The sequence below is a fragment of the Pantoea sp. GM_Pan_4 genome (assembly GCF_026541005.1).
In the GTDB taxonomy this organism is placed as follows: Bacteria; Pseudomonadota; Gammaproteobacteria; order Enterobacterales; family Enterobacteriaceae; genus Pantoea; species Pantoea dispersa.
The window spans coordinates 1-51,504 of the sequence record NZ_JALNUZ010000013.1 but is presented as its reverse complement, the minus strand read 5'-3'; the positions used below and the strand labels follow the sequence as shown (position 1 = coordinate 51,504).

Annotated in this window: 75 protein-coding genes (1 of these 75 only partly in view); 60 read left to right on the top strand and 15 right to left on the bottom strand. The window is 55.5% G+C overall.

From position 1 onward, the window contains the following. Both OXR61_RS20145 and OXR61_RS20140 read left to right on the top strand, forming a co-directional pair. Window positions 1-277, top strand: the 3' end of a protein-coding gene (locus OXR61_RS20145) for an aminodeoxychorismate synthase component II (RefSeq protein WP_021507437.1). 299 nt of this gene lie to the left of the window's left edge; only the last 277 of its 576 coding nucleotides appear in the window; its start codon lies beyond the left edge, outside the window; it ends in the stop codon at window positions 275-277. An 87-nt stretch (window positions 278-364) separates the two neighbouring features. Then, complete coding sequence (locus OXR61_RS20140; RefSeq protein ID WP_059012478.1) at window positions 365-1,582, top strand: aspartate aminotransferase family protein; 1,218 nt, start codon at window positions 365-367, stop codon at window positions 1,580-1,582. On the opposite strand, the gene OXR61_RS20135 is transcribed toward OXR61_RS20140, so the two are convergent. Both OXR61_RS20135 and crp read right to left on the bottom strand, forming a co-directional pair. Then, window positions 1,579-3,654, bottom strand: a complete 2,076-nt coding sequence (locus tag OXR61_RS20135; protein ID WP_021507439.1) for a YccS/YhfK family putative transporter — start codon at window positions 3,652-3,654, stop codon at window positions 1,579-1,581. The two genes, OXR61_RS20140 and OXR61_RS20135, sit on opposite strands and share 4 nt — an antisense overlap. Window positions 3,655-3,712: 58 nt before the next feature. Next, window positions 3,713-4,345, bottom strand: coding sequence for a cAMP-activated global transcriptional regulator CRP (crp, locus tag OXR61_RS20130; RefSeq protein WP_000242755.1), 633 nt, complete (start codon window positions 4,343-4,345; stop codon window positions 3,713-3,715). Between the two features lie 304 nt (window positions 4,346-4,649). On the opposite strand from crp, the gene OXR61_RS20125 reads away from it, so the two are divergent. Then, window positions 4,650-5,054: an OsmC family protein gene (locus OXR61_RS20125; protein WP_021507440.1), complete on the top strand. Its 405-nt coding sequence runs from the start codon at window positions 4,650-4,652 to the stop codon at window positions 5,052-5,054. A gap of 70 nt (window positions 5,055-5,124) precedes the next feature. On the opposite strand, the gene OXR61_RS20120 is transcribed toward OXR61_RS20125, so the two are convergent. The 3 genes from OXR61_RS20120 to OXR61_RS20110 all read right to left on the bottom strand — a co-directional run bounded on the left by OXR61_RS20120 (window position 5,125) and on the right by OXR61_RS20110 (window position 7,293). Beyond that, window positions 5,125-5,994 (bottom strand): phosphoribulokinase, encoded by an 870-nt coding sequence (locus OXR61_RS20120; protein WP_021507441.1) that lies wholly within the window; start codon window positions 5,992-5,994, stop codon window positions 5,125-5,127. A 61-nt stretch (window positions 5,995-6,055) separates the two neighbouring features. Then, window positions 6,056-6,274 carry a YheU family protein gene (locus OXR61_RS20115; protein ID WP_021507442.1) on the bottom strand — a complete coding sequence of 73 codons (219 nt, stop codon included), beginning with the start codon at window positions 6,272-6,274 and terminating at the stop codon, window positions 6,056-6,058. Window positions 6,275-6,276: 2 nt separating this feature from the next. Beyond that, window positions 6,277-7,293 carry a hydrolase gene (locus tag OXR61_RS20110; RefSeq protein ID WP_021507443.1) on the bottom strand — a complete coding sequence of 339 codons (1,017 nt, stop codon included), beginning with the start codon at window positions 7,291-7,293 and terminating at the stop codon, window positions 6,277-6,279. Between the two features lie 60 nt (window positions 7,294-7,353). Between OXR61_RS20110 and OXR61_RS20105 the strand changes: the two genes are divergently transcribed. Then, window positions 7,354-7,956: a LysE family translocator gene (locus tag OXR61_RS20105; RefSeq protein ID WP_031279689.1), complete on the top strand. Its 603-nt coding sequence runs from the start codon at window positions 7,354-7,356 to the stop codon at window positions 7,954-7,956. A 1-nt stretch (window position 7,957) separates the two neighbouring features. Here the strand turns inward: OXR61_RS20105 and OXR61_RS20100 are convergent, their stop codons facing one another. After that, a complete protein-coding gene (locus OXR61_RS20100) occupies window positions 7,958-8,938 on the bottom strand; it encodes a LacI family DNA-binding transcriptional regulator (RefSeq protein WP_021507445.1) in 981 nt (326 codons plus the stop codon). Between the two features lie 238 nt (window positions 8,939-9,176). On the opposite strand from OXR61_RS20100, the gene tauA reads away from it, so the two are divergent. The 4 genes from tauA to tauD are packed head-to-tail and all read left to right on the top strand — an operon-like array spanning window position 9,177 to window position 12,595. After that, window positions 9,177-10,154 carry a taurine ABC transporter substrate-binding protein gene (tauA, locus tag OXR61_RS20095; RefSeq protein WP_031279690.1) on the top strand — a complete coding sequence of 326 codons (978 nt, stop codon included), beginning with the start codon at window positions 9,177-9,179 and terminating at the stop codon, window positions 10,152-10,154. A gap of 10 nt (window positions 10,155-10,164) precedes the next feature. Then, a complete protein-coding gene (gene tauB, locus OXR61_RS20090) occupies window positions 10,165-10,932 on the top strand; it encodes a taurine ABC transporter ATP-binding subunit (RefSeq protein ID WP_021507447.1) in 768 nt (255 codons plus the stop codon). After that, the gene (tauC, locus tag OXR61_RS20085; RefSeq protein WP_021507448.1) at window positions 10,929-11,759 is read left to right on the top strand and encodes a taurine ABC transporter permease TauC; all 831 of its coding nucleotides are present in this window, start codon (window positions 10,929-10,931) and stop codon (window positions 11,757-11,759) included. The genes tauB and tauC overlap by 4 nt, the downstream gene beginning before the upstream one ends. Continuing rightward, a complete protein-coding gene (gene tauD, locus OXR61_RS20080) occupies window positions 11,756-12,595 on the top strand; it encodes a taurine dioxygenase (RefSeq protein WP_021507449.1) in 840 nt (279 codons plus the stop codon). The genes tauC and tauD overlap by 4 nt, the downstream gene beginning before the upstream one ends. A 163-nt stretch (window positions 12,596-12,758) precedes the next feature. Here tauD and OXR61_RS20075 read toward each other — a convergent pair whose 3' ends face one another. Then, complete coding sequence (locus OXR61_RS20075) at window positions 12,759-14,663, bottom strand: ABC transporter ATP-binding protein (protein WP_021507450.1); 1,905 nt, start codon at window positions 14,661-14,663, stop codon at window positions 12,759-12,761. Window positions 14,664-14,777: 114 nt separating this feature from the next. Between OXR61_RS20075 and kefG the strand changes: the two genes are divergently transcribed. From kefG to slyD, 4 genes are all read left to right on the top strand, one after another. After that, window positions 14,778-15,329 (top strand): glutathione-regulated potassium-efflux system ancillary protein KefG, encoded by a 552-nt coding sequence (gene kefG, locus OXR61_RS20070; protein ID WP_021507451.1) that lies wholly within the window; start codon window positions 14,778-14,780, stop codon window positions 15,327-15,329. Further along, complete coding sequence (gene kefB / locus OXR61_RS20065; RefSeq protein WP_021507452.1) at window positions 15,329-17,131, top strand: glutathione-regulated potassium-efflux system protein KefB; 1,803 nt, start codon at window positions 15,329-15,331, stop codon at window positions 17,129-17,131. Before kefG ends, kefB begins: the two co-directional genes overlap by 1 nt. Before the next feature lie 44 nt (window positions 17,132-17,175). After that, window positions 17,176-17,370, top strand: coding sequence for a YheV family putative zinc ribbon protein (locus OXR61_RS20060; RefSeq protein ID WP_021507453.1), 195 nt, complete (start codon window positions 17,176-17,178; stop codon window positions 17,368-17,370). A 195-nt stretch (window positions 17,371-17,565) separates the two neighbouring features. Beyond that, entirely contained in the window at window positions 17,566-18,129 is a 564-nt protein-coding gene (gene slyD / locus OXR61_RS20055) for a peptidylprolyl isomerase (RefSeq protein ID WP_021507454.1), read from the top strand. 55 nt (window positions 18,130-18,184) lie between these two features. Here the strand turns inward: slyD and OXR61_RS20050 are convergent, their stop codons facing one another. Beyond that, the gene (locus OXR61_RS20050) at window positions 18,185-18,403 is read right to left on the bottom strand and encodes a SlyX family protein (protein WP_010616434.1); all 219 of its coding nucleotides are present in this window, start codon (window positions 18,401-18,403) and stop codon (window positions 18,185-18,187) included. Window positions 18,404-18,683: 280 nt separating this feature from the next. On the opposite strand from OXR61_RS20050, the gene fkpA reads away from it, so the two are divergent. The 42 genes from fkpA (at window position 18,684) to OXR61_RS19840 (ending at window position 42,099) form a co-directional block, all read left to right on the top strand. Then, window positions 18,684-19,514: an FKBP-type peptidyl-prolyl cis-trans isomerase gene (gene fkpA / locus OXR61_RS20045; protein WP_021507456.1), complete on the top strand. Its 831-nt coding sequence runs from the start codon at window positions 18,684-18,686 to the stop codon at window positions 19,512-19,514. 186 nt (window positions 19,515-19,700) lie between these two features. Beyond that, window positions 19,701-20,423 (top strand): transcriptional regulator, encoded by a 723-nt coding sequence (locus OXR61_RS20040; protein WP_021507457.1) that lies wholly within the window; start codon window positions 19,701-19,703, stop codon window positions 20,421-20,423. After that, window positions 20,423-20,809 carry a sulfurtransferase complex subunit TusD gene (gene tusD / locus OXR61_RS20035; protein WP_021507458.1) on the top strand — a complete coding sequence of 129 codons (387 nt, stop codon included), beginning with the start codon at window positions 20,423-20,425 and terminating at the stop codon, window positions 20,807-20,809. The genes OXR61_RS20040 and tusD overlap by 1 nt, the downstream gene beginning before the upstream one ends. After that, window positions 20,809-21,168: a sulfurtransferase complex subunit TusC gene (gene tusC / locus OXR61_RS20030; RefSeq protein WP_021507459.1), complete on the top strand. Its 360-nt coding sequence runs from the start codon at window positions 20,809-20,811 to the stop codon at window positions 21,166-21,168. The genes tusD and tusC overlap by 1 nt, the downstream gene beginning before the upstream one ends. 9 nt (window positions 21,169-21,177) lie before the next feature. Continuing rightward, on the top strand, window positions 21,178-21,465 hold the full coding sequence (gene tusB, locus OXR61_RS20025) for a sulfurtransferase complex subunit TusB (protein ID WP_021507460.1): 288 nt from the start codon (window positions 21,178-21,180) through the stop codon (window positions 21,463-21,465). A 124-nt stretch (window positions 21,466-21,589) separates the two neighbouring features. Continuing rightward, a complete protein-coding gene (gene rpsL, locus OXR61_RS20020; protein WP_010616440.1) occupies window positions 21,590-21,964 on the top strand; it encodes a 30S ribosomal protein S12 in 375 nt (124 codons plus the stop codon). 96 nt (window positions 21,965-22,060) lie between these two features. Continuing rightward, complete coding sequence (gene rpsG / locus OXR61_RS20015) at window positions 22,061-22,531, top strand: 30S ribosomal protein S7 (RefSeq protein ID WP_007886246.1); 471 nt, start codon at window positions 22,061-22,063, stop codon at window positions 22,529-22,531. 93 nt (window positions 22,532-22,624) lie between these two features. Next, the gene (gene fusA, locus OXR61_RS20010; RefSeq protein WP_021507461.1) at window positions 22,625-24,739 is read left to right on the top strand and encodes an elongation factor G; all 2,115 of its coding nucleotides are present in this window, start codon (window positions 22,625-22,627) and stop codon (window positions 24,737-24,739) included. Window positions 24,740-24,808: 69 nt separating this feature from the next. Next, window positions 24,809-25,993, top strand: coding sequence for an elongation factor Tu (tuf, locus tag OXR61_RS20005; protein WP_058770981.1), 1,185 nt, complete (start codon window positions 24,809-24,811; stop codon window positions 25,991-25,993). Window positions 25,994-26,170: 177 nt separating this feature from the next. Then, window positions 26,171-26,365 (top strand): bacterioferritin-associated ferredoxin, encoded by a 195-nt coding sequence (gene bfd, locus OXR61_RS20000; RefSeq protein WP_021508212.1) that lies wholly within the window; start codon window positions 26,171-26,173, stop codon window positions 26,363-26,365. A gap of 103 nt (window positions 26,366-26,468) precedes the next feature. Next, window positions 26,469-26,951 carry a bacterioferritin gene (bfr, locus tag OXR61_RS19995; protein ID WP_021508213.1) on the top strand — a complete coding sequence of 161 codons (483 nt, stop codon included), beginning with the start codon at window positions 26,469-26,471 and terminating at the stop codon, window positions 26,949-26,951. A 306-nt stretch (window positions 26,952-27,257) separates the two neighbouring features. Next, on the top strand, window positions 27,258-27,569 hold the full coding sequence (gene rpsJ / locus OXR61_RS19990; protein WP_006120582.1) for a 30S ribosomal protein S10: 312 nt from the start codon (window positions 27,258-27,260) through the stop codon (window positions 27,567-27,569). A gap of 32 nt (window positions 27,570-27,601) precedes the next feature. Next, window positions 27,602-28,228: a 50S ribosomal protein L3 gene (rplC, locus tag OXR61_RS19985; protein WP_021508214.1), complete on the top strand. Its 627-nt coding sequence runs from the start codon at window positions 27,602-27,604 to the stop codon at window positions 28,226-28,228. A gap of 10 nt (window positions 28,229-28,238) precedes the next feature. Then, window positions 28,239-28,844: a 50S ribosomal protein L4 gene (rplD, locus tag OXR61_RS19980; protein ID WP_021508215.1), complete on the top strand. Its 606-nt coding sequence runs from the start codon at window positions 28,239-28,241 to the stop codon at window positions 28,842-28,844. Continuing rightward, entirely contained in the window at window positions 28,841-29,143 is a 303-nt protein-coding gene (rplW, locus tag OXR61_RS19975) for a 50S ribosomal protein L23 (protein WP_010618574.1), read from the top strand. Before rplD ends, rplW begins: the two co-directional genes overlap by 4 nt. A 17-nt stretch (window positions 29,144-29,160) precedes the next feature. Next, window positions 29,161-29,982: a 50S ribosomal protein L2 gene (gene rplB, locus OXR61_RS19970; RefSeq protein WP_010618573.1), complete on the top strand. Its 822-nt coding sequence runs from the start codon at window positions 29,161-29,163 to the stop codon at window positions 29,980-29,982. A gap of 16 nt (window positions 29,983-29,998) precedes the next feature. Continuing rightward, on the top strand, window positions 29,999-30,277 hold the full coding sequence (gene rpsS, locus OXR61_RS19965; RefSeq protein WP_001138115.1) for a 30S ribosomal protein S19: 279 nt from the start codon (window positions 29,999-30,001) through the stop codon (window positions 30,275-30,277). 13 nt (window positions 30,278-30,290) lie between these two features. Further along, window positions 30,291-30,623 (top strand): 50S ribosomal protein L22, encoded by a 333-nt coding sequence (gene rplV, locus OXR61_RS19960; protein ID WP_007891659.1) that lies wholly within the window; start codon window positions 30,291-30,293, stop codon window positions 30,621-30,623. A gap of 17 nt (window positions 30,624-30,640) precedes the next feature. Next, window positions 30,641-31,339: a 30S ribosomal protein S3 gene (gene rpsC, locus OXR61_RS19955; RefSeq protein WP_021508216.1), complete on the top strand. Its 699-nt coding sequence runs from the start codon at window positions 30,641-30,643 to the stop codon at window positions 31,337-31,339. A 12-nt stretch (window positions 31,340-31,351) separates the two neighbouring features. Continuing rightward, window positions 31,352-31,762: a 50S ribosomal protein L16 gene (rplP, locus tag OXR61_RS19950; RefSeq protein WP_002438716.1), complete on the top strand. Its 411-nt coding sequence runs from the start codon at window positions 31,352-31,354 to the stop codon at window positions 31,760-31,762. Beyond that, on the top strand, window positions 31,762-31,950 hold the full coding sequence (gene rpmC, locus OXR61_RS19945; protein WP_021508217.1) for a 50S ribosomal protein L29: 189 nt from the start codon (window positions 31,762-31,764) through the stop codon (window positions 31,948-31,950). Before rplP ends, rpmC begins: the two co-directional genes overlap by 1 nt. Further along, a complete protein-coding gene (rpsQ, locus tag OXR61_RS19940; RefSeq protein WP_010618568.1) occupies window positions 31,950-32,204 on the top strand; it encodes a 30S ribosomal protein S17 in 255 nt (84 codons plus the stop codon). Before rpmC ends, rpsQ begins: the two co-directional genes overlap by 1 nt. Window positions 32,205-32,372: 168 nt before the next feature. Beyond that, on the top strand, window positions 32,373-32,744 hold the full coding sequence (gene rplN / locus OXR61_RS19935) for a 50S ribosomal protein L14 (RefSeq protein ID WP_006120590.1): 372 nt from the start codon (window positions 32,373-32,375) through the stop codon (window positions 32,742-32,744). Window positions 32,745-32,754: 10 nt separating this feature from the next. Further along, window positions 32,755-33,069 carry a 50S ribosomal protein L24 gene (gene rplX, locus OXR61_RS19930; RefSeq protein ID WP_021508218.1) on the top strand — a complete coding sequence of 105 codons (315 nt, stop codon included), beginning with the start codon at window positions 32,755-32,757 and terminating at the stop codon, window positions 33,067-33,069. 14 nt (window positions 33,070-33,083) lie between these two features. After that, complete coding sequence (gene rplE, locus OXR61_RS19925) at window positions 33,084-33,623, top strand: 50S ribosomal protein L5 (protein WP_013510763.1); 540 nt, start codon at window positions 33,084-33,086, stop codon at window positions 33,621-33,623. Between the two features lie 14 nt (window positions 33,624-33,637). Continuing rightward, window positions 33,638-33,943, top strand: a complete 306-nt coding sequence (rpsN, locus tag OXR61_RS19920; RefSeq protein ID WP_010618564.1) for a 30S ribosomal protein S14 — start codon at window positions 33,638-33,640, stop codon at window positions 33,941-33,943. Window positions 33,944-33,975: 32 nt separating this feature from the next. Then, a complete protein-coding gene (gene rpsH, locus OXR61_RS19915) occupies window positions 33,976-34,368 on the top strand; it encodes a 30S ribosomal protein S8 (RefSeq protein ID WP_021508220.1) in 393 nt (130 codons plus the stop codon). Window positions 34,369-34,380: 12 nt separating this feature from the next. Next, the gene (rplF, locus tag OXR61_RS19910; protein WP_007891676.1) at window positions 34,381-34,914 is read left to right on the top strand and encodes a 50S ribosomal protein L6; all 534 of its coding nucleotides are present in this window, start codon (window positions 34,381-34,383) and stop codon (window positions 34,912-34,914) included. Window positions 34,915-34,923: 9 nt separating this feature from the next. Continuing rightward, window positions 34,924-35,277, top strand: a complete 354-nt coding sequence (gene rplR, locus OXR61_RS19905; protein ID WP_013510760.1) for a 50S ribosomal protein L18 — start codon at window positions 34,924-34,926, stop codon at window positions 35,275-35,277. Between the two features lie 14 nt (window positions 35,278-35,291). Continuing rightward, window positions 35,292-35,792: a 30S ribosomal protein S5 gene (gene rpsE / locus OXR61_RS19900; RefSeq protein WP_010618560.1), complete on the top strand. Its 501-nt coding sequence runs from the start codon at window positions 35,292-35,294 to the stop codon at window positions 35,790-35,792. Between the two features lie 5 nt (window positions 35,793-35,797). Next, window positions 35,798-35,977: a 50S ribosomal protein L30 gene (rpmD, locus tag OXR61_RS19895; protein ID WP_013510758.1), complete on the top strand. Its 180-nt coding sequence runs from the start codon at window positions 35,798-35,800 to the stop codon at window positions 35,975-35,977. 3 nt (window positions 35,978-35,980) lie between these two features. Further along, on the top strand, window positions 35,981-36,415 hold the full coding sequence (rplO, locus tag OXR61_RS19890) for a 50S ribosomal protein L15 (protein ID WP_021508221.1): 435 nt from the start codon (window positions 35,981-35,983) through the stop codon (window positions 36,413-36,415). A 7-nt stretch (window positions 36,416-36,422) separates the two neighbouring features. Then, the gene (gene secY / locus OXR61_RS19885) at window positions 36,423-37,754 is read left to right on the top strand and encodes a preprotein translocase subunit SecY (RefSeq protein WP_021508222.1); all 1,332 of its coding nucleotides are present in this window, start codon (window positions 36,423-36,425) and stop codon (window positions 37,752-37,754) included. A gap of 32 nt (window positions 37,755-37,786) precedes the next feature. Beyond that, entirely contained in the window at window positions 37,787-37,903 is a 117-nt protein-coding gene (rpmJ, locus tag OXR61_RS19880) for a 50S ribosomal protein L36 (RefSeq protein ID WP_071813610.1), read from the top strand. A gap of 146 nt (window positions 37,904-38,049) precedes the next feature. Continuing rightward, window positions 38,050-38,406: a 30S ribosomal protein S13 gene (gene rpsM, locus OXR61_RS19875; RefSeq protein ID WP_021508223.1), complete on the top strand. Its 357-nt coding sequence runs from the start codon at window positions 38,050-38,052 to the stop codon at window positions 38,404-38,406. Window positions 38,407-38,422: 16 nt separating this feature from the next. Further along, window positions 38,423-38,812: a 30S ribosomal protein S11 gene (rpsK, locus tag OXR61_RS19870; RefSeq protein WP_004160563.1), complete on the top strand. Its 390-nt coding sequence runs from the start codon at window positions 38,423-38,425 to the stop codon at window positions 38,810-38,812. A 33-nt stretch (window positions 38,813-38,845) separates the two neighbouring features. Then, on the top strand, window positions 38,846-39,466 hold the full coding sequence (gene rpsD / locus OXR61_RS19865; protein WP_010618555.1) for a 30S ribosomal protein S4: 621 nt from the start codon (window positions 38,846-38,848) through the stop codon (window positions 39,464-39,466). A gap of 25 nt (window positions 39,467-39,491) precedes the next feature. After that, the gene (gene rpoA, locus OXR61_RS19860; protein WP_007891688.1) at window positions 39,492-40,481 is read left to right on the top strand and encodes a DNA-directed RNA polymerase subunit alpha; all 990 of its coding nucleotides are present in this window, start codon (window positions 39,492-39,494) and stop codon (window positions 40,479-40,481) included. A 40-nt stretch (window positions 40,482-40,521) separates the two neighbouring features. After that, complete coding sequence (gene rplQ / locus OXR61_RS19855; protein ID WP_003850180.1) at window positions 40,522-40,908, top strand: 50S ribosomal protein L17; 387 nt, start codon at window positions 40,522-40,524, stop codon at window positions 40,906-40,908. Between the two features lie 111 nt (window positions 40,909-41,019). Continuing rightward, window positions 41,020-41,391: a DUF1992 domain-containing protein gene (locus tag OXR61_RS19850; RefSeq protein WP_241799005.1), complete on the top strand. Its 372-nt coding sequence runs from the start codon at window positions 41,020-41,022 to the stop codon at window positions 41,389-41,391. A 1-nt stretch (window position 41,392) separates the two neighbouring features. Further along, window positions 41,393-41,830 (top strand): Zn(2+)-responsive transcriptional regulator, encoded by a 438-nt coding sequence (gene zntR, locus OXR61_RS19845; RefSeq protein ID WP_058770984.1) that lies wholly within the window; start codon window positions 41,393-41,395, stop codon window positions 41,828-41,830. A gap of 50 nt (window positions 41,831-41,880) precedes the next feature. Further along, window positions 41,881-42,099: a ribosome alternative rescue factor ArfA gene (locus tag OXR61_RS19840; protein WP_021508226.1), complete on the top strand. Its 219-nt coding sequence runs from the start codon at window positions 41,881-41,883 to the stop codon at window positions 42,097-42,099. A 19-nt stretch (window positions 42,100-42,118) separates the two neighbouring features. Here the strand turns inward: OXR61_RS19840 and mscL are convergent, their stop codons facing one another. The 5 genes from mscL to def form a co-directional block, all read right to left on the bottom strand. Next, entirely contained in the window at window positions 42,119-42,529 is a 411-nt protein-coding gene (mscL, locus tag OXR61_RS19835) for a large-conductance mechanosensitive channel protein MscL (RefSeq protein ID WP_021508227.1), read from the bottom strand. Window positions 42,530-42,637: 108 nt separating this feature from the next. Continuing rightward, on the bottom strand, window positions 42,638-44,014 hold the full coding sequence (gene trkA / locus OXR61_RS19830; RefSeq protein WP_021508228.1) for a Trk system potassium transporter TrkA: 1,377 nt from the start codon (window positions 44,012-44,014) through the stop codon (window positions 42,638-42,640). 31 nt (window positions 44,015-44,045) lie between these two features. Further along, window positions 44,046-45,332, bottom strand: coding sequence for a 16S rRNA (cytosine(967)-C(5))-methyltransferase RsmB (gene rsmB, locus OXR61_RS19825; protein WP_058776570.1), 1,287 nt, complete (start codon window positions 45,330-45,332; stop codon window positions 44,046-44,048). Window positions 45,333-45,377: 45 nt separating this feature from the next. Continuing rightward, on the bottom strand, window positions 45,378-46,322 hold the full coding sequence (fmt, locus tag OXR61_RS19820; protein ID WP_058759898.1) for a methionyl-tRNA formyltransferase: 945 nt from the start codon (window positions 46,320-46,322) through the stop codon (window positions 45,378-45,380). Between the two features lie 21 nt (window positions 46,323-46,343). Continuing rightward, window positions 46,344-46,856: a peptide deformylase gene (def, locus tag OXR61_RS19815; protein ID WP_058776571.1), complete on the bottom strand. Its 513-nt coding sequence runs from the start codon at window positions 46,854-46,856 to the stop codon at window positions 46,344-46,346. Window positions 46,857-46,971: 115 nt separating this feature from the next. On the opposite strand from def, the gene dprA reads away from it, so the two are divergent. From dprA to OXR61_RS19785, 6 genes are read left to right on the top strand one after another with little or no spacing between them, the layout of a single operon-like run. Further along, on the top strand, window positions 46,972-48,096 hold the full coding sequence (dprA, locus tag OXR61_RS19810; protein WP_215480623.1) for a DNA-protecting protein DprA: 1,125 nt from the start codon (window positions 46,972-46,974) through the stop codon (window positions 48,094-48,096). After that, the gene (smg, locus tag OXR61_RS19805) at window positions 48,068-48,541 is read left to right on the top strand and encodes a DUF494 family protein Smg (protein ID WP_031279836.1); all 474 of its coding nucleotides are present in this window, start codon (window positions 48,068-48,070) and stop codon (window positions 48,539-48,541) included. Before dprA ends, smg begins: the two co-directional genes overlap by 29 nt. A gap of 24 nt (window positions 48,542-48,565) precedes the next feature. Continuing rightward, the gene (locus OXR61_RS19800; RefSeq protein WP_241799004.1) at window positions 48,566-49,114 is read left to right on the top strand and encodes a type I DNA topoisomerase; all 549 of its coding nucleotides are present in this window, start codon (window positions 48,566-48,568) and stop codon (window positions 49,112-49,114) included. A gap of 2 nt (window positions 49,115-49,116) precedes the next feature. Further along, window positions 49,117-49,692 (top strand): L-threonylcarbamoyladenylate synthase type 1 TsaC, encoded by a 576-nt coding sequence (gene tsaC, locus OXR61_RS19795; RefSeq protein ID WP_058776573.1) that lies wholly within the window; start codon window positions 49,117-49,119, stop codon window positions 49,690-49,692. Window positions 49,693-49,694: 2 nt separating this feature from the next. After that, the gene (gene aroE / locus OXR61_RS19790; RefSeq protein WP_058776574.1) at window positions 49,695-50,513 is read left to right on the top strand and encodes a shikimate dehydrogenase; all 819 of its coding nucleotides are present in this window, start codon (window positions 49,695-49,697) and stop codon (window positions 50,511-50,513) included. Next, complete coding sequence (locus OXR61_RS19785) at window positions 50,510-50,758, top strand: DUF1488 domain-containing protein (RefSeq protein WP_058759902.1); 249 nt, start codon at window positions 50,510-50,512, stop codon at window positions 50,756-50,758. Before aroE ends, OXR61_RS19785 begins: the two co-directional genes overlap by 4 nt. Here the strand turns inward: OXR61_RS19785 and OXR61_RS19780 are convergent. After that, window positions 50,734-51,288 (bottom strand): gamma carbonic anhydrase family protein, encoded by a 555-nt coding sequence (locus tag OXR61_RS19780; RefSeq protein WP_058776575.1) that lies wholly within the window; start codon window positions 51,286-51,288, stop codon window positions 50,734-50,736. The genes OXR61_RS19785 and OXR61_RS19780 overlap by 25 nt on opposite strands. Next, a partial coding sequence (locus OXR61_RS19775; RefSeq protein ID WP_230857102.1) for a hypothetical protein occupies window positions 51,279-51,504 on the bottom strand: 226 nt, incomplete at its 5' end. The genes OXR61_RS19775 and OXR61_RS19780, both read right to left, overlap by 10 nt.

Genomic DNA, 51,504 nt, shown 5'->3' with positions numbered 1-51,504 from the left:
GCACGGCAAAACCTCTGCGGTGCAGCACACCGGCCAGGGCGTATTCCGCAACCTGAATAATCCGCTGACCGTCACGCGCTATCACTCGCTGATTGTGGCGCGCGACACGCTGCCGCCGGAGTTTGAAGTCACCGCCTGGAGCCTGCGCGATGGCGTTGCCGATGAGATCATGGGCTTCCGCCATCGTACGCTGCCACTGGAGGGCGTGCAGTTCCATCCGGAGAGCATTCTCAGTGAGCAGGGACATCAGCTGCTGGCGAATTTCCTCAATACGTAACTTCCGTTTGCCATTGCATGATTTTTTATGCATATTTTGTGATTATAATTTCACATCAGCTCAACAAATAACCCGATGAGGTCATCAATGGCAGCGGAAAATCTAGCGGTAAGCCGGGAAACGTTCGATAACGTTATTTTGCCTGTTTATGCACCTGCGCAGTTTGTGCCGGTCAAAGGCAAAGGCAGCCGCGTGTGGGATCAGCAGGGCAAAGAGTATATCGACTTCTCCGGTGGTATCGCGGTCACCGCGCTTGGCCATTGTCATCCGGCGCTGGTGGAAACGCTGAAAAGCCAGGGCGAAACCCTGTGGCACACCAGTAACGTGTTCACCAATGAGCCGGCACTGCGCCTCGCCAGTAAACTGATCGCGGCGACCTTCGCCGAGCGGGTATTCTTCGGTAACTCCGGTGCCGAAGCGAACGAAGCGGCGTTCAAACTGGCGCGCTACTACGCCTGCAAAAAGCACAGCCCGTTCAAAAGCAAAATTATCGCTTTCCACAACGCCTTCCACGGCCGCACGCTGTTCACCGTCTCGGTGGGCGGTCAGCCGAAATACTCCGATGGCTTTGGCCCGAAGCCGGCGGATATCGTCCATGTGCCGTTTAACGATCTGGCCGCGGTGAAGGCGGTAATTGACGACCACACCTGCGCGATTGTGGTGGAGCCGATTCAGGGGGAAGGCGGCGTGATGCCGGCAACGCCGGAATTCATGCAGGGATTGCGTGCGCTGTGCGATCAGCACAACGCGCTGCTGGTGCTGGATGAAGTGCAGAGCGGCATGGGCCGCAGCGGTAAGCTGTTTGCTTACGAACACTATGGTATCAAGCCAGATATCATCACCACCGCTAAAGCGCTGGGCGGCGGTTTCCCGGTGAGCGCGATGCTGACCACCCATGAAATCGCCTCGGTGATGGCGCCGGGCGTGCACGGCACCACCTACGGCGGCAACCCGCTGGCCTGTGCGATTGCCGAAACCGCGCTGGATATCATCAATACGCCCGAGGTACTGAATGGTGTCGACGCGCGCCGTGAGCAGTTTGTCTCGGCGCTGCAGAAAATCAATGAGCAGTTCGACATCTTCAGTGAAATTCGGGGCAAAGGGCTGCTGCTGGGTGCCGTACTCAACGCGCAGCACGCCAGCAAAGCGCGCGATATCCTCAACGCTTCCGCCGCTGAAGGCCTGATGGTACTGACCGCCGGCAGCGATGTGATTCGCTTTGTGCCGTCGCTGGTGATTGAGCCGACCGATATCGCAGAAGGCATGGCGCGCTTTGCCCGGGCGATCGCGAAAGTCCTGAACTAACCTTTCGGCTTCAGCACGCTGAGCCAGCGGCCGTGATGCGGGCGCTGGCTCCACGCCAGTGAAGAAATGGTGTGCATCACATTGAGGTGCTGCAGAATGCGCTTCACATGCTGTTCGACAATCGTCACCGGCCCCTCATTCAGATTCTCCGGCGCTTCCAGAATATTGCTGTCGTTGCCCGGCCCGTCGTAAGCCAGCCGCTGCTGACAGCGCTGCAGCGCGATTTCACAGGACTGCAAATAGCGCTCCGCCAGCTTTGGCGTCAGCATGGTGTGCTCGCGCGCCAGAATGGTCATGGCGTTGATGTGCTCGACGATAAACTGGCTGTGAGTCACCCACAGGCGCATATCTTTCAGATACTGGAAGTTAAAGCCCGGCTCGGTGGACGCCTGGTTGAGCGAGTTAAACAGCGCGTTGTGCGCCTGGTTAACCTTGACGCGCTGATACGCCAGCTTTTCCGGCGCCTGCTCCGGACCGAGCAGCAGGCGCAGCGCCTCCTGATATGCCTCCAGCGCATCGTGCGCGTTATTGCGCAGCAGCCCGCTCTGCCATTGCGGCCATAGCCAGATCATACCGGCGAAGGCAATCAGACAGCCCATCAGCGTATCCATCATGCGTGGCAGCAGGAACTGCGCGCCATTCAGTGACAGCAGCTGCAGCGAATACACCGCCGTTACGGTAAAGCCAATCATCGACCAGCCATAATATTTACGCGTGATCAGATAGCTGGCGAGCGTGATGACCAGCATGGTCAGCAGGGCAATCGACTCCGGAACAGCAAAGCGCAGCGACGCCGCGGCGATCAGCAAGCCGGCGAAGGTGCCGAGCGCCCGGTGCTGAATGCGCACGCGCGTGGCGCTGTAGCCGTTCTGGCTGACAAACATGATGGTCATCAGAATCCAGTAAGGCTTGGGAATATTGAAGAACAGCGCCAGCGCGCTGCCGAACATCAGCATCACGGCGAAGCGCGCCGCCGTCCGCAGCGCGGCAGATTTCAGCGACAGGTAGCTGCGCAGCGCCGGCAGCAGCGGCAGGCGGCGCTGGCGATCGGCCATCAGGTCGCGGGTGTACAGTGGCTTCTGCGTGCGCAGCACGCGGGCGATGCGGCTGAAATGGTAGAGGCAGAAATTACCGACCGGATTATCCGGGTGCTGCCGGGCAATTTTCTCCAGCGCGCCGAGCGGCTTCTCCATGTGGAAGCGTTCCGGCAGCTGGTGATAGAGAATGGCATCGGCCAGCACGCGCAGCCGTGCCGAAATGATTTTCGCGTTCCAGCGGATCACCGCCTCGGCGTGGCTTTGCTCCACCAGCTTTTGCACCTCTTCCGGCTGGTGCAGGCTGACCGAGATATGTTCCTGCAGATCGAGCGCGACCTGGAAAGCGCGCGTCAGGCGTTTATGGCTGTTATCACGGCTGGCGGACAGCATATGCATCTGCTGGTAGCAGGTGGTGATCAGATCGACCGCTTTCTGCTGGCGCGCCAGTAGCGGCGGCAGCGCTTTTTCCGGATCGGTCAGCTGCGTCAGCAGGGTGTATTTGGCGTCGCAGTAATCGGCCAGCTCGCGGTACAGCAGGCTGAGGGTCTCGCGCATCGGCTGCTCTTTCCACAGCCAGAACCAGAACCAGTTAAACAGCCCGTACCACAGCGTCCCGCCGATATACAGCAGCGGCGGGACCCACATCGGCATACGGCCGACGAGGCTTAAGGTAAAGATGGCGGCGATCAGCGTGCCGGGCAGCAAACGACCATGCAGCGGGCTGATTTCACCGGTCACGCCCACCAGCAGCGGTAACACCAGCAGAATCAGCGGCAGCGGCACCGCGTAAGCCGTGAGGTACTGAATCAGAAAACTGCCGCTGGCGAACAGTGCGCCGCCGACAATCAGCCGTTTGAAGAACCGCTTGTGTGGCGTATCCAGACCGGCGATGTTGCAGCAGGCCGGCACCAGGGAGAACAGCAGCCCTTTTTGCAGATCGCCAAACAGCCAGCCGAGCGCCACAGGCAGGCACAGCACCAGCGTTTGCCGCAGCGCATAGTTAACTTCCGGATGATAGATGATTCGACGCCACATCAGCTCATCGTAAACAGAAACGGCGCGATGTTGCCATCACGCCGTGGGTGAGAAGAAATCAGCGGGTGCCGTAAACGACGATGGTTTTGCCGTGTGCGGAGATCAGGTTCTGATCTTCCAGCATTTTCAGGATACGACCCACGGTTTCGCGTGAGCAGCCCACGATCTGACCAATCTCCTGACGGGTGATTTTAATCTGCATACCGTCCGGGTGGGTCATGGCATCAGGCTGTTTCGCCAGGTTGAGCAGCGTTTGCGCGATACGGCCGGTCACATCGAGGAAGGCAAGGTTGCCGACTTTTTCAGATGTTACCTGCAGGCGACGCGCCATCTGCGCCGACAGGCGCATTAAAATATCCGGATTGACCTGAATCAGCTGACGGAATTTTTTGTAGGAAATTTCAGCCACTTCGCAGGCGGTTTTCGCACGTACCCAGGCGCTACGCTCCTGGCCCTCTTCAAACAGGCCGAGCTCACCGATGAAATCCCCCTGATTGAGGTAGGAGAGAATCATCTCTTTGCCTTCTTCATCTTTAATCAGTACCGCGACGGAACCTTTCACGATGTAGTACAGCGTTTCCGCTTTCTCACCCTGATGGATGAGGGTGCTTTTGGATGGATATTTGTGAATATGGCAATGGGACAGGAACCATTCGAGTGTAGGGTCTGTTTGCGGTTTGCCGAGAACCATTCGCTATTATCCTCTGTTGTAATCGTGCCCAAAATACAGGGGGCAGTTTTCCCTGTCAGGCGGTGAAATCGTCCAGCGTTTCCCGTGAGGGACAGTTATTCGGGGGTGGATTCGTAAGCGATGCTTTTGATTCGTCCCGCTTTCGTCTTTCGTGACGAAAATATTTTCAGCACTGTTTGTAGCATAGCTTTTGCAACCTGTCTCCTGTTGTCTCGCTTCAGCAGGTGGGGGATGCGTCTGCATTGCTGTTTGTCAGGTGAAAGCGTACTCTGGCGGCAAAACCGCCGCTTCAGGAGAAAGAATAATGCAGGCACGAGTGAAATGGGTGGAAGGGCTGACCTTTCTCGGAGAATCCTCATCCGGTCATCAGGTATTAATGGACGGCAATTCCGGTGATAAAGCGCCCAGCCCGATGGAGATGGTGTTGATGGCTGCGGGCGGCTGCAGCGCGATTGACGTGGTGTCGATTCTGCAAAAGGGGCGCAACGATGTCGCCGATTGTGAAGTCAAACTGACCTCGGAACGCCGCGAAGAAGCGCCACGCATTTTTACGCATATCAATCTGCATTTTATTGTCAGCGGCAAAGCGCTGAGCGATAAAGCGGTGGCGCGCGCGGTGGATCTGTCCGCGGAGAAGTACTGTTCGGTGGCGATCATGCTGGGCAAGGGCGTCGAGATAACGCACAGCTACGAAGTGGTGGAGCTGTAATCCAGCCGGGAGCGCGGGCCTGCGCTCCCGATCTCAGTTCCTCCCGGCGAAACTGGCGCGTTAGCCTGCGCTATTCAATACGTTTTCCTTCAATCAACCGCTGCACCAGCGGCGTCATGATCAACTCCATCGCCAGTCCCATCTTGCCGCCCGGCACCACCAGCGTATTCATGTGGGAAATAAACGAGCCCTGGATCATCGCCAGTAGATAAGGAAAAGCGATGCCCTCCAGGCCGCGAAAATGGATCACCACAAAGCTCTCATCCAGCGACGGGATTTCACGCGCGGCAAACGGGTTCGAGGTATCCACGGTCGGCACGCGCTGGAAGTTGAGGTGCGTGCGGGAAAACTGCGGCGTGATGTAGTTGATGTAGTCTTCCATCGAACGCACCACCGAATCCATCACCGCTTCGCGCGAATGGCCGCGCTCACTGGTGTCGCGCACCAGTTTCTGAATCCACTCCAGATTGACAATCGGTACCACGCCAACCAGCAGATCGACATGTTCCGCCACGTTATGCTGCTGCGTCACCACGCCGCCGTGCAGGCCTTCATAGAACAGCACATCGGTGTTTTCCGGCAGCGGCTGCCAGGGTGTAAACGTGCCCGGCACCTGATTCCACGGCACCGCTTCATCGTAGGTGTGCAGATATTTGCGCGACTGGCCGAGTCCGCTCTGGCCATAGTCGCGAAAAGTCTGCTCCAGCAGGCCGAAGTCGTTGGCTTCCGGGCCAAAGTAACTGATGTGACGCCCGAGGTCGCGCGCCTTACGAATCGCCATGTCCATTTCCGGACGGGTATAGCGATGGAAACTGTCGCCTTCTACTTCCGCCGCGTGCAGATCCAGCTGCTGGAAAATTTTACGGAAGGCGAGACTGGTGGTGGTGGTTCCGGCGCCGCTGGAACCGGTAACGGCTATGACTGGATGCCTGGCTGACATAACAGCGCTCCCTGTGAAGTCCGGCGATGAGCATTGTTACCACGAATTGCCGCCTGACGCATCAGCCGCGAAATTCACGCCGCGGCATAATATTGACCGATTCATGCAATTCTGACCATACCAGTACCACCTCGCCCTGCTCGAGCTGGCGGCGCACGTCGGCCACTTTCTGCGTCAGGCTGCGCTCCTGCTCGCCATAATCGGTGCCTTCACGCAGCACAAAACTTTCTATCAGGTTTTCCAGCGTTGTCGGGTCGAGTTCTTGCCAGGGAATAATCACAATTACATATCCAGATAAGTTGAGAGCCAGTCCGGCACGCGCTGCTCCAGCCACATTTTGGGTCGCAGCAGGCTGCCGCCCACGAAGCCGACGTGACCGCCTTGCTGCGTCAGCTGATATTCAATTGTGGCAGACAACTGCTGCGGCTGCGGGATCACCGCATCGGTCATAAAGGGATCGTCTTTGGCATGGATGATCAGCAGCGGCTTGCGCACGCCGGTCAGCAATGGCATGGCGCTGGCGCGCTGATAATAGTCGCGCGCATCAATAAAACCGTGGGCGCGGGCGGTAATCGCATCATCAAACTCACGCAGCCGGCGGAAGGCGCGCAGCTGCGTCAGATCGACCGGCAGCGTGCCCGGCCAGGCGCGCAGTTTGCGCGTGGCGTTTTTCTTCAGCTGGGTCAGCAGGTAGTGCTGATAAAAGCGTGAAAAGCCCACGTCCAGCTTCTGGCTGCATGGCTCAAGCGCCAGCGGCGCGGAGATGGCGACCGCGGCATCCAGCGGGGCCGACGTGCCCTGCAGCCCCAGCAGACAGGCCAGCATATTGCCGCCAAGCGAAACGCCGACCGCCGCAGTCGGCACCGTGCCCCATTCGCGCTGCAGCCAGTGCAGAAAATAGGTGGCATCTTCAGTTTCACCGGAGTGATAGATGCGCTGCAGACGGTTCGGCTCGCCGCTGCAGCCGCGGAAGTGCATGATCACCGCCAGCCAGCCGCGCGCCTGACACGCCTGCATCAGCCCATGGGCATACGGGCTGCGGAAACTGCCTTCCAGCCCGTGGAACAGCACCATGCGCGGCTTGTGACGTGCCTGTGCCGGATTTTCGCTCCACGCCAGATCGACGAAGTCGCCGTCCGGCAGATCGAGGCGCTGCCAGTGCGGGCGCAGCGTGACGCGCCGGCGCAGCAGGCGCGGCAGCAGCGTTTGCAGATGCGCATTGCCGAAGCCGCGCAGCGGGGTAAAGCGCTCGCCGCTCGGGCGATCAAAATAGCCTGGGATAGTACTTGTCTGATGCATAACTCGCTGATAGCTTCGATGGGTTGTTCGCTTTTCTGGGTGAGGGGCACCCGAATATACATGGAACTGAGTCTTTTTTTATCAATGCTGGGCTTTCTCTGGGTCGCGGCCATCACGCCAGGGCCCAATAATATGTTACTTACCGCCTCAGGTGCTAATTTTGGCTTCCTGCGCACCTTTCCACTGCTGATTGGTATCATGATTGGCATGCAGGTGATGTTGCTGATGGTGGCGTTTGGCATCGGCAGCCTGATTCTGCTCTATCCCTCACTGCATCTGGTACTGAAAGTGGCCGGTAGCCTCTACCTGCTGTGGCTGGCGTGGAAAATTGCCACCGCCGAATACGAAACGCTGGAGACCGACGATGCCAGCGTGAAGCAGATGCCTTTCTGGCAGGGCGGGTTACTGCAACTGATCAACCCGAAAGCGTGGCTGATGGCGCTGGGCGCGGTCGCCAGCTTTAGCCTTGCCGGCAGCGCCTATCTGCATTCCGTGGTGGCGATCAGCATCGGCATGGCGCTGGTGAACGTAGTTTCCGGCGTGATCTGGATGGGTTTCGGTTCGCTGATTGGCCGCCTGCTGCGCAGCCCGCGCGCGTGGAAAATCTTCAACCTCGCCATGGGTGCGCTGACCGCAGCCTGCGTGCTGTTGATCTGGCATTGAGTCAGCTGGAGGCGCGCTCAATGCGCGTCCACGGCAGTACTTCATGCACCACGGCCGCCTGGCGCTGACGGATGCGCGCCAGCAGCAGCTGCACGCTGCGGGCACCCATCTGGTTCATCGGCTGGGCAATGGTGGTCAACGGCGGGTTGATGCTGCTGGTGAACGGAATGCCGTCAAAGCCGACCACCGCCAGATCCTCCGGCACGCGCAGTCCAGCCTCCAGAGCAGCGTGAATCACACCAACCGCCAGCACGTCTGATACCGCAAACACCGCATCCGGCCGCTCTGGCTGCGTTAGCAGTTCGCGCAGCGCCGCGCTGCCCGCTTCGCAGGAGATGTCGCTGGCGTAAGCGACGCCGTGCCAGTCAAGCCCCAGCTGCGTGATGGCGTCGCGATAGCCGCTTTCGCGCTGGTGCGAATAGAGATAGCGCATATCGCAGTTGACCAGCGCAATGCGCTGACGCCCTTTGCCGGCCAGATAATGCACCGTGTCATAGGCCGCCTGACGGTTATCGATGGTGACGCTGGAGGCGTTCACCGAGGGATCGTACTCCGCACACTGCACCCACGGCGCATCACCAATCAACTCTTTCAGTCCCTGCAGACAGGCCGCGGCGTCCATGGTGATCACCCCATCCACCACTTTGCCGGCCAGCAGCGCCAGATAGGCGGTTTCCCGCCGCAGCTGTGACGCGGAATTACATAACAGGATGTGATAGCCGTGCGCTTCGGCCTCCGCCTCAATGCCCTGCACCACCCGTGAACAGAACGGATTGGTGATATCGGAAATCAGCACCAGCAACATGTTGCTTTGCGCGGTACGCAGCTGGCGCGCCAGCAGGTTGGGCTGGTATTCGCACACATTAATTGCGGCCAGCACCCGTTTACGCGTATCTGGCCGGACGCCAGGATGCTGGTTCAACACCCGTGAAACCGTGGCTTTCGACACGCCCGCGAGGCGCGCAACTTTCTCAATCGACATGGAGGCCAGTACCGCTGTAAAAGGGGGAAAAAATCAAGACGAGATCAATACCACAGTCGGCATGTGAGCGCCTGACATATTTGTTCCGAACCAGCGGTTTTGTATTTGCACTTTTTGCATAGCGTTAACCGATGTTGATCTAAGAACCGATTTTTATTAGGGATAATTTTTAATTCCTTTATGAAATCATTGCTGCTGGCGACACTGCCGTCACGACTCAACATTGGGGTGCATGATGATGGCAGTAACCAAAACAATAAGCGCGGTAGCAGCCGCGTTAGCGCTGATGACCTTTCAGGCGCAGGCGGTCAATGTGACCGTGGCTTATCAGACATCGGCGGAACCGGCCAAAGTGGCGCAGGCTGACAATACCTTTGCCAAAGAGAGCGGTGCCACGGTTGACTGGCGCAAATTCGACAGCGGCGCCAGCGTCCTGCGTGCGTTAGCCTCGGGCGATGTGCAAATTGGCAACATCGGTTCCAGCCCGCTGGCGGTGGCCGCCACGCAACAGCTGCCGATTGAAGCTTTCCTGCTGGCTTCACAGCTGGGCAATTCTGAAGCGCTGGTGGTGAAAAAAGGCATCAGCTCACCCAAAGATTTGATCGGCAAACGCATTGCCGTTCCCTTCATCTCCACCACCCATTACAGCCTGCTGGCCGCGCTGAAACACTGGGGCATCAAACCGACCCAGGTGCAACTGGTCAATCTGCAGCCGCCGGCGATCATTGCTGCCTGGCAGCGCGGTGATATCGACGGCGCTTACGTCTGGGCACCCGCCGTCAATGAACTGGAGAAAGACGGTAAGGTGCTGACCGACTCGTCGCAGGTCGGGCAGTGGGGCTCACCGACCCTCGACGTCTGGGTGGTGCGCAAGGATTTTGCCCGGCAACATCCTGAAGTGGTCACCGCTTTCGCCCGTAGCGCGATTGCCGCGCAGCAGGCTTATATCGCCAACCCGGAACAGTGGCTGCAGCAACCGGATAACCTCAGCAAGCTGTCGCGCCTGAGCGGCGTGCCGGAAAGTGACGTTCCCGGACTGGTGAAAGGCAATACCTACCTGACGGCGCAGCAGCAGGTGGAACAGCTGGGCAAACCGGTCAACAAGGCGATTGTCGATACCGCACAGTTTCTGAAAGAGCAGGGCAAAGTGCCGGATGCCGCCAGCGACTACAGCAGCTTTGTCACCACGCGCTTTGTTGCCCCCTTAGCCAAATAACGGAGGCCTTATGCTCAGCATCACCCATCTCAACGCACGTTACGCCGGGCAACCGGCGCTGCAGGATATCAATCTGCAGCTGGCCAGCCGCGAATTGCTGGTGGTGCTGGGGCCATCCGGCTGTGGCAAAACCACGCTGCTGAACTTGATCGCCGGCTTTCTGCCGCTGGAGTCCGGCAGTATCACGCTGGATGGCAAGCCGGTACGCGGACCGGGCGCAGAGCGCGGCGTGGTCTTTCAGAACGAAGGGCTACTGCCGTGGCGTAACGTCATCGATAACGTGGCATTTGGCCTGCAACTGGCGGGCATGGCAAAAGCTGAACGGCACGCGATCGCCCGCCGTCTGATCCGTAAGGTCGGGCTCGAGGGCGCAGAAAAGCGTTTTATCTGGCAGCTCTCTGGGGGTCAGCGTCAGCGCGTGGGGATTGCCCGTGCGCTGGCCGCTGATCCGCAGCTGCTGCTGTTAGATGAGCCGTTCGGTGCGCTGGATGCCTTCACGCGCGAGCAGATGCAGACGCTGCTGCTGACGTTATGGCGCGATACCGGCAAGCAGATTCTGCTGATCACCCATGACATCGAAGAAGCCGTCTTTCTCGCCAGCGAACTGGTGCTGCTGTCGCCGGGTCCGGGTCGCGTGGTGGAGCGGCTGAAGCTCGACTTTGGTCAGCGCTTCGCCGCGGGCGAGCCGTGCCGCAGCATCAAATCCGATCCGGCATTTATCGAACGACGTGAGTATGTCCTGAACCAGGTGTTCGCGCAGCGGGAGGCGTTTGTATGAGTGCCGTTATTGATGACAAGCGCCGGACGTCCCGCGTTCGTCGCCTGCGCTGGCCGTTTTCCCGCCAGCTGTCGCTGAGCCTGCTGAGCGTGGCCGTGCTGCTGCTGCTGTGGTGGGGCGTGACCGCGCTGGGGCTGATTGCGCCCTTGTTTCTGCCGCCGCCGCAGCAGGTGCTGCATAAGCTGCTGGTTATTGCCGGTCCGCAGGGCTTTATGGATGCCACGCTATGGCAGCACCTTGGTGCCAGCCTGACGCGCATGCTGGTGGCGCTGTTCTTTGCCGCGCTGATCGGCATTCCGGTGGGCATTGCCATGGGGCTTAGCCCGGCGGTGCGCGGGCTGCTCGATCCGCTGATTGAACTCTATCGGCCGGTACCGCCGCTGGCCTATTTGCCGCTGATGGTGATTTGGTTTGGCATTGGCGAAACCTCAAAGATTTTACTGATTTATCTGGCAATTTTCGCGCCGGTGACTTTATCCACCCTGGCCGGCGTGAAGAATACGCAGCAGGTGCGGATCCGTGCGGCTCAGGCGCTGGGGGCGACGCGCGGGCAGCTGCTGCGTTTTGTCATTCTGCCCGGAGCGTTGCCGGAGATTCTCACCGGCCTGCGCATCGGTCTTGGCGTGGGCTGGTCCACGCTGGTGGCGGCCGAACTGATTGCCGCGACGCGCGGACTGGGCTTTATGGTGCAGTCGGCTGGGGAGTTTCTCGCCACCGATGTGGTGCTGGCGGGCATCGCGGTGATCGCCCTGATTGCCTTTAGTTTAGAACTGGGTTTACGTGCGCTACAGCGCCGACTGACGCCCTGGAATGGAGAACAGCAATGAACGAACGAGTGAATTTTACCGCGCTGGGTCCGTATATCGGGGCGCAGGTCAGCGATGTCGACCTCAGCCGTCCGCTGAGTGACGCGCAGTTTGAGCAGCTTTACCATGGTCTGTTGCGTCACCAGGTGCTGTTTCTGCGCGATCAGCGCATTACGCCGGAGCAGCAGCGCGCGCTGGCGATCCGCTTCGGCGATCTGCACATTCATCCGGTTTATCCGCATGCCGAAGGCGTGGAAGAGATTATCGTGCTGGATACGCATCAGGATAATCCGCCGGACAACGATAACTGGCATACCGACGTCACCTTTATTCAGACGCCGCCGGCGATCGCCATTCTGGCCTCAAAGCTGCTGCCGGAGAGCGGTGGCGATACGCTGTGGACCAGCGGGATTGCCGCTTACGAGGCGCTGTCAGAGCCGTTCAAACAGCTGCTGAGTGGCCTGCAGGCGGAGCACGACTTTAAGAAATCGTTCCAGGAGTATAAGTACCGTAAGACGGAAGAGGAGCATCAGCGCTGGCAGCAGGCCGTGGCGAAGCATCCGCCGGTGCAGCATCCGGTGATCCGCACCCATCCGGTGAGCGGACGCAAGGCGCTGTTTGTTAATGAAGGTTTTACCACCAGGCTGCTGGGCGTAAGCGAGAAGGAGAGTGAGGCGCTGCTGGGCTATCTGTTTGCGCACGCCACCAAGCCGGAGTTTCAGGTGCGCTGGCGCTGGCAGCCGAATGACGTGGCAATCTGGGATAATCGCGTGACGCAGCATTATGCCAACGCGGATTATTATCCGGCGCGGCGCGTGATGCATCGCGCGACGGTGTTAGGGGATGTGCCGGTGTGATTTCGGAGCGTTGATTGCCCTCACCCCAACCCTCTCCCGCCAGCGGGAGAGGGGGCCGACCGTGCGTAGCAGGTAAGGCGGAGTAAGGTTTGTTCCCTCTCCCGTGGGAGAGGGTCAGGGTGAGGGCATCATCGCGCACCCTCTATGACATCATCGCGCACCTTTACCCCGCGAGCATCTGCTCCAGCTGCTCCTGCGCCTCCAGCCACGCCATTTCGACCTCTTCCAGCGCCGATTTGCTCTCCGCCTGGCGCTGCAGGGCGGCGGTTAAATCGGCCTTACGGTTTTGCTCGTAAATGGCGCTGTCGGCCAGCTGTGCTTCGGCTTCGCTGAGCTGTGTCTGCCATTTGGCCATCTGCTTCTCCAGCTTTTCGATCTCTTTGCGCAGCGGCTGCGTCTGCGCGCGCAGCTCGGCGTCGCGGCGCTTCTGATCTTTGCGGGACTGCGCGCTGTTGGCGTTGTCCTGCTTTGGCGCGGCATCCTGCTGCGTTTCCTGCTTCTGCAGGTCGCTCAGCCACTGCTGGTAATCGTCCAGATCGCCCTCGAACACGTCGACTTTGCGGTCGTGCACCAGGTAAAGATCGTCGGTGGTCGAACGCAGAAGATGACGATCGTGCGACACCACCACCAGTGCGCCTTCAAAGTCGATCAGCGCTTCGGTCAGCGCCTGGCGCATATCCAAATCGAGGTGGTTGGTCGGTTCGTCGAGCAGCAGCAGATTTGGCCGCTGCCAGACGATCAGCGCCAGCACCAGCCGTGCTTTCTCGCCGCCGGAGAAACGCTCGGTGGCTTCGCTGACTTTATCGCCCTGGAAACCAAAGCCGCCCAGGTAGTCACGCAGCTGCTGCTCCAGCGTTTTCGGGGCGATGCGCGCCAGATGCTGCAGCGGCGACTCATCGGCGCGCAGATACTCAAGCTGATGCTGCGCGAAGTAACCCAGCTTGATCCCTTTCGCCAGACCCACCTTGCCCGCCAGCGGCTCCAGCTCGCCCGCCAGCAGTTTGATCAGCGTGGATTTACCGGCGCCGTTACGCCCCAGCAGGCCGATGCGTGAACCCGGCACCAGGTTGAGTTTGATGGCATCCAGAATCACCCGCTCACCGTAACCCGCTGAAACCTGCTCCATTTTCAGGATCGGGTTAGGCAGGCTTTCTGGCGCGCGGAAGCTGAAGCTGAACGGGTTATCGACGTGCGCCGGGGCAATCAGCTCCATGCGCTCCAGCATCTTGATGCGGCTCTGCGCCTGTTTGGCTTTGGTGGCCTGCGCGCGGAAGCGATCGATGTACTTTTGCAGGTGGGTGACTTTTTCCTGCTGGCTCTGGTACAGCGCCTGCTGCTGCGCCAGTTTGGCTACGCGCTGACGCTCGAACGAGCTGTAGTTGCCGGTGTATTCGAACATCGTCTGCTGTTCGATATGGATGATTTTGTCCACCACCGGGTCGAGGAAGTCGCGGTCGTGCGAGATCAGGATCAGCGTGCCGGTATAGCTCTTCAGCCAGCGCTCCAGCCAGATCACCGCGTCGAGATCGAGGTGGTTGGTCGGTTCATCGAGCAGCAGCAGGTCGGAACGGCATACCAGCGCCTGAGCAAGGTTGAGACGCATGCGCCAGCCGCCGGAGAAATCGCTCACCGGCCGCATTAATTGTTCCTGGCTGAAGCCCAATCCGTGCAGCAGGCTGGCGGCGCGTGCGTGTATGCTCCACGCCTGAATAGCATCCAGCTTGCCGTGCAGCAGCGCAATGGCGTTGCCATCGTCGCGCGCATTGGCTGCCGCTAATTCGGATTCGAGCTGACGATATTCGCGGTCGCCGTCGATAACATATTCCAGCGCGGCTTTACTCAGCGCCGGGGTTTCCTGATTCACCCACGCCAGCGCCCAGTTGCCGGGAAAGGTGACGTTGCCGGCATCGCTGCTGATTTCACCCTTCAGCAGTGACAGCAGCGTGGATTTACCGCAGCCGTTTTTACCCACCAGGCCGACTTTTTGCCCCGGGTTAATGGTGGCCGTTGCGTTATCCAGCAGCACATTAGTGCCGCGACGGATTTGTAATGCGGAAAAGACAATCATAAGCGCCGTATCGTCAGAATATGTTAATTTATCGGCAACATAATTCGATAATGTTTGTTGCGTCGAGCATGGTAGCGGAATTCCGCCGCGGTGACGACGCTTTGGAGGGGAACGATGTCGCAGCCGCCCAAAATATTGCTGCTTTACGCCCATCCGGAATCACAGGATTCGATTGCTAATCGGGTTTTGCTGCAGTCGGCTATGGAACTGGACCACGTCACGGTGCACGATTTATACGCCCACTATCCGGATTTCTTTATTGATATTCATTACGAGCAGCAACTGCTGCGCGACCATCAAATCGTGGTGTTTCAGCATCCACTTTATACCTATAGCTGTCCGGCACTACTGAAAGAGTGGCTGGATCGCGTACTGTCGCGCGGTTTTGCCAGCGGCCAGGACGGTAATGCGCTGGAAGGTAAATACTGGCGCAGCGTGGTGACGACCGGTGAGCCGGAGACGGCGTATCACCACAGCGGCCTCAATCGCTACCCGATGAGCGACATTATGCGACCGTTTGAGCTGACGGCGCAGATGTGTCGCATGCACTGGCTGACGCCGATGGTGATTTACTGGGCGCGTCGTCAGACACCCGAGGTGCTGCGCAATTTTGCGCGCGCCTATGGCGACTGGCTGGCGTCACCGCTGCCGAACGGAGGAGTGTGATGCAAGGCGAAACGTTACTCACCGCCGGCGTGATTTATCTGGTGGCGGCGGTGCTGGTGGTGCCGATTGCCGCCCGGCTCGGCATTGGTGCGGTGCTGGGCTATCTGCTGGCCGGTATCGCCATCGGCCCGTGGGGGCTGGGCTTCATCAGCGATGTGGACGAGATTCTGCACTTCTCGGAGCTTGGCGTGGTGTTCCTGATGTTCATCATCGGGCTGGAGCTGAACCCGGCCAAGCTGTGGGCGCTGCGGCGCTCTATTTTTGGCGTCGGTGCCGCGCAGGTGCTGGTTTCGGCAGCGATCCTCGGCGTGCTGCTGTGGCTGACCGACTTCAGCTGGCAGGCCGCGGTGATTGGCGGTATTGGCCTGGCGATGTCCTCGACCGCCATGGCGCTGCAGCTGATGCGCGACAAAGGCATGAACCGCAGCGAAGCGGGCCAGCTGGGCTTCTCGGTGCTGCTGTTCCAGGACCTGGCGGTGATTCCGGCGCTGGCGCTGGTGCCGCTGCTGGCCGGCAGCGACAGTGGCCATGTCGACTGGCTCAAGGTGGGCATGAAGGTGCTGGCATTCGCCGGTATGCTGGTGGGCGGACGCTATCTGCTGCGGCCGATTTTCCGTTTCATCGCCGCGTCCGGCGTGCGGGAAGTGTTTACCGCCGCCTCGCTGCTGCTGGTGCTCGGTTCGGCGCTGTTTATGGATGCGCTGGGCCTGTCGATGGCGCTGGGGACGTTCATCGCCGGTATTCTGCTGGCAGAGAGTGAGTATCGCCACGAACTGGAAGTCGCCATTGAGCCGTTTAAAGGGTTGCTGCTCGGGCTGTTCTTTATTTCGGTGGGCATGGCGCTCAACCTCGGCGTGCTTTATACCCACATTCTCGAAATTCTGATTGGCGTGGTGCTGCTGGTGGCGGTGAAAACGCTGGTGCTTTATGTGCTGGCGCGTATTTATGGTCTGCGCAGTTCGGAGCGTCTGCAGTTTGCCGGCGTGCTGAGTCAGGGCGGTGAATTCGCCTTCGTGCTGTTTTCGGCGGCGTCGTCGGCAAAACTGTTTAGCGGCGATCAGCTGCCGCTGCTGCTGGTCACGGTGACGCTGTCGATGATGACCACGCCGCTGCTGATGCAGGGCGTGGATAAGATTCTGGCGCGCCGCTTCAACGAACCGGAAGAGGACGGCGAAAAGCCGTTTGTCGAGGACGATCAGCCCCAGGTGATTGTGGTGGGCTTTGGCCGTTTTGGTCAGGTGGTCGGGCGTTTGCTGATGGCCAACAACAAGCGCATCACCGTGCTGGAGCGCGATATCTCGGCGGTCAGCCTGATGCGCAAATATGGCTACAAGGTTTACTATGGCGATGCCACCGAGCTCGAGCTGCTGCGTGCCGCCGGGGCGGAGAATGCGCAGTCGATCGTCATCACCTGTAACGATCCGGAAGATTCGATGACCATCGTGCACTTGTGCCAGCAGCACTTCCCGCAACTGGAGATCCTGGCGCGGGCGCGCGGTCGTGTCGAGGCGCATGAGCTGCTGCAGGCGGGCGTCACGCTGTTCTCGCGTGAAACCTTCTCCAGCGCGCTGGAGTTAGGCCGCAAAGCGCTGATATCGCTGGGCATGCATCCGCATCAGGCGCAGCGCGCGCAGCAGCACTTCCGCCGGCTGGATATGCGCATGCTGCGTGAGCTGGTGCCGAGCCACGACGACAGCGTGCAGGTTTCACGCGTGCGTGAGGCGCGACGCGAGCTGGAGGACATTTTCCAGCGTGAAATGCAGCATGAAAAACGGCAGTTTGACGGCTGGGATGATGAGTAAGGCTACACTTAACGTATCCGTTCTGATAACGGGCAGGAAAGACTATGCGTAAACGTTTTATTGCCGGTGCGGTTTGTCCGCACTGTCAGGAGAAAGACACGCTGGCGATGTGGCGTGAAAACAATGTCGATGTGGTGGAGTGCGTGAAGTGCGGCCACCAGATGCGTGAGGCGGACAAGCAGGCGCGCGATCAGGTTCGCAGCACTGAGCAAGTGATTGGCATTTTTCATCCGGAGTAGCGCGATGGCGCAGCTTTTTTTAAGCTTAGCCTTACAGCGGTATTGAATTCCGCTACAATCGGCGCCATTAACGCTGAGCAGTATGGTCCAACAGCACTGTTGGCATCCTCAGTACTGAACCTTTCTGGTTGGTTATTGCACGCGAGAATAGACCAATGAGACGGGATTCTTTGTTCTCAACGGTTAGGAGATATCATGAAAGTAGCAAAAGACCTGGTGGTGAGCCTGGCGTATCAGGTTCGTACCGAAGACGGTGTGTTGGTTGACGAGTCACCGGTGAGTGCGCCGTTGGATTATCTGCACGGTCATGGTTCCCTGATTTCTGGTCTGGAAAAAGCGCTGGAAAATCACGCGGTCGGCGACAAGTTTGACGTGCATATCCCGGCAAACGACGCGTACGGCCAGTACGATGACAACCTGGTGCAGCGTGTACCGAAAGACGTGTTCATGGGCGTTGACGAGCTGCAGGTTGGCATGCGCTTCCTGGCAGAAACCGACCAGGGCCCGGTGCCGGTCGAGATCACCGAAGTGGAAGATGAGCACGTGGTGGTTGATGGTAACCACATGCTGGCGGGTCAGAACCTGAACTTCAATGTGGAAGTGGTTGCTATCCGTGAAGCCACGGAAGAAGAGATCGCTCACGGCCACGTTCATGGCGCTGACGGCCATCATCACGATCATGACCACGACCATGGTCACGATCATGAGCACGGTCACGGCGGCTGCGGCGGCCACGGTGGTTGCGGCTGCAACCACTAAGCGTAAAAAGGCCACCTGCGGGTGGCCTTTTTATTGGGCAGCAAAGCGCGCGATATTAATAGTGCGGCGGCGGGGTCTCTTCCGCTTGCGAAGCGACCATGGATGGGGCGGCGGCCTTCACTTTATCCACCAGCAGACGCACCTGCTCACGCAGTTTACTCATTTCCAGCTCGTGCTGAACCACCGTCTGATTGAGCTGCTCAATGGTATGTTCCTGGAAAGCCAGCTTGCTCTCCAGCGCCTCAAGGCGTTGATCCCATTCTGGTTGTTGCATCATCACTCCTCCTGTCGCGGTGCTGCGCGTTGATCTTGTCGGGCGTGATTCTACGGTCTTTCGTGTCAGAATCACCTGATATTTCACCTTCGGCCTGGCGTATGCATTGAATTCCCGCGTTGCGCCTATATCTCTGATGAAACTTCCTGAAGCAAAAAAGGTCGGAGGTTGACCGGGTAATTACACTGTGGGAGTGTTCGCCACTGCCACGTAAAGTTATAGTGTGGGCCACTGTCCGCAATGATTCCCGAGGTTTTGAAGCTTCGGTTTTGGAGAAAGGATGAAATCACTGTTTAAAGTCACATTGTTAGCTACCACCATGGCCGTCGCGCTGAATGCACCGCTGGCAATGGCAGCAGAAACCACTGCGGCACCGGCTGACGCAGCGCAGGCTGCGCCACAGGCGCCGAAAAATGCTGCCTTCAAAAACGAAGACCAGCAGTCAGCCTATGCGCTGGGCGCCTCCCTGGGTCGCTACATGGACAACTCTCTGAAGGAGCAGGAGAAACTGGGTATCAAACTGGACAAAGACCAGCTGATTGCCGGTGTTCAGGATGCGTTTGGCGGCAAGAGCAAGCTGTCTGACGAAGAGATTGAGCAGACGCTGCAGGCGTTTGAAGGCCGCGTGAAAGGGGCCGCTCAGGCGAAGATGGAAAAAGACGCGAAAGAGAATGCCGACAAAGGCACCGCTTACGCGGACAAGTTCGCCAAAGAGAAGGGCGTGAAGAAAACCGAATCTGGCCTGCTGTATCAGGTAGAGAAAGAGGGCAGCGGTGAAACCCCGAAAGACAGCGATACCGTGGTGGTTAACTACAAAGGTACGCTGATTGACGGCACCGAGTTCGACAACTCTTACACGCGCGGCGAGCCGCTGTCGTTCCGTCTGGACGGCGTAATCCCGGGCTGGACCGAAGGTCTGAAGCACGTGAAGAAAGGCGGTAAGATCAAGCTGGTGATCCCACCGAACCTGGCTTACGGCAAAAACGGCGTGCCGGGTATTCCGGCCAACTCAACGCTGGTGTTCGATGTTGAACTGCTCGACATCAAGCCGGCGCCGAAAGCCGATGAGAAAGCGCAGGCTCCGGCCGCTGCTGACAAGAAAGCGCAGTAAGCTGACTTGCACCGCCGCCTTCGGGCGGCGGTTTTGTTTTCGCTCATCCTGAATTTGCGGCGCGATGAGTAAAGCTCTGGCTAAAAACGGCGACATTTGCCAGACTAGCGCCTGCACAATGATCATAAGATGAGTCTGCCCCAATGCTGTCGAGACAGGCTCCAGCCATTTAGGGTAATGTCTTCGATGTCTAATCCATTCAATCCCGGCGAACTGACTGACTTCGATTTACTGGAGCAGCGTCCGTTCGAACAAGCAGACTACGATATTCTTAAATCCTACGAAGCGGTGGTCGACGGTCTGGCGATGCTGATTGGCTCGCACTGCGAAATCGTGCTGCACTCTCTGGAAGATCTTAAATGCTCCGCCGTGCGTATCGCCAACGGCGAACATACCGGCCGCAAAGTGGGTTCCCCGATTACCGATCTGGCGCTGCGCATGCTGCATGATATGCACGGCGCGGAGAGCAATGTGTCGCGCGCCTACTTCACGCGGGCCAAAAGTGGTGTACTGATGAAGTCGGTAACCATTGCGATTCGTAACCGGCAGCAGCGGGTGATTGGCCTGCTGTGCATCAATATGAACCTGGACGTACCGTTTTCGCAGATTATGTCGACTTTCATGCCGCCGGAAACGCAGCAGGTGGATTCCAACGTCAACTTTGCCAGCTCGGTAGAGGATCTGGTCACCCAGACGCTGGAGTTCACTATTGAAGAGGTGAGCGCCGACCGCAACGTGTCGAATAACGCCAAGAATCGCCAGATCGTCCTCAATCTGTACGAGAAGGGCATTTTCGATATTAAGGACGCCATTAACCAGGTGGCCGATCGCCTCAATATTTCTAAGCACACCGTGTATCTGTATATCCGCCAGTTTAAGAGTGGCGATCTGCAGGGGCAGGATCGCTAATGCGCTACACGCTGCTGGTGACCGGACCGGCTTACGGCACACAGCACGCCAGTAGCGCGCTGCTGTTTGCCCGTGCGCTGCTGGCACAGGGACATCAGCTGGAAAGCGTGTTCTTTTACCGCGAAGGCGTGCTGAATGCTAACCAGCTCAGCGCGCCGGCCAGCGATGAAGTGGACATGGTGCGCGCCTGGCAGCAGCTGCGCGACGACAGTGGCGCGGCGCTGAATATCTGTGTGGCAGCCGCGTTACGGCGCGGCGTGACCGATGCGCAGGAGGCGGCGCGCCTGCAGCTGGCGGGCAGCAATCTGCAGCCCGGATTTACCCTTAGCGGCCTGGGCGCGCTGGCGGAAGCCGCGCTGAGCTGCGATCGCCTGGTGCAGTTCTGATGAACCGCGTGGCGTTTCTGTTTACGCAGGCTCCGCACGGCAGCAGTGCTGGCCGGGAAGGGCTGGATGCCGTGCTGGCGACCGGCGCGCTGAGCGAGGACATCGGCCTGTTCTTTATTGGCGACGGCGTGCTGCAGCTCAACCGCGATCAGCAGCCGGCGCAGATTCTGGCGCGTGACTATATTGCGACCTTTGGCGTGCTGGCGCTATACGACATCGATCGCTGCTATATCTGTCAGGCGTCTCTGCTGGCACGTGGCCAGAGTCTCACGGCAGCGCGCGTGCTGGATGCGCAGCTGCTGGAACCTGCCGCGCTGCGCCAGACGCTGGCAACTTATGACCGTATCCTCCGTTTCTGAGAACTGACCATGCTCTACACCCTGCTGCACTCTCCCTGGCAATGCGATTTCGATAGCCTGCTGCTGCTGTTACAGGAGGGCGATGACGTGCTGCTGTTACAGGATGGTGTGACGGCCGCGCTGGCAGGCAGTCAGAAGCTGCAGCAGCTGCTGGCGTCGCCTGCCACGCTGTGGGTATTAGAAGAAGACGTGATGGCGCGCGGGCTGACTGCGCAAATTTCGACCAATGTGTCGCGTCTGAACTATACTGGTTTCGTTACGCTGACGACGAAGCATCCACAACAAGTGGCCTGGTGAAGGGTAAAACCTGGTTATTTCTTGACACCCTATGGGCACAGCCCTAAAATTCTGCCTCCTCGTAGTAATACGAGGCGATTTATTACGTGTTTACGAAGCAAAAGCTAAATCCAGGAGCTATTTAATGGCAACAGTTAACCAGCTGGTTCGCAAACCACGCGTTCGTCAGGTTGCTAAAAGCAACGTGCCGGCGCTGGAAGCTTGCCCGCAAAAACGTGGTGTTTGTACTCGTGTTTACACCACTACCCCGAAAAAACCAAACTCCGCACTGCGTAAAGTCTGCCGTGTGCGTTTGACTAACGGTTTTGAAGTCACCTCCTACATCGGCGGTGAAGGTCATAACCTGCAGGAGCACTCCGTGATCCTGATCCGTGGCGGTCGTGTAAAAGACCTGCCAGGTGTGCGTTACCACACCGTTCGTGGCGCGCTGGACTGCTCAGGTGTTAAAGACCGTAAGCAGGCTCGCTCCAAGTACGGCGTGAAGAAGCCAAAGGCTTAATGGTTCTCCGTTAAGTAAGGCCAAACGTTTTAACTTTAATGTCAAAATAAACTCGTAGAGTTTTGGACAATCCTGAATTAACAACGGAGTATTTCCATGCCACGTCGTCGCGTCATTGGTCAGCGTAAAATTCTGCCGGATCCTAAGTTCGGATCAGAGCTGCTGGCTAAATTTGTAAATATCCTGATGGTAGATGGTAAAAAATCTACTGCTGAATCAATCGTCTATACCGCACTTGATACCCTGGCTCAACGTGCTGGTAAAGATGGTCTGGAAGCTTTCGAAGTTGCACTCGAAAACGTACGTCCGACTGTCGAAGTTAAGTCACGTCGCGTTGGTGGTTCAACCTACCAGGTTCCAGTTGAAGTCCGTCCGGTTCGTCGTAATGCCCTGGCAATGCGTTGGATCGTAGAAGCTGCTCGTAAACGCGGTGATAAATCGATGGCTCTCCGCCTGGCGAACGAACTTTCTGACGCTGCAGAAAACAAAGGTACTGCAGTGAAGAAACGTGAAGACGTTCACCGTATGGCTGAAGCCAACAAGGCGTTCGCACACTACCGCTGGTAATCGCCACGTAGTTGTTGTTAAACCAGCGGGCGCTCATTCAGCCAACCCGCTGGGGTCGACTTACATTGAACGTCCGAGAATCAGAGGAATCAAATGGCTCGTACAACACCCATTGCGCGCTACCGTAACATCGGTATCAGCGCACACATTGACGCCGGTAAAACCACTACCACCGAGCGTATCCTGTTCTACACCGGTGTTAACCACAAAATCGGTGAAGTGCACGATGGCGCTGCAACCATGGACTGGATGGCGCAGGAGCAGGAGCGTGGTATTACCATCACCTCTGCAGCGACCACTGCGTTCTGGTCAGGTATGGCGAAGCAGTTTGAGCCGCACCGCATCAACATCATCGACACCCCGGGACACGTTGACTTCACCATCGAAGTAGAACGTTCTATGCGTGTGCTCGACGGCGCAGTAATGGTTTACTGTGCAGTAGGTGGCGTGCAGCCGCAGTCTGAAACCGTATGGCGTCAGGCAAACAAATATAAAGTTCCACGTATCGCGTTCGTTAACAAAATGGACCGTATGGGTGCGAACTTCCTGAAAGTTGTTGGTCAGATCGAATCACGTCTGGGCGCGACTCCGGTTCCACTGCAGCTGGCTATCGGCGCAGAAGAGAACTTCACCGGTGTTGTTGACCTGATCAAGATGAAAGAGATCAACTGGAACGACGCCGATCAGGGTACTACTTTCGTTTACGAAGATATCCGTGCTGAGTTGCAGGAACTGGCTGAAGAGTGGCGTGGCAAGCTGATTGAAGCAGCTGCTGAAGCTTCTGAAGAGCTGATGGAGAAATTCTTTAGCGGTGAAGAACTGTCTGAAGAAGAGATCAAATCTGCTCTGCGTAAGCGCGTACTGAACAACGAGATCATCCTCGTGACCTGTGGTTCTGCATTTAAGAACAAAGGTGTTCAGGCGATGCTGGATGCAGTCGTTGAATATCTGCCAGCACCAACTGACGTTCCGGCGATCAACGGTATCCTGGACGACGGTAAAGATACCCCGGCTGAGCGTCACGCAACTGACGACGAGCCGTTCTCTGCGCTGGCGTTCAAAATTGCCAACGACCCGTTCGTAGGTAACCTGACCTTCTTCCGCGTTTACTCGGGTGTGGTTAACTCGGGCGATACCGTACTGAACTCCGTGAAATCTGCACGTGAGCGTTTCGGTCGTATCGTTCAGATGCACGCCAACAAACGTGAAGAGATCAGCGAAGTTCGCGCAGGCGACATCGCTGCAGCAATCGGTCTGAAAGACGTGATCACCGGTGATACCCTGTGTGATCCCTCTAACCCGATCATTCTGGAGCGTATGGAATTCCCTGAGCCGGTAATTTCTATCGCCGTTGAGCCGAAAACCAAAGCTGACCAGGAAAAAATGGGTCTGGCTCTGGGTCGTCTGGCGAAAGAAGACCCGTCATTCCGCGTATGGACTGACGAAGAGTCTAACCAGACCATCATCGCTGGTATGGGTGAGCTGCACCTCGACATCATCGTTGACCGCATGAAGCGTGAATTCAACGTTGAAGCGAACGTCGGTAAACCTCAGGTTGCTTACCGCGAAGCGATTCGCTCTAAAGTTACCGATATCGAAGGTAAACACGCCAAGCAGTCTGGTGGTCGTGGTCAGTACGGTCATGTTGTTATCGACATGTACCCACTGGAGCCGGGTTCGAATCCGAAAGGCTACGAATTTGTCAACGATATCAAAGGTGGTGTGATTCCTGGTGAATACATCCCTGCGGTTGATAAAGGTATCCAGGAGCAGCTGAAGTCTGGTCCACTGGCCGGTTACCCGGTAGTTGACCTGGGCGTGCGACTGCACTTCGGTTCTTACCATGACGTTGACTCCTCTGAGCTGGCGTTTAAACTGGCCGCTTCTATCGCCTTCAAAGATGGCTTTAAGAAAGCACAGCCGGTTCTGCTTGAGCCAATCATGAAGGTTGAAGTAGAAACCCCAGAAGAGAACACCGGTGACGTTATCGGTGACCTGAGCCGCCGTCGTGGTATGCTGAAAGGTCAGGAATCTAACGCAACTGGCGTTCAGATTCACGCTGAAGTTCCGCTGTCTGAAATGTTCGGATACGCGACTCAGTTGCGTTCTCTGACTAAAGGCCGTGCTTCTTACTCCATGGAGTTCCTGAAGTACGATGATGCGCCGAACAACGTCGCTCAGGCCGTTATTGAAGCTCGTAGCAAATAAGGCTACGGTTTAAAAATTGTGAACTGATGCCTTCATCACTGATGAAGGCATAACGTAAGGATTATCGCCATGGCGAAAGAGCAATTTCAACGTAACAAACTGCACGTAAACGTGGGCACCATCGGTCACGTTGACCACGGTAAAACCACTCTGACTGCAGCCATCACCACCGTTCTGGCTAAAACCTACGGCGGTCAGGCGCGTGCATTCGATCAGATCGATAACGCGCCAGAAGAGAAGGCTCGTGGTATCACCATCAACACCTCTCACGTTGAATATGAAACCCCGACCCGTCACTACGCACACGTTGACTGCCCAGGCCACGCCGACTATGTGAAAAACATGATCACCGGTGCTGCGCAGATGGACGGCGCGATCCTGGTTGTTGCGGCGACTGATGGCCCAATGCCTCAGACCCGTGAGCACATCCTGCTGGGTCGTCAGGTTGGCGTTCCTTACATCATCGTGTTCCTGAACAAGTGCGACATGGTTGATGACGAAGAGCTGCTGGAACTGGTTGAGATGGAAGTGCGTGACCTGCTGTCTCAGTACGACTTCCCTGGCGACGATACCCCAATCGTACGCGGTTCTGCGCTGAAAGCGCTGGAAGGCGACGCTGAGTGGGAAGCGAAAGTCGTTGAGCTGGCTGGTCACCTGGATACTTACATTCCAGATCCAGTACGTGCTATCGATCTGCCGTTCCTGCTGCCAATCGAAGACGTATTCTCAATCTCTGGCCGTGGTACCGTTGTTACCGGTCGTGTTGAGCGCGGCATCGTGAAAGTGGGCGACGAAGTAGAAATCGTTGGTATCAAAGCGACTGCTAAGTCTACCTGTACCGGTGTTGAAATGTTCCGCAAACTGCTGGACCAGGGTCAGGCAGGCGAGAACTGTGGTGTTCTGCTGCGCGGTATCAAGCGTGAAGAGATCCAGCGTGGTCAGGTTCTGGCTAAGCCAGGCACCATCAAGCCACACACCAAGTTCGTATCAGAAGTGTACGTACTGTCTAAAGACGAAGGCGGCCGTCATACTCCGTTCTTCAAAGGCTACCGTCCACAGTTCTACTTCCGTACTACTGATGTGACCGGCAACATCGAACTGCCAGAAGGCGTTGAGATGGTAATGCCAGGCGACAACATCAAAATGACCGTTGAGCTGATCCACCCAATCGCGATGGACCAGGGTCTGCGTTTCGCAATCCGCGAAGGCGGCCGTACCGTTGGCGCGGGCGTTGTTGCTGAAGTTCTCGCTTAATTGCGTTAATAACGGTGGTAACTCCGGTTGCCACCGCAGCATGAAAAAGAGCACTTCGGTGCTCTTTTTTTTTGCTTTGCATTGACCGGCACGCCTAATCCCACACAAAAGCTACGTTGAAATAAAAACCATTCTCATTTACACTTTGATCAGAAATTGTACTGGAGTGGGCTGTAAATGTACGTCTGTCTGTGTAATGCCGTAAGCGACCGAACCCTGCGTGAAGTTGTCCGCCGTTATCAACCCAAATCGATTCAGCAACTGCGCCAGCTGGTGCCTATCGGCAAGCAATGCGGCAAGTGTATTCGCGTGGCGCGCGAGATTATGGATGATGAAATGCAAAACGTGCCTCTTTACAAAGAGATAGCGTAACTACGCATCCGCTTCGCCTGAATAACCCCAAAAACTGTCGCGTTTTTTTGACTTCTTTTTATCCGCATCTACGCTCTATTTATCTGCAAGCGGAGGAAGCACAATGAAGGGCGACGGCAAAATCATTACTCACCTCAATAAATTGCTGGGAAATGAACTGGTTGCAATCAACCAGTACTTTCTACATGCGCGCATGTTCAAAAACTGGGGCTTAATACGCCTCAACGATGTTGAATACCATGAATCCATTGATGAAATGAAACATGCGGACAAGTACATCGAACGCATTTTGTTTCTCGAAGGCATTCCTAATCTGCAGGATCTCGGCCGGCTGCGCATTGGTGAAGACGTACCGGAAATGCTGCAGTCGGACCTGACGCTCGAACTGGAAGGGGCGAAAGACTTACGCGAAGCGATTGCGTACGCCGATAAAGTTCATGATTACGTCAGCCGCGACATGATGATCGAGATTCTGGCGGATGAAGAGCACCATATCGACTGGCTGGAAACCGAGCTCGACCTGATTCAGAAATTGGGTCTGCAAAACTATCTGCAGGCCCAGCTGAAAGAAGAGGGCGATAAGTAGCGTTTGCCGTGCCGTTCCACCTGTTGATTGCAGCCCGCCCCGTGCGGGCTTTTTTACTGGCGCGCGCTTTTGCGGTTAAAAACGCAGCATGGGTTGCTTCCTGAACAGATTTGCGTATAATGCGCGGGCCTGCCGATATTGGTGTGGCGCGATTCGAGCAGAATCGCAGGCGATAGCGATTAGTGTATCGCCTGACAATACTCCCGATTGGGGAGTTATATGCTGAACGATTACACTCCCCCATCAATCGTAATGGGTGCGGGTAGTAATTTTTTTCGTTTATAAAATGTTTGGAGCCTTGGTCTCATGTCGAACCAAAGAATCCGTATCCGTCTTAAAGCGTTTGATCATCGCCTGATCGATCAATCAACCGCGGAAATCGTCGAGACTGCCAAGCGCACTGGTGCGCAGGTACGTGGTCCGATCCCGCTGCCGACTCGCAAAGAGCGCTTCACCGTTCTGATCTCTCCGCACGTTAACAAAGATGCGCGTGATCAGTACGAAATCCGCACTCACAAGCGTCTGGTAGACATCGTTGAGCCAACTGAAAAAACCGTTGATGCTCTGATGCGTCTGGATCTGGCTGCCGGTGTTGACGTGCAGATCAGCCTGGGTTAATCAGGTCATCGAGCGATTGAGAGGTTGATACAATGATTGGTTTAGTCGGTAAAAAAGTGGGCATGACGCGCATCTTCACTGAAGAAGGCGTTTCAATCCCAGTAACCGTAATCGAAGTTGAAGCAAACCGCGTTACCCAGGTCAAAGGTCTGGAAAACGATGGTTACCAGGCGATCCAGGTTACCACCGGTGCGAAAAAAGCAAACCGTGTTGGTAAGCCGGAAGCAGGTCATTTTGCTAAAGCTGGCGTTGAAGCTGGCCGTGGTCTGTGGGAATTCCGCACCGAAGGTGAAGAATACTCTGTTGGCCAGAGCATCAGTGTTGAAATTTTCGCTGACGTTAAAAAAGTAGACGTTACCGGTACCTCTAAAGGTAAAGGTTTCGCAGGTACCGTTAAGCGCTGGAACTTCCGTACCCAGGACGCTACACACGGTAACTCCTTGTCTCACCGCGTTCCGGGTTCTATCGGTCAGAACCAGACTCCGGGCAAAGTGTTCAAAGGCAAGAAAATGGCTGGTCAGCTGGGTAATGAGCGCGTAACCGTTCAGAGCCTGGAAGTAGTACGTGTTGACGCTGAGCGCAACCTGCTGCTGGTCAAAGGTGCTGTCCCGGGTGCAACCGGCAGCGACCTGATTGTTAAACCAGCTGTGAAGGCGTAAGGGGATAGCAATGGAATTAGTACTGAAAGACGCGCAGAGCGCGCTGACTGTTTCCGAAACTACCTTCGGTCGTGATTTCAACGAAGCGCTGGTTCACCAGGTTGTTGTTGCTTACGCTGCAGGTGCTCGTCAGGGTACTCGCGCGCAGAAAACTCGTGCTGAAGTAACTGGTTCAGGCAAAAAGCCATGGCGTCAGAAAGGCACCGGCCGTGCGCGTTCAGGTTCTATCAAGAGCCCGATCTGGCGTTCAGGTGGCGTGACCTTCGCTGCGCGTCCACAGGACCACAGTCAAAAAGTTAACAAAAAGATGTACCGCGGCGCGCTGAAAAGCATCCTGTCCGAGCTGGTACGTCAGGACCGTCTGATCGTTGTCGAGTCGTTCTCTGTCGAAGCGCCTAAAACTAAGCTGCTGGTACAGAAACTGAAAGACATGGCGCTGGAAGACGTGCTGATCATCACCGGTGAACTGGATGAGAATCTGTTCCTGGCTGCGCGTAACCTGTACAAGGTTGACGTGCGTGATGCAGCGGGTATCGACCCAGTTAGCCTGATCGCCTTCGACAAAGTCGTTATGACTGCAGAAGCAGTTAAGCAAGTTGAGGAGATGCTGGCATGATCCGTGAAGAACGTCTGCTGAAAGTACTGCGCGCGCCGCACGTATCTGAAAAAGCATCAACCGCGATGGAAAAAACCAATACCATCGTTCTCAAAGTTGCCAAAGACGCGACCAAAGCAGAGATCGTTGCTGCTGTTGAGAAACTGTTCGAAGTAGAAGTGAAAGACGTAAACACCCTGGTTGTTAAGGGTAAAGTTAAGCGTCACGGACAGCGTATCGGTCGTCGTAGCGACTGGAAAAAAGCTTACGTCACCCTGAAAGAAGGCCAGAACCTGGACTTCGTCGGCGGCGCTGAGTAAGTCGGAGGAGAAAGACAATGGCAGTTGTTAAATGTAAACCGACATCTCCGGGTCGTCGTCACGTAGTTAAAGTGGTGAACCCTGAGCTGCACAAAGGCAAGCCTTTTGCCGCGCTGGTTGAAAAAAACAGCAAATCCGGTGGTCGTAACAACAATGGTCGTATCACTACCCGTCATATCGGTGGTGGTCACAAGCAGGCTTACCGTATTGTTGACTTCAAACGCAACAAAGATGGTATCCCGGCAGTTGTTGAGCGTCTTGAGTACGATCCGAACCGTTCTGCGAACATCGCACTGGTTCTGTACAAAGATGGCGAGCGCCGTTACATCCTGGCCCCTAAAGGCCTGAAAGCTGGCGACCAGATTCAGTCTGGCGTTGATGCTGCGATCAAAGCAGGTAACACCCTGCCGATGCGTAACATCCCGGTTGGTTCAACCGTGCATAACGTAGAAATGAAACCAGGTAAAGGCGGTCAGATTGCCCGTTCTGCTGGTGCTTACGTGCAGATTGTTGCGCGTGAAGGTTCCTACGTTACCCTGCGTCTGCGTTCAGGCGAAATGCGTAAAGTCGAAGCTGACTGCCGCGCAACCCTGGGCGAAGTCGGTAACGCTGAGCACATGCTGCGCGTTCTGGGTAAAGCCGGTGCAACCCGTTGGCGTGGTGTTCGTCCTACCGTTCGCGGTACTGCGATGAACCCAGTCGATCACCCGCACGGTGGTGGTGAAGGTCGTAACTTTGGTAAGCACCCGGTTACTCCGTGGGGCGTTCAGACCAAAGGTAAGAAGACCCGTAGCAACAAGCGTACTGATAAATTTATCGTACGTCGCCGTAGCAAATAATTTTAGAGGATAAGCCATGCCACGTTCTCTCAAGAAAGGTCCTTTTATTGACCTGCACTTGCTGAAGAAGGTAGAGAAAGCGGTGGAAAGCGGTGACAAGAAGCCCCTGCGCACTTGGTCCCGTCGTTCAACGATCTTCCCTAACATGATCGGTTTGACCATCGCTGTCCATAATGGTCGTCAGCACGTTCCTGTCTTTGTTTCCGACGAAATGGTCGGCCACAAGCTGGGTGAATTTGCACCGACACGTACTTATCGCGGCCACGCTGCTGATAAGAAAGCCAAGAAGAAATAAGTAGGAGGAAGAGATGGAAACTATTGCTCAACATCGCCATGCTCGTTCTTCTGCTCAGAAGGTTCGCCTTGTTGCTGACCTGATTCGCGGTAAGAAAGTGTCGCAGGCTCTGGATATTCTGACTTACACCAACAAGAAAGCGGCTGTACTGGTTAAGAAAGTCCTGGAATCTGCCATTGCTAACGCCGAACACAACGATGGCGCTGATATCGACGATCTGAAAGTTGCGAAAATTTTCGTAGATGAAGGCCCTAGCATGAAGCGCATTATGCCGCGTGCTAAAGGTCGTGCAGATCGCATCCTGAAGCGCACCAGCCACATTACTGTGGTTGTGTCCGATCGCTGAGACTCTGGAGACTAGCAATGGGTCAGAAAGTACATCCTAATGGTATTCGCCTGGGTATTGTAAAACCATGGAACTCTACCTGGTTTGCGAACACCAAAGAATTCGCTGACAACCTGGACAGCGACTTTAAAGTACGTCAGTTCCTGAACAAAGAACTGGCAAAAGCGTCTGTATCTCGCATCGTTATCGAGCGTCCGGCTAAGAGCATCCGTGTGACCATTCACACCGCTCGCCCGGGTATCGTTATCGGTAAAAAAGGTGAAGACGTTGAAAAACTGCGCACGGTCGTAGCGAACATCGCTGGCGTTCCTGCACAGATCAATATCGCCGAAGTCCGTAAACCGGAACTGGACGCAAAACTGGTTGCTGACAGCATCACTTCACAGCTGGAGCGTCGTGTGATGTTCCGTCGTGCGATGAAGCGTGCTGTACAGAACGCAATGCGTCTGGGCGCTAAAGGTATCAAAGTTGAAGTTAGCGGCCGTCTGGGCGGTGCTGAGATCGCACGTACCGAATGGTACCGTGAAGGTCGTGTACCACTGCACACTCTGCGTGCTGACATTGACTACAACACCTCTGAAGCGCACACCACTTATGGTGTAATCGGCGTTAAGGTATGGATCTTCAAAGGTGAGATCCTGGGTGGTATGGCTGCTGTTGAACAACCGGAACCGGCTGCTCAACCTAAAAAGCAGCAGCGTAAAGGCCGTAAGTAAGGAGAGTCGCTGATGTTACAACCAAAGCGTACGAAATTCCGTAAAGTGCACAAAGGCCGTAACCGCGGTCTGGCGCAGGGTACGGATGTTAGCTTCGGTACTTTCGGTCTGAAAGCTGTTGGCCGTGGTCGTCTGACTGCTCGTCAGATCGAAGCAGCACGTCGTGCTATGACCCGTGCAGTTAAGCGTCAAGGTAAGATTTGGATCCGTGTATTCCCGGACAAACCAATCACCGAGAAGCCGCTGGAAGTGCGTATGGGTAAAGGTAAGGGTAACGTGGAGTATTGGGTTGCCCTGATCCAGCCTGGTAAAGTCCTGTATGAAATGGACGGTGTACCGGAAGAGCTGGCCCGTGAAGCATTCAAGCTGGCAGCAGCAAAACTGCCTATCAAAACCACCTTTGTAACTAAGACGGTGATGTAATGAAAGCAACTGAGCTGCGTGAAAAAAGCGTTGAAGAGCTGAACACTGAGCTGCTTAACCTCCTGCGCGAGCAGTTTAACCTGCGCATGCAGGCAGCATCTGGCCAGCTGCAGCAGACCCATCTGCTGAAGCAAGTTCGCCGTGATGTTGCACGCGTTAAGACTTTACTGACTGAGAAGGCGGCGTAATGACCGATAAAATCCGTACTCTGCAGGGTCGTGTTGTTAGTGACAAAATGCAGAAATCTGCTGTTGTTGCTATCGAGCGTTTCGTGAAGCACCCGATCTACGGTAAATTCATTAAGCGTACGACTAAGCTGCACATCCATGACGAGAACAACGAGTGTGGTATTGGTGACGTGGTTGAAATCCGCGAAACCCGTCCACTGTCCAAGACTAAGTCCTGGACTCTGGTTCGCGTTGTAGAGAAAGCGATTCTGTAATAGAATCCGCTTCCTCTAAAAACAAAATGAACGGCTCTATGGAGCCGTTCATTTTTTCTACCCATCTGCGAGAACCGGTGTTATAATGCCGCGCCCTCAATTATGGGGCTTTTTAACGACCTGAGGTTTGGGTCCCGAAGTAGTAGTTGACATTAGCGGAGCACTAAAATGATCCAAGAACAGACTATGCTGAACGTCGCCGACAACTCCGGTGCACGTCGCGTAATGTGTATCAAGGTTCTGGGTGGCTCGCACCGTCGCTACGCAGGCGTCGGCGATATCATCAAAGTGACCATCAAGGAAGCAATTCCGCGTGGCAAGGTGAAAAAAGGTGATGTCCTGAAAGCGGTAGTGGTGCGCACCAGGAAGGGTGTTCGTCGCCCGGACGGTTCTGTCATTCGCTTCGATGGTAATGCATGCGTTATTCTGAACAATAACAGCGAGCAGCCTATCGGAACGCGTATTTTTGGGCCGGTAACTCGTGAACTTCGTACTGAAAAGTTCATGAAAATTATCTCTCTGGCACCAGAAGTACTCTAAGGAGCGAACAATGGCAGCGAAAATCCGTCGTAACGACGAAGTTATCGTGCTTACCGGTAAAGACAAAGGTAAACGCGGTAAAGTAAAGAATGTCCTGACTTCTGGTAAGGTCATCGTTGAAGGTATCAACCTGGTTAAGAAACACCAGAAGCCGGTTCCGGCTCTGAACCAACCAGGCGGCATCGTTGAAAAAGAAGCTGCTATTCAGGTTTCTAACGTTGCAATCTTCAATGCGGCAACCGGCAAGGCTGACCGTGTAGGCTTTAGATTCGAAGACGGTAAAAAAGTCCGTTTCTTCAAGTCTAACAGCGAAACTATCAAGTAATTTGGAGTAGTACGATGGCGAAACTGCATGATTACTACAAAGACGAAGTAGTCCAGAAACTCATGACAGAGTTTGGCTACAATTCTGTCATGCAAGTCCCTCGGGTCGAGAAGATCACCCTGAACATGGGTGTTGGTGAAGCGATCGCTGACAAGAAACTGCTGGATAACGCAGCAGCTGACCTGGCAGCAATCTCCGGTCAAAAACCGCTGATCACCAAAGCACGCAAATCAGTTGCAGGCTTCAAAATCCGTCAGGGCTATCCGATCGGCTGTAAAGTAACTCTGCGTGGCGAGCGCATGTGGGAGTTCTTTGAGCGTCTGATCACTATTGCTGTACCGCGTATCCGTGACTTCCGTGGTCTGTCCGCGAAGTCTTTCGACGGTCGTGGTAACTACAGCATGGGCGTTCGTGAGCAGATCATCTTCCCAGAAATCGACTACGACAAAGTCGATCGCGTTCGTGGTTTGGATATCACCATTACCACTACTGCGAAATCTGATGATGAAGGCCGTGCTCTGCTGGCTGCCTTTGACTTCCCGTTCCGCAAGTAAGGTAGGGTTACTTAATGGCTAAGCAATCTATGAAAGCACGCGAAGTTAAGCGTGTGAAATTAGCAGACAAGTTCTTCGCAAAACGCGCTGAACTGAAAGCGATCATTTCTGATGTGAACGCATCCGACGAAGACCGTTGGAACGCCGTTCTCAAGCTGCAGAGTCTGCCGCGTGATTCCAGCCCTTCACGTCAGCGTAACCGCTGCCGTCAGACAGGTCGTCCGCACGGTTTCCTGCGGAAGTTTGGGTTGAGCCGTATCAAGGTCCGTGAAGCCGCAATGCGCGGTGAAATCCCGGGTCTGAAAAAGGCTAGCTGGTAATTGTCACCATTTGAATCACGGGAGTAACACAGATGAGCATGCAAGATCCGATCGCGGATATGCTGACCCGTATCCGTAACGGTCAGGCCGCGAACAAAGTTGCGGTCTCTATGCCTTCCTCCAAGCTGAAAGTGGCAATTGCCAACGTGCTGAAGGAAGAAGGCTATATTCAAGATTTTAAAATCGAAGGCGACATCAAGCCGGAACTGGAACTGACTCTTAAGTACTTCCAGGGTAAAGCTGTTGTAGAAAGCATTCAGCGTGTTAGCCGTCCAGGTCTGCGCATCTATAAGAAAAAAGATGAGCTGCCAAAAGTTATGGCCGGTCTGGGCATTGCTGTAATTTCTACCTCTAAAGGTGTCATGACTGATCGTGCAGCGCGCCAGGCTGGTCTTGGTGGCGAAATTATCTGCTACGTAGCGTAATCGGAGGATAAAATGTCTCGTGTTGCAAAAGCACCTGTCGTTGTTCCTGCCGGCGTAGAGGTAAAACTCAACGGTCAGGAAGTTTCGATCAAAGGCAAAAACGGCGAGCTGACTCGTACTATCAACAGTGCTGTAGAAGTTAAGCATGCAGACAACGCCCTGACTTTCGCTCCGCGCGAAGGTTATGCGGATGGTTGGGCACAGGCAGGTACTGCCCGTGCGCTGCTGAACGGCATGGTTATCGGTGTTACCGAAGGCTTCACCAAGAAGCTGCAACTGGTTGGTGTTGGTTATCGTGCAGCTGTTAAAGGCAACTCTGTGAGTCTGGCCCTGGGCTTCTCTCACCCGGTTGACCATGCACTGCCGGCCGGCATCACTGCTGAATGTCCAACTCAGACTGAGATCGTGCTGAAAGGCGCTGATAAACAGCTGATTGGTCAGGTTGCAGCTGATCTGCGCGCCTACCGTCGTCCTGAGCCTTACAAAGGCAAGGGTGTTCGTTACGCCGACGAAGTCGTGCGTACCAAAGAGGCTAAGAAGAAGTAAGGTAACACTATGGATAAGAAATCTGCTCGTATCCGTCGTGCGACCCGTGCACGTCGCAAGCTCAAAGAGCTGGGTGCTACTCGCCTGGTGGTACATCGTACCCCGCGTCACATTTACGCACAGGTAATCGCCCCGAACGGTTCCGAAGTTCTGGTTGCTGCTTCTACTGTAGAAAAAGCTATCGCTGAACAACTGAAGTATACCGGTAACAAAGACGCCGCTGCAGCTGTAGGTAAAGCTCTGGCTGAGCGCGCTATCGAAAAAGGCATCAAAGATGTTTCTTTCGACCGTTCCGGTTTCCAATATCATGGTCGCGTCCAGGCACTTGCAGATGCTGCTCGTGAAGCTGGCCTTCAGTTCTAAGGTAGAGGTCTAAGATGGCACACATCGAGAAACAAGCTGGCGACCTGCAGGAAAAACTGATCGCGGTAAACCGTGTCTCTAAAACTGTGAAAGGTGGTCGTATTTTCTCCTTCACCGCTCTGACTGTAGTGGGTGATGGTAACGGCCGCGTTGGTTTTGGTTACGGTAAAGCGCGTGAAGTTCCAGCAGCGATCCAGAAAGCGATGGAAAAAGCTCGTCGCAATATGGTTAATGTCGCGCTGACTCACGGCACCCTGCAGCACCCGGTTAAAGGTGCGCACACGGGTTCTCGTGTGTTCATGCAGCCGGCTTCTGAAGGTACCGGTATCATCGCCGGCGGTGCAATGCGCGCCGTTCTGGAAGTCGCTGGAGTTCATAACGTTCTGGCTAAAGCCTATGGTTCCACTAACCCGATCAACGTGGTTCGTGCAACTATCGACGGCCTGGGCAATATGAAGTCTCCGGATATGGTTGCTGCCAAGCGTGGTAAATCCGTTGAAGAAATTCTGGGGTAATCACGATGGCTAAGACAATCAAAATTACACAAACCCGTAGCTCAATCGGCCGCCTGCCTAAGCACAAAGCCACTCTGGTTGGTCTGGGTCTGCGTCGTATTGGTCACACCGTTGAGCGTGAAGACACGCCAGCTGTACGCGGTATGATCAACGCGATTTCTTACATGCTGAAAGTGGAGGAGTAAGAGATGCGTTTAAACACTCTGTCTCCGGCCGAAGGGTCTAAACACGCTTCCAAGCGTCTGGGCCGTGGTATCGGTTCTGGCCTCGGTAAAACCGGCGGTCGTGGTCACAAAGGTCAGAAGTCTCGTTCTGGCGGTGGCGTACGTCGTGGTTTCGAGGGTGGTCAGATGCCTCTGTACCGTCGTCTGCCGAAGTTCGGCTTCACCTCGCGCAAATCATTCGTGACTGCAGAAGTGCGTCTGTCTGATCTGGCGAAAGTGGAAGGCGGTATCGTCGACCTGAACACGCTGAAAGCAGCTAACATCATCGGTGTACAGATTGAGTTCGCGAAAGTGATCCTGTCTGGTGAAGTATCTGCACCTGTTACGATTCGTGGTCTGCGTGTCACCAAAGGTGCTCGTGCTGCAATCGAAGCTGCTGGCGGTAAAATCGAGGAATAAGTAGCAGATGGCAAAGCAACCGGGATTAGATTTTCAAAGTGCCAAAGGTGGCTTTGGTGAACTGAAGCGCAGACTGTTGTTTGTAATCGGTGCACTGATTGTCTTCCGTATTGGCTCTTTTATTCCAATCCCCGGTATCGATGCCACTGTACTTGCCAAACTGCTTGAGCAACAGCGTGGCACCATCATTGAAATGTTTAACATGTTCTCTGGTGGTGCTCTCAGTCGTGCCTCAATCTTCGCGCTGGGTATTATGCCGTATATTTCGGCCTCTATTATTATCCAGCTGCTGACGGTGGTTCATCCCGCGTTGGCCGAGATTAAGAAAGAGGGTGAAGCTGGTCGTCGTAAGATCAGCCAGTACACTCGCTACGGCACACTGGTTCTGGCTATATTCCAGTCGATCGGTATTGCTACCGGTCTGCCGAATATGCCTGGAATGCAGGGCCTGGTATTAAATCCAGGCTTTGCTTTCTACTTTACCGCTGTTGTAAGTCTGGTTACCGGAACCATGTTCCTGATGTGGCTGGGCGAACAGATTACTGAACGAGGTATCGGTAACGGTATTTCGATCATTATCTTCGCGGGTATTGTTGCGGGTTTACCGCCGGCCATTGGCCATACCATCGAGCAAGCGCGGCAAGGCGACCTGCACTTCCTTCTGTTGCTGTTGGTTGCAGTTCTTGTATTTGCAGTGACGTTCTTTGTTATTTTCGTTGAGCGTGGCCAGCGCCGCATTGTGGTCAACTACGCTAAACGTCAGCAAGGTCGTCGTGTATATGCTGCACAGAGCACACATTTACCGTTGAAAGTGAACATGGCGGGCGTAATCCCAGCCATCTTTGCTTCCAGCATTATCCTGTTCCCGGCGACGATAGCATCCTGGTTCGGGGGCGGTACCGGTTGGAACTGGCTGACAACAATTTCGCTGTATTTGCAGCCAGGACAGCCGCTTTATGTGCTACTCTATGCGACTGCAATCATCTTCTTCTGTTTCTTCTACACGGCGTTGGTTTTCAACCCGCGTGAAACAGCAGATAACCTGAAGAAGTCTGGTGCATTCGTACCGGGAATTCGTCCGGGAGAGCAAACGGCGAAGTACATCGATAAAGTAATGACACGTCTGACCTTAATCGGCGCACTGTATATTACTTTTATCTGCCTGATCCCGGAGTTCATGCGTGATGCCATGAAGGTTCCCTTCTACTTTGGCGGCACCTCGCTGCTGATTGTAGTGGTTGTCATCATGGACTTTATGGCTCAAGTGCAAACTCTGATGATGTCCAGTCAGTACGAGTCTGCATTGAAGAAAGCTAACCTGAAAGGCTATGGCCGTTAATTCAGTAGCTTGAGAAGTTACGGAGAGTAAAAATGAAAGTTCGTGCTTCCGTCAAGAAATTATGTCGTAACTGCAAAATCATTCGTCGCGACGGTGTCGTACGTGTGATCTGCAGCTCCGAGCCTAAGCATAAACAGCGCCAGGGCTGATTAAGTCACATATTTTTCTTGCAAAGTCGGGTTGAGCTGGCTAGATTAGCCAGCCAATCTTTTGTATGTCGATGCGTTTCCATTTGAGTATCCTGAAAACGGGCTTTTCAGCATGGTACGCATTTATTTAATTATAGGAGTGCATAGTGGCCCGTATAGCAGGCATTAACATTCCTGATCAAAAACATACCGTTATCGCATTAACTTCGATCTTCGGTATCGGCAAAACCCGTTCTAAAGCCATCTGTGCTGAAACGGGCATCGCTGAAAATGTTAAGATCAGTGAGCTGTCTGAAGAACAAATTGATCAGCTGCGTGAAGCAGTTGGTAAATTCGTTGTTGAAGGTGATCTGCGCCGTGAAATCACCCTGAGCATCAAGCGTCTGATGGACCTTGGTTGCTACCGTGGTTTACGCCATCGTCGTGGTCTGCCGGTGCGCGGTCAGCGTACTAAGACCAACGCACGTACCCGTAAGGGTCCGCGTAAACCGATCAAGAAATAATCGGGGTGAGTAAATAATGGCAAAGGCACCAGTTCGTGCACGTAAGCGTGTAAGAAAACAAGTCTCAGATGGCGTGGCTCATGTCCATGCGTCTTTTAACAACACCATCGTTACTATTACTGATCGTCAGGGTAACGCACTGGGTTGGGCAACCGCCGGTGGTTCCGGTTTCCGCGGTTCACGTAAATCTACTCCGTTTGCTGCTCAGGTCGCTGCAGAGCGCTGTGCAGAAGCCGTGAAAGATTACGGTATTAAGAACCTGGAAGTTATGGTTAAGGGTCCGGGTCCAGGCCGCGAATCTACTATTCGTGCTCTGAACGCCGCTGGTTTCCGCATCACTAATATTACTGATGTGACTCCGATCCCTCACAACGGTTGTCGTCCGCCGAAAAAACGTCGCGTTTAACGTTCCGTTTTTTAGGTTAGTTGGAGAAAGAAAATGGCAAGATATTTGGGTCCTAAGCTCAAGCTGAGCCGTCGTGAGGGCACCGACTTATTCCTTAAGTCTGGCGTTCGCGCGATTGATTCCAAGTGCAAAATTGAACAAGCCCCTGGTCAGCATGGTGCGCGTAAACCGCGTCTGTCTGATTACGGCGGCCAGTTACGTGAAAAGCAAAAAGTTCGTCGTATCTACGGCGTGCTGGAGCGTCAGTTCCGTAACTACTATAAAGAAGCAGCGCGTCTGAAAGGCAACACCGGTGAAAACCTGTTAGCTCTGCTGGAAGGTCGTCTGGATAACGTAGTTTACCGTATGGGCTTTGGTGCCACTCGTGCAGAAGCACGTCAGCTGGTTAGCCACAAATCTGTAATGGTAAACGGTCGCGTTGTTAACATCGCTTCTTATCAGGTATCTCCGAATGATGTCGTAAGCATCCGTGAGAAAGCCAAAAAGCAATCTCGCGTGAAGGCCGCTCTGGAGCTGGCTGAGCAGCGTGAAAAGCCAACCTGGCTGGAAGTTGATGCGACTAAGATGGAAGGTGTGTTCAAGCGTATTCCTGAGCGTACCGATCTGTCTGCGGACATTAACGAACACCTGATCGTCGAGCTTTACTCTAAGTAAAGCTTAGTACCAAAGAGAGGACACAATGCAGGGTTCTGTGACAGAGTTTCTAAAACCGCGCCTGGTAGATATCGAGCAAGTGAGTTCGACGCACGCCAAGGTGACCCTTGAGCCGTTAGAGCGTGGCTTTGGCCATACTCTTGGTAACGCACTGCGCCGTATTCTGCTTTCTTCCATGCCGGGTTGCGCGGTGACCGAGGTTGAGATTGATGGCGTGCTGCACGAGTACTCCACCAAAGAGGGCGTACAGGAAGATATCCTGGAAATCCTGCTCAATCTGAAAGGGCTGGCGGTAAGAGTTCAGGGTAAAGATGAAGTCATCCTCACTCTGAATAAATCTGGCATTGGCCCTGTGACTGCAGCCGACATTACCCACGACGGTGATGTCGAAATCGTCAAGCCGCAGCATGTGATCTGCCATCTGACCGATGAAAACGCGTCTATTAGCATGCGTATCAAAGTTCAGCGTGGTCGTGGTTATGTGCCGGCTTCTGCCCGAATTCATTCGGAAGAAGATGAGCGCCCAATCGGCCGTCTGTTGGTTGACGCTTGCTACAGCCCTGTAGACCGTATCGCCTACAATGTTGAAGCAGCGCGTGTAGAACAGCGCACCGACCTGGACAAGCTGGTCATCGAAATGGAAACCAACGGCACAATCGATCCTGAAGAGGCGATTCGTCGTGCGGCAACCATCCTGGCAGAACAACTGGAAGCTTTCGTTGACTTACGTGATGTACGTCAGCCGGAAGTCAAAGAAGAGAAACCAGAATTCGATCCGATCCTGCTGCGCCCTGTTGACGATCTGGAATTGACTGTCCGCTCTGCTAACTGCCTCAAGGCAGAAGCTATCCACTACATCGGTGATCTGGTACAGCGTACCGAGGTTGAGCTGCTTAAAACGCCTAACCTGGGTAAAAAATCTCTTACCGAGATTAAAGACGTGCTCGCATCACGTGGTCTGTCTCTGGGCATGCGCCTGGAAAACTGGCCACCGGCAAGCATTGCTGATGAATAACCGGATCGCAGGTTAAGGTTTCACTGAGAAGGATAAGGTCATGCGCCATCGTAAGAGTGGTCGTCAACTGAACCGCAACAGCAGCCATCGTCAGGCTATGTTCCGCAACATGGCTGGTTCTCTGGTTCGTCATGAGATCATTAAGACGACTCTGCCGAAAGCCAAAGAGCTGCGTCGCGTAGTTGAGCCGCTGATTACTCTTGCCAAGACCGACAGCGTAGCTAATCGTCGTCTGGCATTCGCCCGTACTCGTGATAACGAGATCGTGGCAAAACTGTTTAACGAGCTGGGCCCGCGTTTCGCGAGCCGTGCCGGTGGTTACACTCGCATTCTGAAGTGTGGCTTCCGTGCTGGTGACAACGCTCCGATGGCATACATCGAGCTGGTTGATCGTCCAGAAGCTCAAGCAGAAGCTGCTGCAGAGTAATTTGCAGTAACGTAAAAAACCCGCTTCGGCGGGTTTTTTATTGCCTGTCATTTCTTCCTATTTCCCCTCCATTCGCTATGCTGTTGGCAGACATGCCTGCAGGAGGTTTCTATGTGGCTTATCGATCAGCTGGCTGAGCAACACATCCGCGCCGCTCAGGAAAAGGGTGAGCTGAGCAATCTGCCTGGTGAGGGTGCGCCGCTCACGCTGGACGATGACAGTGGTGTGCCGGCGGAATTGCGCAGTGCCTGGCGACTGCTGAAAAACGCCGGTTATCTCCCACCGGAACTGGAGATGCGCCGCGACGCGCTGGCACTGAGCGATCTGCTTCGTGAACTTGATCCTGACGACAGCGAGGCGCACGAACTGGCCAAACGCCTGACACTGCTGGAGATGAAGCTGCAGCAGGCTGGCATGAGCACCGATTTTCTGCGTGGCGAATACCGCCCGGCGATCGGTCAGTGGCTACAGCAGGAGAAATAGTATGTATCGCATTGGCCAGCTGGCAAAACTGGCGGACGTGACGCCGGACACCATCCGCTTTTATGAAAAGCAGCAGATGATGGATCATGAGGTACGCACCGAGGGCGGCTTCCGCCTGTACAGCGATAACGATCTGCAGCGCCTGCGTTTTATCCGTTACGGCCGGCAGCTTGGTTTCAGCCTGGAATCGATCCGCGACCTGCTGTCGATCCGCATCGATCCAGAGCATCATACCTGTGAAGAGTCAAAAGCGATCGTGGCGAAACGGCTGGATGAGGTGAACGGTATGATTGGCGAACTGCAAACCATGCAGCGCTCACTGCAACGGCTGGCGGAAACCTGCTGTGGCGACCGGCACAGTAGCGCCTGCTGTTCGATCCTCGAGGCACTGGAAACCGGTGAAGATCCGCATCCTGAAATTTGTTGTAGCAAGGATTGAATTCTGGCGCGCAGGAACTATAGTTGCGCCATCACTAACCGGAGGACGATATGAGTCACTATCAGCATCGAAAAGGCAAAATTAACGATAACGCCCTGGAAGCTCTGTTACACGATCCGCTGTATCGCCAGCGTGTTGAGCGCAATCAGAAGGGGAAAGGCAGCTACCGGCGTAAAGATAAACACGCGAAGGGAGCGAATCAGGAGGCCAGCGGTAAGCAACAGTGTTTACCTCTGGCCTTCTGCTTTAGTGACAAAAAAGCCGCCTGAAACTGGCGGCTTTTATTTATCACACTTTATTATTTTGTTGCTTAAGCAGGTCGCGAATCTCGGTCAGCAGCACTTCTTCATTGGTCGGTTTAGGCGCTGGTTTTTCCACTTCTTTCTTTTTATACAGTTTATTCATTACTTTGATGGCAATGAAGATAGCAAACGCTACGATGATGAAGTCAAATACCGTCTGAATAAAGTTACCGTACTCCATCACCACCGCTGGGATATCGCCTTCTGCTGGCTTGAGTACCCATTTAAACTGCTTAAAGTCGACGCCGCCAATCAATAAACCGAGCGGTGGCATAATGATGTTCGCAACCAGTGACGATACGATCTTACCGAACGCAGCACCGATGATCACACCGACCGCCAAGTCCACCACGTTACCGCGCATCGCAAAATCACGAAACTCTTTGAATAAACTCATTGTTATCTCCTTGCCTTGGCCAATGGCTAAAGTCTAACAAACCTTCGTGTAATTGCCATTATAACAATGGATTAAACACCACTCTCACTGCAGCCCAATCACAACGCGTTACAGGAAGAACGGGCTCGGCTGGAACAGACGTTCAACGTCCGGCACAAACTTTTTGTCGGTGAGGAACATGATCACGTGGTCGCCTTGCTCAATACGCACATTATCATTGGCGATGATCACGTCATCACCACGCACCACCGCGCCGATAATGGTGCCCGGCGGCAGTTTAATATCTTCAATCAGGCGGCCTACCACGCGCGAAGTGGTTTCATCACCGTGGGCAATGGCCTCGATGGCTTCCGCAATACCGCGGCGCAGTGAAGAGACGCCGACAATATCGGCTTTGCGCACGTGGCCAAGCAGCGCAGAAATCGTGGCCTGCTGCGGTGAGATCGCAATATCGATCACGCTGCCCTGCACTAGATCGACATAGGCGCGACGCTGGATCAGCACCATCACCTTTTTCGCGCCCATCTTTTTGGCCAGCATCGCTGACATGATATTGGCTTCATCGTCGTTAGTGACGGCGATAAACAGATCGACCTGATCGACATGCTCTTCTGCCAGTAGTTCCTGATCCGAGGCATCGCCATAGAACACGATGGTATCCTGCAGATGTTCAGCCAGTTCAGCTGCGCGCTGCTGATTACGTTCAATCAGCTTAACGCTGTACTGCTTCTCCAGCCGCTGCGCCAGGCCAAAGCCGATATTACCGCCGCCGACCAGCATAATGCGTTTATAGGGCTTTTCGAGCCGCTGCATCTCGCTCATCACCGCACGAATATGCTGACTGGCGGCAATAAAAAACACTTCATCGCCAGCTTCGACGATCGTCGATCCCTGCGGGCGGATCGGACGATCCTGACGGAAAATCGCGGCTACGCGGGTATCGATATGCGGCATATGTTCACGCAGGATCGACAGCGGATTGCCCACCAGCGGTCCGCCGTAATAGGCTTTGACCACTGCCAGGCTGACTTTGCCCTCGGCAAAATTCACCACCTGCAACGCGCCAGGGTACTGAATCAGCCGATAGATATTGTCGATCACCAGCTGTTCAGGCGAGATCAAATGGTCGATGGGTACCGCTTCCGGCACGAACAGCTTTTCCGCATCGCGCAGATAATCGGCGGCGCGGATACGGGCAATGCGGTTTGGCGTGTTAAACAGCGAGTAAGCAATCTGACAGGCAATCATGTTGGTTTCGTCAGAACTGGTGACCGCCACCAGCATATCCGCATCTTCGGCGCCGGCTTCACGCAACACGCGCGGGTGCGAACCATGGCCCTGCACCACGCGCAGGTCAAACTTATCCTGCAGCACGCGTAAGCGTGAGGGATCGCTATCAACCACGGTGATGTCATTGTTTTCGCCCACCAGGTTTTCAGCGAGCGTGCCGCCCACCTGGCCGGCGCCGAGGATAATAATTTTCATGGATACGTTGCTCTTGTCACTGTGCGCTGCACTATTTTTTCATCAGCTTAGCGTAGAAGAAACCGTCGCCGCCATCGATGGCAGGGAAAACCTGCCAGCCGTTAAGTTGCCCCTGTGGCAGTGCCTGCGGCACCGCATCGTCATGCGTCGCGAGGAAAGCCTCGATCTGCTGCTGGTTCTCCTGCGGCAGCACTGAGCAGGTGGCATAAAGCAGCGTACCGCCCGATTTCAGGCGTGGCCAGATGGCCGCCAGAATCTCACGCTGTAGCGCGGCGAGTTCGTCGATATCGCGATCGCGGCGTAGCCATTTGATATCCGGATGGCGTCGAATAACGCCGGTGGCCGAGCAGGGCGCATCCAGCAGGATGCGGTCGAATTGCTGCTCGTCGCACCAGGCCGCTGGCGTGCGGCCATCGCCCTGACGCACGTCAGCCTGCATCCCCAGACGCTGCAGGTTTTCCGTCACGCGCGACAGGCGCTGCGCATCGATATCCACCGCCATCACGCGTGCCTGCGGCGCAATTTCGAGAATATGGGTGGTTTTGCCGCCGGGCGCAGCGCACAGGTCGAGAATGGTTTCGCCGTTTTCCGGCGCCAGCAGCAGGGCACAACGCTGAGCAGAGAGATCCTGCACCGTCACCCAGCCCTGCTCAAAGCCTGGCAGCTGACTGACCGGAGCCGGAGCTTCAAGACGCAGCGCATCCGGCGCGTCAGCACCAAACGCATTTTGATTCTGCTGGGTTAATAACGCCAGCCAGGCGTCACGGCTGTGATGCTGACGATTCACGCGCAGCCACATTGGCGGTCGCTGATTGTTTGCTTCTACAATCCGCTGCCACTGCTCTGGCCACGCGGTTTGCAGCCGTTTCAGTAGCCAGCCCGGATGCCAGTAGCGCTGCGGGCCCTGATTGACCTCTGCCAGCAGTGCGTCCTGCTGACGCTGGAACTGACGCAGCACGCCGTTAAGCAAGCCTTTCAGATTTGCCCGCTTCAGTGCTTCAGCCCCGGCCACGGTTTCGGCCAGCGCGGCGTGCGGCGGAACGCGGGTATACAGCAGCTGATACAGGCCTACCATGATCAGATAGTGCAGCACGCGCTGTTTGCCGGTTAACGGCCGCGCCATCAGCTTATTAATCAACGCTTCCAGCTGCGGCAGCGTGCGCGTCACGCCAAAACACAACTCCTGCAGCAGCGCGCCATCGTTGTTTGCCAGCGTTTTTTGCGCAGCGGGCAGAATCGCGCTCAGCGATTCCCCTTTATCCACCACGCGTTCAATCAGTTGCGCGGCAAGGCTGCGCAGGTTGGTCGCTTTTTTCATATTCATTCATCAAACAAAAAGCCCGGCGGAGACCGGGCTGGAGAATCAGGCCAGAACGGTGCCGGGTGTAAACCATTCACGACGCGAATTGAGCAGATCCTGCGCCGCCATGGCTTTTTTGCCGGCAGGCTGCAGTGAGAGCAGATTCAGCACGCCGTCAGCGGTAGCAATCTGGATGCCGTGTTTGTCCGCCTGCAGAATTTCTCCCGGCTGGGCGCTGCGGTGCGGTAATACGCTGGCCTGCCAGACTTTGACCGGCTGATCGTCGATGAGGAAATAACTCACCGGCCACGGATTAAAGGCGCGAATGCACCGTTCCAGCTGAACAGCAGAGAGCGACCAGTCAAGACGAGCCTCTTCTTTGCTGAGCTTTTCCGCGTAAGTTACCAGGGTCTCATCCTGCACTTCGGGCTGCGCGCTGCCGGCGGCCAGCAGGCTGAGCGTGGTCAGCATCCCCTGCGGGCCCAGCTGCGCCAGCTTGTCGTACAGCGATGCGCTGGTATCGTCGGCATTAATCGGGCAGGTTATTTTGTGCAGCATATCGCCGGTATCCAGACCCACGTCCATCTGCATGATGGTCACACCGGTTTCGTTATCGCCGGCCCACAGTGAGCGCTGAATCGGCGCCGCACCACGCCAGCGCGGCAGCAGCGAGCCGTGTACGTTGATGCAGCCAAGGCGCGGCATCGTCAGCACCGCCTGAGGCAGGATCAGACCATAAGCGACGACCACCATCACATCGGCCTGCAGTCCGGCAACCAGCTGCTGATTCTCTTCCGGCTTCAGGGACTTTGGCTGAAACACGGGAATATCATGCGCCTGAGCCAGCACTTTTACCGGGCCCGGCGTGAGTTTGTTGCCACGTCCGGCAGGGCGGTCGGGCTGAGTAAAGACGCCAACCACCTGATGCTCAGAAGCAAGCAGCGCGTCGAGATGACGCGCTGCGAAGTCAGGAGTACCGGCAAAGATGATTTTTAACGGTGCAGACACAGTTCAACCTTCTGTTCGCTCTCAGGATGCGCGCGCATTCTGGCGGGCCAGTTTTTCCAGTTTCTGTTTAATACGCTGACGCTTCAGCGGCGACAGATAATCAATAAACAGTTTACCGTCGAGATGGTCGATCTCATGCTGGATGCAGATCGCCAGCAGACCGTCGGTTTCCAGCTCGAAGCTGTTACCGTCGCGATTCAGCGCGCGCACTTTGACCCGCTCGGCACGCGGCACAAACGCCCGCTGTTCCGGGATCGACAGGCAACCCTCTTCGATACCGGTTTCGCCGCTTTTTTCCAGCAGCTCCGGGTTAATCAGCACCAGGCGCTCTTCGCGGCTTTCAGAAACATCAATCACGATGATGCGCTGGTGAATATCCACCTGCGTCGCCGCCAGACCAATGCCTTCTTCGGCGTACATGGTCTCAAACATATCGTCGACAATACGCTGAACGTCAGCATTCACAGCCGCAACGGGTGCAGCAATTTTGCGAAGGCGATCGTCAGGGAAATGTAATACCTGCAAAACTGACATAAATATCCAGATCTGTATGCGTTAAAGAAAAGATTACTGCCTCATATTGTAGACTTTTTGGGGCCTGATTGACAGCATTGTGCCGCATCAGAGCACGGCTGACAGGGAGCGCAGCATGGAACGCAGTGAAAGGATTATCAGGCTGACTTACGTCTGGGGTTTAAGCGGTGAGCGCGCCCGTCAGTTCATCATGGCGCTTCTGGCCGCCAGCCACGTTGACGACGCGTGGCTGCAGCAGCACGGTCTGGACGACACGCAGCGGCAACAGTTTCTCGCCCTCTGTCCACGGCAGCTGGAAACAACGCAGCGCTGGCTGCAACAGGCGCAACATCATCTGATCGCCTGCAGCGACGCACATTATCCCGCCCGGCTGCGGGAAATCAGCCGCTATCCGGCTGCCCTTTATATAGCGGGTGACCTCTCTGCACTCGCGACACCGCAACTGGCGGTGGTCGGCAGTCGTCACTGTTCGCCGTATGGCAGAGAATGGGGCAGCTGGTTTACCCAGCAGCTGGCGCTAAGCGGTTTGACCATCACCAGCGGGCTGGCGCGCGGTATTGATGGCGTGGCGCATCGTGCCGCGCTGGAAGTGCAGGGCAAAACTCTGGCCGTGCTGGGCAGCGGGCTGAATCATCTCTATCCGAAAAGCCATCAGCCGCTGGCACAGGAGATCATCGCCAGCGGCGGCGCGCTGGTTTCAGAACTGCCGCTGTCGATGGCGCCCCATGCGGTAAATTTCCCGCGGCGTAATCGTATTATCAGTGGCCTGAGTCATGGCGTGCTGGTGGTTGAAGCGTCACTGAAGAGTGGCTCGCTGGTGACGGCGCGGTATGCGCTGGAACAAAACCGTAACGTGTATGCGCTGCCTGGCGCGCTGGGTAATCCTGGCTGTGAAGGCACGCACTGGCTGATTCAGCAGGGTGCGCTGCTGGTGGCGCATCCCAACAATATCCTTGAGGATTTGCATTCTGCCCTGCAATGGTTGCCGGCCAGCATCTCAGAAACAATATATTCACAACTCAGTGATGATGTGCCATTGCCATTTCCCAGCGTGTTGGCTAACGTAGGTGATGAGGTTACACCTGTTGACGTCGTCGCTGAACGTGCCGGCCAACCTGTGCCAGTTATCGCAGCGCAATTGCTGGAGCTGGAGTTAGCAGGATGGATCGCAGCTGTACCCGGCGGCTATGTCCGATTGAGGAGGGCATGCCATGTTCGACGTACTTATGTACTTGTTTGAGACGTATATCCACAACGAGGCTGAAATGCGCGTTGACCAGGATAAATTGACCGATGACTTAACCGATGCCGGTTTTCATCGCGAAGATATCTACAATGCGTTGAATTGGCTTGAGCGGTTAGCGGATTATCAGGATGGTCTGGTCGCGCCAGTGTTGCTGGCTAACGATCCGCTCTCCATGCGAATCTACACGGAAGAAGAGAGCCAGCGTTTAGATGCCGAGTGTCGTGGTTTTATTCTGTTCCTGGAGCAAATCCAGGTGCTGAATATGGAAACGCGCGAAATGGTCATCGAACGGGTTATGGCGCTTGATACGCTGGAATTCGATCTGGAAGATCTCAAATGGGTGGTGCTGATGGTGCTGTTTAACATCCCCGGGTGTGAAAATGCCTATCAGCAGATGGAAGAACTGTTATTCGACGTCAATGAAGGTATGCTGCATTAATTTGCGATTAATGCATTCGGTAATATGAGTAAACCAGCACTATTTACCGTGCGTAAACACGATCCCTGCCCCGCCTGCGGGGCAGAATTAGTGGTACGTGCCGGCAAACACGGGCCTTTTCTCGGCTGTGTGAATTATCCAACCTGCGACTATATTCGCCCGCTGAAAAGCCAGGGTGATGGCCATATTGTCAAAGTGCTGGAAGGCCATGCCTGCCCGCAGTGTGGTGCGGACAAAGTGCTGCGCCAGGGGCGATTCGGCATGTTTGTCGGCTGTAGCCACTATCCGGAGTGTGATTACACGGAAACCATCGATAAGCCGGACGAAACCGCAATTGCCTGCCCGCAGTGCGCCAGCGGCAAGCTGGTGCAGCGCCGTTCACGCTATGGCAAAACCTTCCATGCCTGCGACCGTTATCCCGACTGCCAGTTCGCGATCAACGCCACGCCGCTGGAAGGTGTCTGCCCCCATTGCCAGTTCCCGTTATTAATAGAAAAGAAAACCGCACAGGGCATGAAGCGCTTCTGCGCCAGCAAACGCTGCGGTAAGCCCATCGCCCAGGATGAAGAGTGATCATGAACCAGAGCCAGCATGCACCCGGAAGCCTCGACTTCTGCATCGAACAACTTCAGCAACAGCAAGTGATTGCTTACCCTACCGAAGCCGTATTCGGCCTTGGCTGCGATCCGGACAGCGAAAGCGCGGTGATGGCCCTGCTGGCACTGAAACAGCGCCCGGTAGAAAAGGGTCTGATTCTGATCGCCGCTGATTATACGCAGCTTGAGCCTTATATTGCCGATCGCGAACTCACCGTGCTGCAGCGCGAACGTATGTTTGCCAGCTGGCCGGGTCCGGTCACCTATGTGGTGCCTGCTTCGCCGCATACGCCGCGCTGGTTAACCGGCCGCTTTGATTCGCTGGCGATTCGCGTCAGCGATCATCCGCAGGTCCAGGCGCTGTGTCGCGGATTTGGCAAGCCGCTGGTCTCAACCAGCGCGAATTTAACCGGTCAGCCGCCGTGCCGCAGCGCCGCCGAAGTGGCAGAGCAGTTTGGCTCGCAGTTCCCGGTGTTGCAGGCGGCCACCGGCGGTCGCCTGAATCCTTCTGAAATCCGCGATGCTATTAGCGGTGAACTCATTCGTCAGGGCTGATTATGGAAAAGTTTGCCGTTTTTGGTCATCCCATCGCCCACAGCAAATCTCCGTTTATTCACGCCGCTTTTGCTGAGCAGACCGGTATTGAACATCCTTACGGACGCATCTGCGCACCGCTGGAAGGGTTCCCGCAGGCGATAGAGGCGTTTTTTGCGGCCGGTGGCAAAGGCGCCAATGTTACGCTGCCGTTTAAACAGCAGGCATGGGAATTCGCGGATGAGCTCAGCGAACGCGCGGCATTATCCGGCGCGGTAAATACCTTAAAGAAGAGAGCCGATGGTTCGATTCTGGGTGATAACACGGACGGCATCGGCCTGCTGAGCGATCTGCAACGGCTGCAGCTAATCCGGCCGGGCGATCGAATTCTGCTGGTGGGTGCGGGCGGCGCGGCGCGTGGGGTGATCCTGCCGCTGCTCTCGACGGGCTGCGCGCTGGTGGTGGTTAACCGCACGGCAGAACGCGCGCAACAGCTGGCTGAGCTTTTCCAGCACAGTGGGGCGATCCAGGCGATGAGTTTTGATCAACTGGCCGGCGATCGTTTTGATCTGATCATCAATGCCACCTCCAGCGGCGTAGCGGGCGACGTGCCGCCGCTGCCGGTTACGCTGATTGATGCGCAGGTGCGCTGTTACGACATGTTTTATCAGCAGGGGCTGACGCCATTTCTGGCGTGGTGCCAGCAGCACGGCACACAGCAGCTGGCGGATGGACTCGGCATGCTGGTGGGTCAGGCGGCGCATGCGTTTCAGCTGTGGCATGGCGTTATGCCGGAGATCGCGCCGGTCATCGATCAACTTAAACAGGCGATGCAGGCATGAATCAGGCTATCCAGTTTCCCGATCGGGAAAGCTGGGACGCAGTCAGGCAGGCGGTGCTGTTCCCGGTCTTAGTGAATGGTATGGGACTGACCTGCGCAATATCGCTGCCGGCGCTGCAGCAACGTTTTGGTGCCGGAGAGGCGATGGCGCTGTTTAGCGCGCATCGCTGGGATCTGGAGGAAGAGGCCGAGCAGCTGCTCCGGGCGGAGCAGGCCGACGATCAGGGCTGGCTGTGGCTGCCCTGAGTCAGATATTCATCTTTCCAGCCGACATAATTGTTAGCGGAGTAAAGCAGTCCGGCTATTTCCGCTTCGGTTAGTGGCCGGATCTGCTTCACCGGGCTGCCTAAATAGAGATAGCCGCTTTGCAGGCGTTTACCGGGTGGCACCAGGCTGCCGGCGCCAATCATCACCTCATCTTCGACGATCGCGCCATCCAGCAGGATCGAGCCCATACCCACCAGCACGCGGTTGCCAATGGTGCAGCCGTGCAGCATTGCTTTATGGCCCACCGTCACGTCTTCACCGATGATCAATGGAAAGCCATCGGGATTACTGCTGGATTTATGCGTAACGTGCAGCACGCTGCCATCCTGGATATTGCTGCGTTTACCAATCACCACTTTATTCACGTCACCGCGGATTGCTACCAGTGGCCAGATGCTGACATCATCAGCCAGCTCGACTTCGCCAACGACCACGCTGCTGCTATCCACCATCACACGTTCGCCGGTGTGGGGAATATGTTGCTTATAAGGGCGCAGGGCTACAGACATTCTATTTCTCCTTTTCTGATGTTTCCCGCTAGCCTGCGGCTTCCGGTGCGGGTAAACAAGCTGATTTTTGCGCGGATCGCTCGCGATCGCAGCGAAAAGAGTGAAAACTCGCCAGTCGATAAAAAAGATCGAAAAAAGGGGTTGTGCAAAAAATCCGGATCCCTATAATGCGCCACCACTGAGACGGCAAAGCGGCAACGCAGGCGGCTCAGCAGA

Excerpts from the sequence above, each read along its gene's own strand:
- OXR61_RS20140 (WP_059012478.1), top strand. The coding sequence starts at position 365 with ATGGCAGCGGAAAATCTAGCGGTAAGCCGGGAAACGTTCGATAACGTT.
- OXR61_RS20135 (WP_021507439.1), bottom strand. The coding sequence starts at position 3,654 with ATGTGGCGTCGAATCATCTATCATCCGGAAGTTAACTATGCGCTGCGG.
- crp (WP_000242755.1), bottom strand. The coding sequence starts at position 4,345 with ATGGTTCTCGGCAAACCGCAAACAGACCCTACACTCGAATGGTTCCTG.
- OXR61_RS20125 (WP_021507440.1), top strand. The coding sequence starts at position 4,650 with ATGCAGGCACGAGTGAAATGGGTGGAAGGGCTGACCTTTCTCGGAGAA.
- OXR61_RS20120 (WP_021507441.1), bottom strand. The coding sequence starts at position 5,994 with ATGTCAGCCAGGCATCCAGTCATAGCCGTTACCGGTTCCAGCGGCGCC.
- OXR61_RS20110 (WP_021507443.1), bottom strand. The coding sequence starts at position 7,293 with ATGCATCAGACAAGTACTATCCCAGGCTATTTTGATCGCCCGAGCGGC.
- OXR61_RS20105 (WP_031279689.1), top strand. The coding sequence starts at position 7,354 with ATGGAACTGAGTCTTTTTTTATCAATGCTGGGCTTTCTCTGGGTCGCG.
- OXR61_RS20100 (WP_021507445.1), bottom strand. The coding sequence starts at position 8,938 with ATGTCGATTGAGAAAGTTGCGCGCCTCGCGGGCGTGTCGAAAGCCACG.
- tauA (WP_031279690.1), top strand. The coding sequence starts at position 9,177 with ATGGCAGTAACCAAAACAATAAGCGCGGTAGCAGCCGCGTTAGCGCTG.
- tauB (WP_021507447.1), top strand. The coding sequence starts at position 10,165 with ATGCTCAGCATCACCCATCTCAACGCACGTTACGCCGGGCAACCGGCG.
- tauC (WP_021507448.1), top strand. The coding sequence starts at position 10,929 with ATGAGTGCCGTTATTGATGACAAGCGCCGGACGTCCCGCGTTCGTCGC.
- tauD (WP_021507449.1), top strand. The coding sequence starts at position 11,756 with ATGAACGAACGAGTGAATTTTACCGCGCTGGGTCCGTATATCGGGGCG.
- OXR61_RS20075 (WP_021507450.1), bottom strand. The coding sequence starts at position 14,663 with ATGATTGTCTTTTCCGCATTACAAATCCGTCGCGGCACTAATGTGCTG.
- kefG (WP_021507451.1), top strand. The coding sequence starts at position 14,778 with ATGTCGCAGCCGCCCAAAATATTGCTGCTTTACGCCCATCCGGAATCA.
- kefB (WP_021507452.1), top strand. The coding sequence starts at position 15,329 with ATGCAAGGCGAAACGTTACTCACCGCCGGCGTGATTTATCTGGTGGCG.
- OXR61_RS20060 (WP_021507453.1), top strand. The coding sequence starts at position 17,176 with ATGCGTAAACGTTTTATTGCCGGTGCGGTTTGTCCGCACTGTCAGGAG.
- slyD (WP_021507454.1), top strand. The coding sequence starts at position 17,566 with ATGAAAGTAGCAAAAGACCTGGTGGTGAGCCTGGCGTATCAGGTTCGT.
- OXR61_RS20050 (WP_010616434.1), bottom strand. The coding sequence starts at position 18,403 with ATGCAACAACCAGAATGGGATCAACGCCTTGAGGCGCTGGAGAGCAAG.
- fkpA (WP_021507456.1), top strand. The coding sequence starts at position 18,684 with ATGAAATCACTGTTTAAAGTCACATTGTTAGCTACCACCATGGCCGTC.
- OXR61_RS20040 (WP_021507457.1), top strand. The coding sequence starts at position 19,701 with ATGTCTAATCCATTCAATCCCGGCGAACTGACTGACTTCGATTTACTG.
- tusD (WP_021507458.1), top strand. The coding sequence starts at position 20,423 with ATGCGCTACACGCTGCTGGTGACCGGACCGGCTTACGGCACACAGCAC.
- tusC (WP_021507459.1), top strand. The coding sequence starts at position 20,809 with ATGAACCGCGTGGCGTTTCTGTTTACGCAGGCTCCGCACGGCAGCAGT.
- tusB (WP_021507460.1), top strand. The coding sequence starts at position 21,178 with ATGCTCTACACCCTGCTGCACTCTCCCTGGCAATGCGATTTCGATAGC.
- rpsL (WP_010616440.1), top strand. The coding sequence starts at position 21,590 with ATGGCAACAGTTAACCAGCTGGTTCGCAAACCACGCGTTCGTCAGGTT.
- rpsG (WP_007886246.1), top strand. The coding sequence starts at position 22,061 with ATGCCACGTCGTCGCGTCATTGGTCAGCGTAAAATTCTGCCGGATCCT.
- fusA (WP_021507461.1), top strand. The coding sequence starts at position 22,625 with ATGGCTCGTACAACACCCATTGCGCGCTACCGTAACATCGGTATCAGC.
- tuf (WP_058770981.1), top strand. The coding sequence starts at position 24,809 with ATGGCGAAAGAGCAATTTCAACGTAACAAACTGCACGTAAACGTGGGC.
- bfd (WP_021508212.1), top strand. The coding sequence starts at position 26,171 with ATGTACGTCTGTCTGTGTAATGCCGTAAGCGACCGAACCCTGCGTGAA.
- bfr (WP_021508213.1), top strand. The coding sequence starts at position 26,469 with ATGAAGGGCGACGGCAAAATCATTACTCACCTCAATAAATTGCTGGGA.
- rpsJ (WP_006120582.1), top strand. The coding sequence starts at position 27,258 with ATGTCGAACCAAAGAATCCGTATCCGTCTTAAAGCGTTTGATCATCGC.
- rplC (WP_021508214.1), top strand. The coding sequence starts at position 27,602 with ATGATTGGTTTAGTCGGTAAAAAAGTGGGCATGACGCGCATCTTCACT.
- rplD (WP_021508215.1), top strand. The coding sequence starts at position 28,239 with ATGGAATTAGTACTGAAAGACGCGCAGAGCGCGCTGACTGTTTCCGAA.
- rplW (WP_010618574.1), top strand. The coding sequence starts at position 28,841 with ATGATCCGTGAAGAACGTCTGCTGAAAGTACTGCGCGCGCCGCACGTA.
- rplB (WP_010618573.1), top strand. The coding sequence starts at position 29,161 with ATGGCAGTTGTTAAATGTAAACCGACATCTCCGGGTCGTCGTCACGTA.
- rpsS (WP_001138115.1), top strand. The coding sequence starts at position 29,999 with ATGCCACGTTCTCTCAAGAAAGGTCCTTTTATTGACCTGCACTTGCTG.
- rplV (WP_007891659.1), top strand. The coding sequence starts at position 30,291 with ATGGAAACTATTGCTCAACATCGCCATGCTCGTTCTTCTGCTCAGAAG.
- rpsC (WP_021508216.1), top strand. The coding sequence starts at position 30,641 with ATGGGTCAGAAAGTACATCCTAATGGTATTCGCCTGGGTATTGTAAAA.
- rplP (WP_002438716.1), top strand. The coding sequence starts at position 31,352 with ATGTTACAACCAAAGCGTACGAAATTCCGTAAAGTGCACAAAGGCCGT.
- rpmC (WP_021508217.1), top strand. The coding sequence starts at position 31,762 with ATGAAAGCAACTGAGCTGCGTGAAAAAAGCGTTGAAGAGCTGAACACT.
- rpsQ (WP_010618568.1), top strand. The coding sequence starts at position 31,950 with ATGACCGATAAAATCCGTACTCTGCAGGGTCGTGTTGTTAGTGACAAA.
- rplN (WP_006120590.1), top strand. The coding sequence starts at position 32,373 with ATGATCCAAGAACAGACTATGCTGAACGTCGCCGACAACTCCGGTGCA.
- rplX (WP_021508218.1), top strand. The coding sequence starts at position 32,755 with ATGGCAGCGAAAATCCGTCGTAACGACGAAGTTATCGTGCTTACCGGT.
- rplE (WP_013510763.1), top strand. The coding sequence starts at position 33,084 with ATGGCGAAACTGCATGATTACTACAAAGACGAAGTAGTCCAGAAACTC.
- rpsN (WP_010618564.1), top strand. The coding sequence starts at position 33,638 with ATGGCTAAGCAATCTATGAAAGCACGCGAAGTTAAGCGTGTGAAATTA.
- rpsH (WP_021508220.1), top strand. The coding sequence starts at position 33,976 with ATGAGCATGCAAGATCCGATCGCGGATATGCTGACCCGTATCCGTAAC.
- rplF (WP_007891676.1), top strand. The coding sequence starts at position 34,381 with ATGTCTCGTGTTGCAAAAGCACCTGTCGTTGTTCCTGCCGGCGTAGAG.
- rplR (WP_013510760.1), top strand. The coding sequence starts at position 34,924 with ATGGATAAGAAATCTGCTCGTATCCGTCGTGCGACCCGTGCACGTCGC.
- rpsE (WP_010618560.1), top strand. The coding sequence starts at position 35,292 with ATGGCACACATCGAGAAACAAGCTGGCGACCTGCAGGAAAAACTGATC.
- rpmD (WP_013510758.1), top strand. The coding sequence starts at position 35,798 with ATGGCTAAGACAATCAAAATTACACAAACCCGTAGCTCAATCGGCCGC.
- rplO (WP_021508221.1), top strand. The coding sequence starts at position 35,981 with ATGCGTTTAAACACTCTGTCTCCGGCCGAAGGGTCTAAACACGCTTCC.
- secY (WP_021508222.1), top strand. The coding sequence starts at position 36,423 with ATGGCAAAGCAACCGGGATTAGATTTTCAAAGTGCCAAAGGTGGCTTT.
- rpmJ (WP_071813610.1), top strand. The coding sequence starts at position 37,787 with ATGAAAGTTCGTGCTTCCGTCAAGAAATTATGTCGTAACTGCAAAATC.
- rpsK (WP_004160563.1), top strand. The coding sequence starts at position 38,423 with ATGGCAAAGGCACCAGTTCGTGCACGTAAGCGTGTAAGAAAACAAGTC.
- rpsD (WP_010618555.1), top strand. The coding sequence starts at position 38,846 with ATGGCAAGATATTTGGGTCCTAAGCTCAAGCTGAGCCGTCGTGAGGGC.
- rpoA (WP_007891688.1), top strand. The coding sequence starts at position 39,492 with ATGCAGGGTTCTGTGACAGAGTTTCTAAAACCGCGCCTGGTAGATATC.
- rplQ (WP_003850180.1), top strand. The coding sequence starts at position 40,522 with ATGCGCCATCGTAAGAGTGGTCGTCAACTGAACCGCAACAGCAGCCAT.
- OXR61_RS19850 (WP_241799005.1), top strand. The coding sequence starts at position 41,020 with ATGTGGCTTATCGATCAGCTGGCTGAGCAACACATCCGCGCCGCTCAG.
- zntR (WP_058770984.1), top strand. The coding sequence starts at position 41,393 with ATGTATCGCATTGGCCAGCTGGCAAAACTGGCGGACGTGACGCCGGAC.
- OXR61_RS19840 (WP_021508226.1), top strand. The coding sequence starts at position 41,881 with ATGAGTCACTATCAGCATCGAAAAGGCAAAATTAACGATAACGCCCTG.
- mscL (WP_021508227.1), bottom strand. The coding sequence starts at position 42,529 with ATGAGTTTATTCAAAGAGTTTCGTGATTTTGCGATGCGCGGTAACGTG.
- trkA (WP_021508228.1), bottom strand. The coding sequence starts at position 44,014 with ATGAAAATTATTATCCTCGGCGCCGGCCAGGTGGGCGGCACGCTCGCT.
- rsmB (WP_058776570.1), bottom strand. The coding sequence starts at position 45,332 with ATGAAAAAAGCGACCAACCTGCGCAGCCTTGCCGCGCAACTGATTGAA.
- def (WP_058776571.1), bottom strand. The coding sequence starts at position 46,856 with ATGTCAGTTTTGCAGGTATTACATTTCCCTGACGATCGCCTTCGCAAA.
- dprA (WP_215480623.1), top strand. The coding sequence starts at position 46,972 with ATGGAACGCAGTGAAAGGATTATCAGGCTGACTTACGTCTGGGGTTTA.
- smg (WP_031279836.1), top strand. The coding sequence starts at position 48,068 with ATGTTCGACGTACTTATGTACTTGTTTGAGACGTATATCCACAACGAG.
- OXR61_RS19800 (WP_241799004.1), top strand. The coding sequence starts at position 48,566 with ATGAGTAAACCAGCACTATTTACCGTGCGTAAACACGATCCCTGCCCC.
- tsaC (WP_058776573.1), top strand. The coding sequence starts at position 49,117 with ATGAACCAGAGCCAGCATGCACCCGGAAGCCTCGACTTCTGCATCGAA.
- aroE (WP_058776574.1), top strand. The coding sequence starts at position 49,695 with ATGGAAAAGTTTGCCGTTTTTGGTCATCCCATCGCCCACAGCAAATCT.
- OXR61_RS19785 (WP_058759902.1), top strand. The coding sequence starts at position 50,510 with ATGAATCAGGCTATCCAGTTTCCCGATCGGGAAAGCTGGGACGCAGTC.
- OXR61_RS19780 (WP_058776575.1), bottom strand. The coding sequence starts at position 51,288 with ATGTCTGTAGCCCTGCGCCCTTATAAGCAACATATTCCCCACACCGGC.